Genomic DNA, 54,302 nt, shown 5'->3' on the forward strand with positions numbered 1-54,302 from the left:
CGTCTGGCGCTGCTGTCCTGCCACGGTGGCTGCGCCCATGACGAGGATCACCTCCGGCTCCTGGCGGCCGATCTCGGCGGCGGTCGCCCGATCGGGTCGCAGGACGGCGCGGTGCTGCCTGAGCGGCTTCCGGCTGTGCCTGGCATCGAGTTCGGGCACGTGGACGGGCGCACGGTGCTGGAGCGCGACGCGTCCCCCGGATACGCCAGCTCCACCACCTACATCAGTTGGGCTGCGCCGGCCGACATGACGGTCGTGACCGCGCTCCTCGCCCACGCGGTTCGCCTCACGGGTCACTGACGGGCGGCCTTCGCCTGGCTGGTGCCCGAGCCCACCGGCGGATCATGTGGCGCGCCGGTGGGCTCGGGCTCCCGCGCGCCAGGGGACACCACGAGTGCCCCGGCGAGGGGTTGTAACGGAGGTTCGCCGGGGCGCGGCACCGGCCGGTACCGCGGGCTGTCAGTCAGTTCGCGTGGGTCTGGAACGTCCACCAGCCGTCGTATCCCGCCGGCGGGTTCTCGTGGTTCGCCAGCAGCGGGCGCAGGATCTCCAGGTGCTGTTCCATCAGGGCGGGCTCCTGGGCGCCCCAGTACCGGGTTCCGTCCCAGCGGCCGAGGCACTCGCCTCCGTGGCGGCCGTCGAGGTCGGCGGTCAGGATGGCGCGGGGATCGTCGAGGTCCACCGGCTCGCGCATGTACTGGCGGAACAGGCTGAGCGTGCCGATGCAGGCCCGGTCGACGCCCTTCTGCCGGCGAATCCAGAGCGCATTGGCCTGTCCGTGGAGGTGGTAGTAGGGGTTGCTGTCGCCGTGCTTGACCTGCCTGGCGGTCACGGTGGACAGGTCGATGGCGAACGGCTTGCGGGAGATCAGGAACCGGGTCTCACGGATCATGCAGGGTTTCCTTGTCGCGGGAGGGGTGGGGGCGAACGCGGTGCGGGGCGCCGCCGCTGATGGTCGACGCCCCGCACCGTGGGGTGTTCAGTCCGTGGGGTTGGGCACGGCGGAGAAGACGGCGAGCTCCAGGGCGTACAGGCGCTCGCACTTGGGGCAGGTCACTTCCTCGCCCCATTCGGGCAGGTCGAACCAGGAGCGGCAGGGCTCGCAGTGCACCGAGTACTTCTTCAGGCCCGCCGTCGCGAGGTTGGCCTTCAGGGGGATGCGGGCGACCGCCTTGGCGGCGCCGCGCAGCCGGTGCACGAGCAGGCTCCGGAGTCCTTCGTCGTCGGGGCTGTTCGGCCTCATGGGGCTGATCCTCATCGACAGCTTGAAGTCGCGCTGGGACAACGGCATGTGCAGCTCCTGGGTGTGTGGCGTGGGTGGTTCGCGATGGGGTTCGGGCGGGAGCGCCCGGAGAGGGTGGTTCTCAGGTGGTGGGGGCCGGGGCGACGCGCTCGACGTGCGCGAAGACCACGGTGTCGGCGGCGTAGTTGTCGAAGCCGCGCTCGCCGACGTGGAGGGTGAACTTGTAGGTGCCCGGCGCGACGTCGACGACGGTGTAGTGGCCGAGGCGCTTGTCCTCCGGGGTGCCGCCCTTGGCCTTCCAGTCCTCGAAGTCGGCGATCGAGTACGCCCACAGGTCGGTGCAAATCCACGCCAAGCGGTCCTCCTCCGGGAGGGAGGGGACATCGTCGTCGTCGCGGATCGGGGAGGCGACGATGTAGCTGTTCTCCCCGTCGCGGTACAGGCCGGGGCAGCTGTTGCCCACGGGGCCGTAGGCGCAGCCGAGGGCCGCCATGGCCTTCACGACCTGGGCCTTGCCGAGGGCGGTGTTGTAGGAGGCGCCCGCGTCGATGTCGACGTCGTAGACGTCGCGCAGGTCGTCGGTGACGATCAGCTTCCCGGACGGCACGTCGAGGGTGATCTCCGTGGTGATGCCCATCGGGTAGGGGCACGGGTCCTGGACGTGGACGGCGCCGTCACGCAGTACGTAAACGGGCCGCTCATCACAGGTGGCGCAGCGCCAGTGGACGCCCGCCACAAGCGGCTCCTCGCCGGGTTCAGCGAAGACGATCACGTCGTCGGTGCGCTTGGGCAGGAGGTCGTGGCCGTTGGTGTTCAGGGGCATCCGGTTGGACATGGTCGAGGGCTCCTTGGCGGGGTGGGTTCGCATCGGCTCGGCAGGGCGTGTTGGCTCAGAGGGCGGCCGCAGTCCCGCGCCAGGGGCCCGGGGTGCGTTCGGCCTGTGATGTGAGGTGCCAGCGCCGGGCGTCGAGGTGGCACCGGTAAGCCCTCTTCTCCTGCTCGGCGCCGTGGTTGCTGAGGCGGTCGAGCTGGATGCCCACGAGCAGGTGCAGGGCGCGCCACAGGGTCGGCTGCGCACCCTTGCGGCAGCGGCACTTGGAGCTGCTCACGGCCCAGCGGGGGGCATCGAGCGGGAGGCGGGACGAGGCGATGAAGTGGACGAGGCCAGCGCGTCGAACGCGCAGCCACTCCGTCCATCCGTCGTCGACCGAGCCGATCACGTAGAAGCGGGTGACCCAGCCCTTCTTGAGCGTGTAGCGGGCGGTGGCCATGACGGCCGCTCCTCCTCGCCGGCTGCCCTCGATGCGCGCCGTGCCGTAGTCGCGATGCCAGGAAAGTTCCCATCCGTGCCGGGTCATCTCGACTGCGAGGTCCTCGAGCGAGGTCGGGAACGGGGCGTCCATGAAGGTCTCCGGGCGGTCGTGGTGGGGGCGGGTGCTTGCATCACCCGCATTCACTAATTTACTCCACCCCCCTCTTTGTGTCAACTTTTTAGAGTCATCGAAGGCTGTTCGACGTGCGGCGCGTGACGCTAATAGATTGCCCACAACCCCTTCATGGGGTAATTTTGCAATGCATCGCGGGGCGCTGCGTCCCACATCGACTCACCACGGAGGCTCGCCCTGACGGCACTCATATCGCTCGACGCTCACGGCCACCTGTCCATCCCGGACCTCGCCGCGCGTTACTCCTTCGAGCGCCAGGACGGCGCCGACGCGGACTGGCGGACCCTGGAGCGGTACACGATTCCGGACGGCACGCTCGCCGGAGCGAGCACCGAACTCGCCGCGGCTGTCCTGCTCCACCAGGACGACAGCGTGGCCACCCTCCTGGACGACGGCACGCTGACTCTCTATGCCGACCACGTCAGCTTCCGGTTCACACCGGTCGACGGCTGGGAGCGGATGACCCCCGCCCACACCCTCGCAGCCCGCTACCGCGTCGAAGCGACCCACGCCGGGCGCGGCACCTGGAGCACGAAGGACGCCCTCAAGGAAGAAGCCTCAGCCGACGAGGTCCAGGGCCTCACCCATGATGCGCTGCGGATCGGCAGCGACGTCTCCGTACACACCAGCGGCGTCCTGATCATCGAGACCCGGGCCGAGGGCATGGCCCTGCGGCTGACACCCCTCCGCGCAGCGGACAGGATCCCGGCGGGCAGGATCAGCATCAGCTGACACCTGGCCACCCTCATGGTGTCACGCTCGCCCCCTGGAGCCCCCACAAACGCCCCTCCAGGGGTGTTTGTGCAGGTCAGGGCTGTCACGCACGTGAGCGTGACACCCGGCGTGACAGGGCGCGTGACACCCGGCGCGACGGCATCCGGCCGCCTTCCGGCGCAGCGCTCCGTACCTCTCCGACCGATCCGACCATGGCTCCCGCCCAGCGCCGCAGCCTGGAGCACCCGGCGGAGCGCCGAGGGCATGGGACTCCGGACCGCCCCGGCAACAACCTCGGTGTGCGCGGTTCCGAAGCGGCCCGGCGCCCCCGCTGGTGGCCTCCCATCCGGCACGCGGCAGCGGCCTGTCCGACGACATCGTGGGCGAGGGCGCGCGCCCTCGGCTTCCGTCACCTCCCTGCGGTCGCAGCCAGGGACCGTCACGACCGAGGCGCCGAACCCGCCCCACCCGGGACGGCGCGGGAGAACAGATCCTCGGAGGCGACGGACGCGACAGCTCGGCCTCCTCTCCGCCTCGGCGGGCCAACAGGCAGTCGACGAGCCGCAGCGCGGCGCCGACCCCGTCATGGAGCCGACTGCACCTTGCCCGCCGACTCGCCGCGCGCACCGCAGCCGTTCGGAAGGGGGACACCACTGCCCCCTCCCTCCAGCTTGACGCTTAAACGTTGACCCGACCCCGCCGCGAGGGTACTTTAGTGATCTCCGAAGGCTGCTCACTTGTCGAGCCGCATACGCGCCCCCGGCCGCCGCGCCGCGCCGCCATTCCCCCCTGCTTACACAAGGAGTTCCACATGTCCGCCGCGAACCCCACCGACACCCCCGTGGATGAGCGAGGCGGCTCCGACACCGAGGATCGGTGCCACGACCTCGTCGAGGGCTACGACGAGGACGGGCCCACCGCCTACGAGTGCGGCGCCCCCGTACGGCACACCGAAACCGGCTACGGCTGCACACGCGGCCACTCCTACACCTATGCCGCACACCGCGAGGCCGAGGGCTGGGACTACGCCAGCGACCCGGTCGAGGCCGAGCTCCTGGGCCACGCCGGGGTGATCGGAGTGCGGCCCGGCGACGGCCGGCCCTGGCTGTAGCTCCGCTCCCCCGCACCCTCAGCACACACCGGCCACCCCTCCACGGAGGAGACCCGGACATTCACCGAACCCTGATCGAGCCCCGCTTCACCATCGGGTGCGGCCACCCCTGAAAGCGACGCCACCCCCGATGGAAGGTGGCGGATCTGCGCGGCGCGTGCGCCGACTGCGCCGCGTACGGTGAGCTCCTCCTGATCCCGCGTGAGCAGTTCGACGGCCAGGCGGGAGCCTCCGCGCCCACCTCGTGCACGCGCCGCCGGTCCGCAAGCAGCTCGCCCTTGAGCCCGACGGACCATGACCCGCCGACGGGCGCGGCACCTTCTGTGCAGCGGTCGCCGTCGACTGACGGCCGCCGCCAAACCCCAGGGTGACGCGCTAATTTGACCCCTCCCCCCTCTTGGGGTACATTAGTGAATACCGGGGCGGCAAGCAAGGCCAAACCGGCCACCACGAACCTTCCAGCGCGACGCCAGGAGTGACCATGGCCCACGACATCACCAACACCAACACCCCCACGGCCCTCGCCTCCCTTTACGACCACTTCGGGCTTCCCCACACCGACCCGGCGGTCTGGATCGGCGACCACCTCCACGTCGCAGCCGAGGACGCCACCGACGAGCGAGTCCGCGACGGCTACGAGGCCGGGCTCCACCTGTTCACCTTGGGCTACATCGAGCACGCGGCCGCCGTACTGCGCCTGCTCCCCACCCGCTGATCACCGCAGGCTGGCGGGGCCACCCCGGCCCCGCCAGCCTCGCCAGCCCCCCGACCCGTCCTCGCCACCCGGAGCACCCATGACCCCCTCGAAGACCCCGGAACAGGTCCGCTCGGAACGACTCGCGACGATCGCGCGCGCCGTCGACCACCTGACCACCGCCGACGCCGCGACGCTGCGCGAGCAGCTCGCCTCGACATCCATCCATGACCACTGGAAGCGGGACCCCGCAGGGCTCGGCGATCTCCTGCGCACCGCATCCGCCTCCCGCGACACATCCATCTATGGCCTGTGGGCCGGCGCCGTCTCGGTGCTGCGTGCAGCCGGCCTCCCGGACTGAAGCGTCACAGCAGGACGGCGGGCCGTCGCCGAGGGCACTACTCACCTCCTACCGGGGCGCACCCCTGACCCGCTCGACCCTTTTAATTTGACATCTACCCCCCAGTGGAGTACATTAGAGATTGTTGGAGCGGGTGAGCAAGCACCCGGACCGGCCGCCACGAACCACCGCCGCAAGGAGTGCGCCATGACCGCCATGCTCACCGAGACCACCTTCCGCCTCATGGGCACCGAGGTCCTGGAGGTCATCGACTTCGACCGCATCGAGTGCGGCCAGTGCGGCAGGCTCTCCCCCTTCCTCGACGACGCGGACGAGGGCACCGACGCGGCCCACGACGCCGGATGGCACGTCGGCGACGACCTGGACGACTGCGGCTGCCCCCACCAGATGTGCCCCGACTGCGCCGACGAGTGGTGCGGCGTCCGCGACACCACGCCGCGCCTGTTCGGGATGCGGGTCGTCTGAGCCGCCCCGGTCGGTGCGGCCGACCAGCCGCCCCGATCCCCCGATCCCCTCCGAGGAGGTACTCATGGACCAGCGAGCCGAGCAGCGCCAGGCCGAGATCCGCGCGCTCATCGACAGCGACACGCTCACCTTGGAGCAGGCCAGGGCCGCTCTCCACGGCCTCCTGGACGTGACCGCCTCGGCGCAGGCCGGACCGGACGTCACTTCCTACGGCTTCGGCATGGACCTCCCGCGCGAGATCGTCGACGCCGAGTACGCGGCGCGGGAGGCGGTCGGCTACGACCTGGACGAGTGCCTGGCCCGCGCGCTGCGGCCCGTGGCTCCGCAGCACCCCTGACCCGCCTTCCGAACTCCGAAGGGTTTTCCTGTGAGCGCCGAGCGCCTCGAAGAACTCGCCCGCCTCCTCCTCGACAGCGAGGACCCCGCCGGGCGCACCCTGTTGGCCGACGCCCTTGCCCGTGCGTACGACGGTCAAGGGCTCAAGGAACTCCGCTACGAACACGCCTACCTGCACGAGCAGAACGCGGCCAAGGTCCTGCGGCACCTGCTCAAGCGGTCCGACGCCCTGAACGCTCACTCCGTGGTCTGCGTCGACTGCGGCCGCACCGCCACCTTCGAGGGCGGCCAGATCGAAGGCTCCAGGGCCGCCCGCGCCCTCGGATGGCACGACCACGAGGAAGCGCTCAACGACTGCGGCACCCTCTGCCCGGCGTGCTCGGCGCAGTGGCCCGGCCTCCACGGCTTCGAGTCCTAGCGGGCCGACCAAGGCGCCCGACGTGCGCGCCGCTCCTCGCCCGGCAGTGACACGCGCCCCTACCCACCCCCGAACAGAGGACACAGGCAATGACGGCGGCACTGAGCGCACCGGCCTCGGGCCCGTACACGGCCGGCTACCTGGCACTGCGGCTGCCCGCCGGAACCTGGGTGCGCCACGAGGACGACGAGACCTTCCGCATGTGGAGCGCGCAGCCCTGCACGTGCACGATCTGCATGTCCGCGACGCTGCTCGGAGCCCCCGCCTCCCACTACGAATTGCGTACGCCCGACGGCAACGCCGCGCCCCTCGTCCATGTCCGGTACACCTCGGTCATCCCGCACCTCCGCCCGGACGAGCTGTTCCAGACCTACGCCACGCCCCTGACGCAGCCGCAGACCGCAGCACACCTGCGCAAGATGCTGCGCCGGGCCTTCCCCGGCGTCCGGTTCTCGGTGCGGCGCAGGCGCGGCTGGAGGCTCTCCGTGAGCTGGAGCGGCGGCCCCTCGGACATCGAGGTGGCAACCGTCACGGCGCCGCTCCTCGCCGACTACACCACGCCGGAGCGCCGCCGGGCGCGGCCGGTCACGGTCACACGCTTCGGCCGCACGGCATACGGGACGCCGCTCGTGGACGTGATCTCCCTGAACCGTCGCTGACCCGCCGCTCGCACCGCCGTCGCCGCTCTCCCGCCGCACCCCTCCGGAAAGTTGACCTCTCCCCCCTTTTGGGGTACATTAGTGATTACCGAAAGGGCGAAGCAAGCGCCCAGCCGGTCACCACGGGCCACCCCACCACGAGGAGTCGAGATGCCGCTCATCACCACCACCCCCCAGACCGCCACCACCCTGTGCGCCTGCGACGGGTCCGGCGCTGGCGGCTTCTTCGCCCCCGACGACGCGTACATCCCGTGCGAGGGCTGCGGCGAGCGAGTCCAGGTCAACTGCGAGGCGAGCTGCGGCCGCTGCTGCCACGCCTGCCACCGCGAGATGCCCTGCTGACTCGGGACCGGGCGGCCCCCACCGGGCTGCCCGTCTCCTCGACCTCACACCCCGACGCCCGCCGGAAAGGCACCCCATGTACGCACGCATCTTCAGCTTGGCCCACATCCTTGTATGGGCCGTCCTGGGCTTCCTGTTCGAAGCCTTCTGGTACATCACGACACACCATCACGCACCCCTGTGGGCGCGCCTGTGCGGCGGGTTCGCGGCAGGAGCCCTGGCCGGGCCGATCGAGACCGCCCTGGCCCGGCGTCACGCGAGGCGCAGGACCCGCGTCCGCTGACCAGGGCGCACCCATGCCTTGCGTGACCCTAATAGGTTGCCATGCATCTCATTTTCAGGTACATTAGTGAATACCGGAGCGGGTGAAGCAAGCACCCGCTCCGGACACCACGAACACCCGTCACGAGGAGTCGGATTCCTGATGAGCTGCACCGCCCAGCACGGCATCGCCCAGTCCTTCCCGCACCGCTGGTGCACTCTGGTCGGCCGCACGGTCCTCGTCGTGGGTATGGTTCCCGCCCTGTTCGGCGGCGGCACCAGCGTGACGGTCCTCGCGCTCGCCGCGTTCGCCACCCTCGGCCTGCTCATGGTGATCACCGCGAAGCGCGCCGCACGGAGCGGCCCCAAGCAGCAGGTCCGCCCGGTGCGTGCCGCCGTGGCCCTCACCACGGACGTCCTGGTGCTGCTCATCGCGGCCGGACTCGTACTCGGCGCGCAGCTCGGCGGCGGCTCCGGCGCGGTGCTCTTCTCCTCCGGCGGGCTGGTCACCATGGCGAGCTTCCTCGCCCTGTGCACCGTCCACCACTTCGCGCACCGGCGCTCCCACCGCCGCGCCCGCCACGGCCGCCGGTACTGAGACCCGCCCGCCGGGGCCGGGCGCGAACGCCCGGCCCCGGCCCCCGCGCCTTACCTCTTCGACTCGCCCGGGAGACCTCCGCGATGAACGCCGCCCACGGCCACCTGCCCACCCGCGCCTGCCCGCACCGGCACTGCGCCCTCCTGCACCATCTCGTGCTGGTCCTGCTGCTGCCGAGCCTGCTGACCGCCGTCGTCTACGGCGGCTCGGCGACGGCGGTCCTTCTCGTCCTCCTCGGCGGCATCCAGCTCGGCGTGGTCCTCCTGACGCACGCCCTCGACCCCGATGGCCCGCACCGCCCGTGGGACCACCGGTCGCTGACCCTGCGCCCGATGTGGGCCGCGCTCGCCATCGCTGCCGACTTCCTGGCCCTGCTCACGACCTGTGTCTTCATGGCGACGCTCGCCGTCGACCGCAGCCACGCCGCCATCCCCGCGCCCACCCCGGGCGCGTTCACCGCGATCGGCGCTGTCTCCGCGCTCCTCGCCCTGCACCACGTCGCCCACCGCCGGGCCACGGTCCTCACCGAGCCCGTGGCGGCCGACGATGCCGAGCACGACGACGACGACTGGTGGGGCGAGAGCTTCATCTGGGAGCACGGCGATATGGCCGAGTACCGCAGGTGACCACCAGGGAGGGCGGGGCGCACCGGCGCCCCGCCCTCCCTCTCTTCGTCCGGGCCGGCGCAGGGGACACCACGTTGCCCGCCGGCACCCACCCCCCTGGCCAGCGCGTGGGGTCGGCGCCAGCGAGTGCCGTCGCGGCGAACAGAGTCACTCCGAAGGGCCCCGACCGATGGCCCCCACGGGGCACCACCCCCACCCAAGTTCGACCCTTTAAAGTTGACGCAGGTCAAAAACGAGGTACATTAGTGTATGTATCGAGGGGGGAGCAAGCCCTCCTCGGCCACCACGAACCCGCCCTGAGAAGGAGTGACGCCCATGACCGAGCTCGCCACCGCCACGCAGACCCCCGCCATCGAGCTGGAGCCGAGCGTGTGGATTCTCGAGTCCGGCGAGGACAACGAGGGCGGCTCGATCAAGGGCGTCTACACAGACCGGAACCTGGCGGCCGACGACTTCCTCGACCTCGTGCGCGATCTCACCCGCTACAGCCGCCTCGACGTCGACCAGTCCGGCGAGGACCCCGCCACCGGCGACCTGTACGTCCACGGCGGCTGCGACTGGATCAGCCTCACCCGCTACTCCGTCACCACCCGGCGCCAGCTCCGCTGAACCCGGCGCGCCGACCCGACCCGGCACACCCGCACCCCCGGACAGTCCCCCTCCACCCTGCATACCGAGGAGCCCGCCATGCCCGTCACGCGCAGCAGCAACGCCAGCGCCACGATCCCCGCCGTCGACGTCGTCGGCACCGAGGAGCAGGCGCGGGCGCTCTCCGGCAAGTTCTGTCCGCGCTGCGAGCGGAACGCGCTGTTCGGGATCGAGTGCTCGCACTGCGGTCACGTGATCATCACGGCCCTGGTGTCCGCGCCGTGCCATCCCCCGGCCTGGTCCGCGGGGTGCTGTCCCGTGTGCTTCACCGCCGATCCGGAGGTGTGGGAGGTGCACGGCCGGCTGCTGTGCACGACGTGCGCGGAGGGCCGGAGCCGGTGGGGTGACCGGGTGAAGGCGTCACCGGGATGGCGGGGGCGCGCGCGTCGCGTGCTGGCCTGGGTGGACGAGCCGGGGTCCTTGTCCTTCGCCACGCAGTACGCCGACGAGACGGTCGGCCGGTGACGGCGTCCGGGCCGCCGCGCCCTTCCTGGGAGGCGTACAGCGCCGCCATGGCGCAGGCGCTCAAGGACTGCGACCTCGACCGGTACCGGTGCCTGTCCGCCGCCCGGTCCGCTGCCGCGCACGCCGAGGCGGAGGAGCGTCGGCGCCGTGCGCTCGGCGGAGGCTGACGGCGAGCGCGCGCCCTCGGTCGAACGCTTGCAGACTTGACACACACCCCCTACTAAGGTACATTAGTGAATGTCAGGGCGATGCAAGCGCCCCGGCGACACCACGAACCGACCGCCCGAGGAGCACCACATGGCGCGCAGCCGCATCACCACCACCGATCTCCACGACGCCCTGCACCAGCTGCTCGACGAGAACCCGCTGCGCGCCGACGAGGGCCACCCCGAGCACCGGCTGTTCGTCTACCACGGCAAGCCCGTCGAGCTGAACGCCACGCTCCTGCATCACTTCGGCGCGAGCATCAACCAGCTCAAGTCCCTGGACGCGGCGATCTGGTCGGTCGAGAACGACTGGGACAAGGTCAAGCACCCGCTGCGCCGCCGCTACACCGAACTCGCCTGGACCTGCCTGAGCCGCCTGAGCGGCGGCGACACCGAGGGCGCGTGGGCCAACTCGCACGACTACGCCTTCGGCCCCCGCGACGTGCGCCTCAGCTGGATCGCCCGCGACTACGACCGCACGCTGGACGGCCGCCGCCGCCCCTGGCTCTACGACGCAGCCGAGTTCGAGCAGCCCCAGGCCGACCGTGAGCTCCACCCCGGCTGCTCCGCGTACTCGGTGCCGCCCGCTGCGCTGCGCCCCTTCGCCCGCGAGGTCTGAACCGCCCGTGTCACGCTCTCGCCGGAGGGCCGGAAAACCGGCCTTTCGGGGGAGTTTTCGCAGGTCAGAGCTGTCACGCTCGACACCGTGACACCCGGCGTGACACCCCACGTGACAGGGGGGCGTGACACCCCCTGGGCCGCCCCCGCGCGACCGTCACGAGCCCCGGCCCGAGCCGACAGGAAGTAGTAGATGCGCACCGAGATCACCGACGCCGCCATCTCAGGAGGTACTGCCGGCACAGTCCTGCAGGTGCGCCTGGCGGACTGGTTCGAGGTCCAGATCATCACGGGCCACGCCAGCCAGTGCAGCCCCCGGCCCGCCTCTCCACTCCCCTCCCGGTGGGACCTGCCCGCGAGCGCGCCCGCCGACTTCGCAGGCCCGTACGAGGCGCTCCAGGTGGGGCTGATCCCGCCGCTCACCGCACCCGAGGACTGGCCCGCACCGCTTCCCGCACACCCGCGCCAGGACCCGTACGACACCGCGGCCGCCACCTGGTACGGCCCGGTCCCGGCCGCCCTCCTGCGTGAGCTCGTGCGTGACCACGGCGGCGAGAACGCACACCAGTACCCGAGCACGGAGGACTGGACGACGGCGTACGAGTGAGGCCGAGGCGGCGGCGTACACAGGGCAGAGCCGCGCGGCACACCCCCGCCTCCCGTCCGCCAGAGTGGGCGACGTTAAGGCTTGACGTTTCCCCCCTCATGGAGTACATTAGTGATTACCGGAACGGCGATGCAAGCGCCGGACCGGGCACCACGAACGCCCCGACCGAAGGACGTGCGCCATGACCACCGCCACCGCTCGCCGCAGCCTCGCGACCGCCTACCTCGCCCTGCGCCTGACCCCCGGCGCCAAGGTCCGCTACGTCGGCACCGCGACCCGCCTGCACGGCCCGGCGACGGTTCAGCCGTGCTCCTGCGGCATCTGCGCCGCCGACGTCCTGCTCGGGATCCCCGCGACCCGCTACGAACTGCGCACCACGGACGGGCGGCCGACCGGCGTCTCCCACGTCCGCCACACCTCCGTCATCCCCGAGCCCACCGAGGAAGAGCGGAACTACGCCGCGATCCGCCTGTCGACCAAGGCCACCGCGGTCTACCTGCGCCAGCTGCTGCGCCGCACCTTCCCCGGCGTCAAGTTCTCCGTGCGCTGCGGCCCCAAGCGCGCGAAGGAGCGCTACCTGGAGCGCTACGAGATCACCGTCACCTGGAGCGGCGGCCCGAGCCGCACCGCCGTCGCCACCGTCACCGCCCCGCTGCTCGCCAACTACGGCAGCCCCGAGGAGTGCCGCCCGGCCTGGGTGTCCGTCACCGTTGACGGCCGCCGCCACCACGGCGAGCCCGGCGCCCTCGCCATCCACCTGAACCGCACGGCGGCCTGACCCCGACCGGCCCCGGCCGCCAGGCCGGGGCCCCCGCCCCCTCCCCCGAACGAAGGGACCGGCCTGACCCTCAAGACCACGTCCAAGACCTACCGCGAGGTCGGACACAAGGACCTCGAGAACTTCATCACCACGCACTACGGCCGGCCGTACAGCGCGACCCGCGGCCTCGACGCCCAGAACGGCACGCTTCACGCGGTGTAAATGTCCACGAGCACTACGACCCGGACGCCGAGGAGGGTTCCCGCATCACGCTCCGCGACGACCCGGACCTCAAGGTCGCCGAGGAGCTGGGCAAGCGGCGGGCCGGCACCCTCGACTACGTCGGGAAGCTGCTGCACGACCTCGCGTGCAGCGGACACCTGGAACCGGGCAAGTACTTGATCAACGTCGCCCGGTAGCACCCGCCCCCTGCTGCACTCCGAGCACCTGACGCCGCATCCGCTGCAAGCCGCCCGGCGCAGCACGCGAACGACCGGGCAGCGCCCACTCCTGCTGCGGTCCCCGGGGGAGGGCGCTGCCCTTGCAGCGCTGCACCTCATTTCCGCAGGTCAGAATGGCAGCAGCAGGGGCAGCGCGAGATACGGACCGCCGAGCAGCAGACCGGGCAGCGCGAGATACGGACCGCCGAGCAGCAGACCGGGCGGGGTCGCGCTGCGCTGCTCCGTGCTGCGCGCCGCGAAGCCGATGCGCAGCAGCTCCTCGCGGTCGGCCGCTGCACGGCAGCGGGGCCGGCCGCTGCACAGCAGCGTGCTGCACACGCTGAGCGTGCAGCAGCACCTGCTGCTGTCCGCGCTTCGGCCGCGCTGCCCTGCGCAGGCGTCCGCCCCCTCGGACTGGCAAACCTCGCCTCCCGTCGGCAAGCCTGCCGTCAGCTGGGGCCAGGCACCGCCGCTCCCGCGGCCACGACAGCGAGGCCGCGGCGGACCGCCGGCAGACCTTGGGCGCCACGCTCAGCAAGCGAAGCGCCCACCCCAAGCCCGCCACCCCGGACACGAGCAGGACCCGCCGCCTCGTGGGGACGGACTCGTTCTCGCCGAGGAGCAACAAGGGGAGGGCGCCCCCTCTCCCCTTGTGACCGGGGGCGCCCGCCCTCTTCGCTGCCGTGGGGCGCCGGTCCCCTCCACCTCCTTCGGCCCGCCTCTTCATGAACACCCGCTCACGTGACCCAATAAACTTGATTCATGATAGTATTCAGGTACATTGGTGCACTTGGATGGGGGTTGCTCCGGTCTCCGACTCAGTGCCCAAACACCCCCGCCCCAAGGGGGACACCACATTCCGGGGCTGGACCTGGCCGTCCTGGCCCGGCACTTCGCCTCTTGCTCTGCGCGTCGGCCTGCCCTTGAGCCGACCGCCCGGCCCCCTCCACACCCCGACTTCGAAGGGAGCGGCCCGCTCATGTCAGACCTGACCGTTACCGTTCGCGCCGACCGTGGCCGCTACACCGCCGAGTTCTCCGTCCTCCCGGGCCGGATCTTCGGTCCGTGGGACATGCCCGAGACGATCCAGGAGCTCCGGGTCTCGGCTCTGCTCGAGCCCCGCGAAGCGCGGGACCTGGTCTTCGACGCGTCCGTTACGGGCGCGGCCACGCGCGCCACTGGCTGAACACAGGGAGCCGGCAGGCCCCGCGGCCGGCCCCTTCCCCGGTCCGGCGCCCCGGATGCGGATCGGACGGCACACACACCACGAGTTGAAGGAGCACATGCGCAGTACCGAAGCCAAGGACCTGTACGCCGGCGCCGTCGTCCTGACCGGCACCCACCTGGAAACCGTCGCCTCCCTGCGTCGCCACGGCTCGTCGGTCATCGCCTTGTTCGAGCCGGCCGCGGCCCACCGGCCCGGCCGCCGCGCGGTGGTCGAGCCGGACCACGACTTCGTTCTGGCCCAGCTCCACAGCGTCGCGTGGGTCATCCAGTCGCGGCACCGCAGCGCCCGCAGCACCCAGGACCGGGCGCGCGTCTCCGTTCCGTACGCGGTGCGCCGCCACTGGGCGTTCGATCAGGAGTGGTCCGTCGTGGACCGCCTGGTCGAGGAGCACACCGTCACCTCCTTCCGCCCGATCGGCCTGGACGAGCTGCCCGGTCGGGGAGACCCGACTCCGCCCCCGCCCAACCCGGACAGCTCCCGCTTCTACCGGCTCCTCCGGCAGGGGCCCACCGTGCTGCCGACCGGCGACGCCGTCCGCGCAGAGCTGGCTCGCCTCACCGAACTCCACCGGCGCGAACACGGCCGGACCGACTGGGACGTGGGCCAGCGGCTCCCCGCCGAAGGGGACATCTACGACTGCCGGCGCTGCACCCGGTCCCCGCATGACCTGATGCCGATGGAGGTCGTCGTCGAGCGCACCTACCAGGACGTCTCGCTCGATGACCTGCCCAGCGACTGGGAGTACGAGCTGTGCCCGGCCGGGGCGTACGAGCGGCATCTTCAGATGGGCACGGTCACCGCTGGCCGACCTCCGCGCGCATCCGTCGGCGCCGGGGCCATCGTCGGGTTCGCCACAAGCGGCAGCCACACCACGGCGCGCGCCATCCGCATGGATGCGCCCGCGAAGGTCCGGTAACCCGGAGGCCGCCAGCCTTCGCGCGGCCTGACCTGTCCGGCTTTCCGGGCCGCCCCGCCGGTCTTCCTCACCGCTGTGGGCGGGACGTCGGGTGACTTCTCGTGCGCCCCGGGACCCCGGCCGTAGGGCTGCGCGGGCCAGCGGCCGGCGGCCGTCATGTCACCTCGCTGAAGGGGCCGACCGCAAAGGGCCTCGGGAAACAGCCCGGCTCGCCAGCCCGTTTGCAGCGGTCTGCGCTGCCTCGGAGCAGCGCGTAGCAAGGGGCGCTGTGTCGCGATCTCTTGGGGGGTGCCGGCCACCGTGCTGCGCCTGCTGGACTTCGGTGCTGCACCAGGCAAATGAGCAGGTCACGCTCGCAGCGCGGCGCAGCGTGGCGGCTGGTGCCCAGGGTGTTGCCGACAGCCCTCGCGACGGCGTGCCCGAGGCTCGGAGGATCTTGGTGCTGCATCTGCTGCCTCGCGAGCAGCAAGGGTGTGGGGCGCGGCACGGGTCTGCTGCATGGCGCTCCTCCACACCGTTGACCCCTCAATATTGCCCCACCCCCCTTTATGGAGTACATTTGAGTTATCGGGTTCGGTGAAGCAAGCACCGGGCCGGAGACACCACGGATACCCCCGCCCCGAGGAGCCCTGCTCATGGCCGTCGCCGACGTCGCGTTCATCCCGGTCATCGTGACCGCCCGCCCCCTGACCGACTCCGGGGGCTTCGCCTACCAGCAGCCGCTGGCCGACGCGGCCGCGCTGCGCGTGGTCGCCGCTCGTGACGTCCGGCCGGGCGACTGGTACCTCGGCGACTGCGAGCAGCCGACCGCCGCGCGGCGCGGGATGTTCTGGGGCGTGCACACCTTCGCCACCTTCGAGGCCGTGCCCGCGATGGACCGGGCGGGCGAGTCGGTGGCGCTGGACGGGGAGTCCTTCGTGTGGCGGCCGGACGAGCTCGTCATGGTCATCACTGCCGCACCTCTCCCCGCGCCGGGCGCAGCAGCCTGCCCCGGTGCGCCGCGTCCGGCGTTCACCCTCGCTGTCTGATCCGACGGCGCCCGCGGGGGACACCACGTCCCCCGCGCAGGTCAGCCCCGCTGGCCTCCCCCTTGGCCTTCGGCCGCTCCCCCCGCACCCAAGGCTGCGGCTGCTCCTGCGCACGGTCTGACCCCAGCCCCGGCGCAGCCCGTCTCCGGGTGGGCCGTCTCCTCCCCTGCTCCTCTATCGAAAGCGACCTGCGTGGACACCCGCCCCCTCGATTCCTTTCCCTCGTTCCAGCTGCGGCCCGCTGGGCCGCAGGACCACGATGTCCTGACTCAGGACGGCCGCGCCGTGGGCCAGGTCCACTCCTCCAGCGCCGGACACCGCGCACGCGTCGGCCGCGATGCGGGACCGGTCCGGCCGAGCCTGCTGGGCGCGGGCGATGACGCCGCCATGTTCCACATCGCCGTCCACGGATTGCCCGACGAGCTGGCCACTGCTTACTCCGGCGCCCCCGAGGCGCGGGTCGCCGTCAGCCTCATCCCGCTGCAGCGCCAGGAACTCATCGACAGCGCCGCCCGGGTCTTCACCTTCTACGCCCTGCGCCAGCCGTCCGTCGCCGCCATCCTCGAAGGGCTCAAGACCGTCGGGCGGGAGCTCGACGCGGTGCACAGCCGGACCGGGTGCCGGCGGATCGCGCGACTGATCCCGCTGGTTCAGGCGCCCGCCCGGGTCCTGCTGTCCGAGTCGACCGGCGACGCCCGGGACTGGCTCGCCCTGCCGCTGTCACGCCTGTTGACCTTCTGCCACCAGGCCCGCGCCCGGCTGGAGGCGACCGCAGCCCAGCCTCCGGCCGGCTTGTACGGACGGTATGCCGCGCGGCACGGCGCCGACGCTGATCTGGCCACGCTCCACCGGATCTGGCGGAGCTTGCAGGAGACACCTTCGCCGGGAATGGACCGGTCCGACATCGACGCGGCCATGGCTGCCCTGCCCTTGGACAAGTTCGCCGGATCAGCGCGGAACTGCCGTGCGACGGCGGCCCGGTTGAAGGCCGTTCGGACCGCTGCCGAGAGCGCCACCCCGCCGGCCCCGGCCCGCCGCGGGGGCGAGACCGGCTGCCTGCTGCGGGAAATGTCAGCTCTCGCTGCCGAGACTGGAAAGCGGCTGGAGGCCACCGCCCTGGTGCTCGACGACACCGGCCGCCTGGGCACCGTCCGCGACATCAATGACGCGCTCAGCCGCGCCCGGATCGGCGTCCCGACCGTGTCCGGCGAGCAGTCCGTCCGTATCGGCGCCACGGACCTCGGCCCGGTGCGCCGCACCGCCGACGGCCGGTGGACGGGACCGGGCATCACGGAGCCGTTCCACTCCCCCGAGGGCGCGGCTGCGGCGCTGGTCCTCACGCACCTCGCGCAGGCGGAGACGGCACGCCAGCACCGCACTTCCTAGCCCTCTCGCCGACCTGGCGCTGGCCCGCTGGCGCCTCGCCCCGTACCCCCTGACCCGTTCGACCCTAATACCTTGACCGTGCAACCCTTTCTGAGTACATTAGTGATCAGTTCAGGGATCACCCACCCCCAGGAGGCACACCACATGAGCGCCAGCGAGTCGACGAACCCGGAGACCCAGGCCCGCCACGACCGCGTCCGCACGGTGTGCCGCAAGCTCATCGAAACGGAGGCGGCCACCCTGGCGATCACGCACGACCAGTACACCGACCGCTTCGGCTTCATGCCGGACCTGCTCCTGCGGGCACTGTGGAGCGGCCTCGGCGAGGGCAACCACCTCATGACCATGCATCTCCAGCACGAGGGCGAGCTGGGCGAGGAGCCGCTGTTCGCACGCTTGATGGTGACGGACGGAACGAAGGTCACCGCCGAGGACGACTTGATGCGCTACGTGGCCACCGCCTCGCGCGCGCTGGAACTCGGCGCAGCCGTCACCGTGCACACGAAGAACGACGACGGGTCTTTCCTGCTCAGGGCCTGGGTGGTGGACGGCGGGAGGATCGAACCGCTGACCTGGCAGGAGGCGTTCGAGATGTCTTCCATCTACGACGGGCCGGTGAAGGACTACGCGGACGCGTTCGAGCCGGAGCTCCATCTGCACCGCGTCGCCTCGGTGAAGCTCGTCGGCGGCAAGTAGTCCGCCGCGGCACGCCACCATCCCGCACACCGAACCACTGAGGAGCACCGTGACCCCGCCCACCCTGCCGCTGGTTCTGACCGCTTCCGGAATCGCCGCATCCCTTACCCTCGCCGACGCGTGGGCCCAGGTGAAGCGCATCTGGCACCCGGAGCCGTTCACCTTCGAAGCGGGCACTCTGGGCGATGACATGATCTCGGTCTCCTGGGTGCGCCGGTTCCCCGAATGCGGCTGCACGGCCCAGGTGTGGGCCGACAACGGGCTCATCCTCACCCCGCACGACCTCACGACGACCGTCTACACCCCCGAGGGCTGCTGGTCGTACAACGGCCGGTTCGAGGAGGACTACTACGTCAACGCCCAGTACTACGACTGGGACGAGCCCGACGTCTTCCGCACCCTTCGCGAGGCAGAGGACGCAGCCCGCGCCCAGCACCTCGACGTGTGCCGCGAGTACCAGCAGCACGCCGGCCCCTGCGAGAACTGCGGCGTCCTGGCGGTGGAGCACGTGTCGGACCTGTCCGGCATCGCGGACCGCTCGGAGACGGCGTGCGGGACGTTCCGTCGCGACTACACGTTCGGGATCCCGCCGAACCCTCGCCTGGCCGCCCACAACCGCCACGGCTTCCCGTTCGCCGGCATGAGCGTGCCGGAACTTCTCGCCCACATCGAGGTCGCCGTCGCCAAGGGGTACGCGCTCACGGCCGTGGAACAGCAGACCCTGGAGACCGCCCGCGGCCTGCGTCTCGGGGACGGCGTCGACTACAAGACGCTCGACGCCCACGTGCGCACGCTCGCGCACGGCTGCGAGCACCACCTCCGCACCCTCGGCGGCATGTCCGCGAACGGCTCGGCCGCCGCCGCGTAGAGCCTTCTCGGGCCGCACACGCCGGACCCCGACGCCATATGCGACCCTCACAACTTGACGGACGTCCCCGTATCGAGTACATTAGTGAATAGCTGATCGGGCGATGCAAGCGCCCGGCCGGCACACCACGAACCCGTACCCGACGCAAGGAGCTCCGCCATGGGACACGTCAACTACTTCGCGTACACGCCCAAGGCGGAGAACTTCCGGTCCATCTGGCTGCAGCTGCGCCTGGACGCCGCGGCGATCCTGGATCTGGTCGAACAGAGCCAGGACATCGCGCTCGCGGGCGGCGCGGGCACCGGGGTACCCCGGATCGACGAGGACGCCATCGTCTTCAACGGCCTGATGGCCGCCGACGAGGACTACGAGACCTTTGCCATCGAGCTGGACCCGGAGTTCGAGGACGAGCGGGGCTTCACCTACTCCTTCTGCAAGACCGGCTTCGCGCGGCCCAAGCCGTACGACATGGCGGTCACCGCGGTCATGCTGCGGGCCCACACCCTCGCCCCCGACTGCTTCGCGATCGACAGCGACGGCGGCTGGGACGAGGAGTGGGTGTACGCCCGCGCGATCCACCGGACGCTGTTCGGCACGGACCCCGGCATGGAGAGCCCGTTCACTTCGCCGCTCCACAAGATCGGCCCGGTCGCCGCGCGCTACTGACCGCGCGGGTTGGGTGTTGCGGAGTCCGCAACACCCACCCGCCCCGCCATTCGATCCGCTGCACAGAGACAAGAAAGGCGCGCGCCCGTGTCCGTGACCTTCACCGCCGACTGGCGACCGGCCGGCCATTTCGTCGTCAGCTGCGGCTGCGAGCGGGCCACCGCTCTCGCCCCACGGCACGACACGTACGAGGAGGCCCTCGCCGCGCTCCCCGCCACCGGCTCCCGGGACCCGCTGCCCGGCTGCGCGATGCCCGACATCTGCCCGGACTACCCGCTGTACGTGCACGACGTCGACCCCGACGGCGACATGCCGGAGGTGAACGTCTCCGAGCCCAACGCGGTGCGCCTGGCGGAGCTCCTCGGCCTTCTGGCACCGGAGTCGTCCGGCGCCGACACGACGCCGGCACTCTGCGCCACCGCGCGCGAGGACCGCTCCCTTCCCGGCGCCGCCCCGGATTCCGCCGGGCCGTGGCACGCGGCGTGCGATGCGGGCAGGCTGCCGGCCGGGGATTTCCTCGGCCGTGTCCTGGTCGCACTCGCCCTGACCCCCGAGGACTCAGGCGTCGACGGCTACTGGAGCGGGCGCATTCACATGGGCGGCCGCCGGGCCGGCTACCTCCAGCGTCGCCTGGCCGAGCTGCGTGATCTCGCCCAGTGGTGCGCCGACCACGGCCGCGACGTGACCTGGGGATGACCGGTATGCCGCCCCGCCTGACCCCTCGCCGGCTCGCGGCGCTCCGCGACGCCGCCGTCCGGGCCTCCGGCAGCATCCACCCGATGCTCGTCAGCGAGGCGGACGTCCACGCGCTGGAGGTGCTCGGCCTCGCCGGGTTCCTGGACGGCTGCGGCCACCTTCTGGGCGCACCGGATGCCGGCGCCGAGCACCGCGGCCATCCTCACCTGTTCCGGCTGACCGCCGCCGGGCGCGACGCCGTGCACGCGGCCGGCGGGCCGCTCCGCGCCCTGCGCCGCGACGGCCGGCCTCTTCCGCCACTCGCGAGTGACCCTCAAAGTTGACACTAAACCCCCTCATGAGAACATTAGAGAACCCGAGAGGGTGGAAAGAATCACCAAGTCCCGCCCTGAGCTGCCAATACGTCCACCCGGAGTCCCCTCATGAAGAACATCGCAGAGGTTAAGGCGGCCTTCGCGGCGCTGCCCGAGCGTGTCACCGCCGCACAGATCGCCGAGGCCACCGGCCGCGCCCACATCCACAACTGGGCGAAGGACCCCACGTTTCCCGGCGGCAAGGCCGACTTCGGGGGGCGCACGGTCTACCGCGACCGCGACGCCGTGCTGGAGTGGTACGCCGACCAGTCCTTCACCCGGACCGACCGGCCGGGCCCGCGCGATCTGGCCACGAAGGTCCTTTCCGTCCAGCCCACGCAGGTGCTGCTGGACACCCTGGAACTGGCCGACCTCCTGGACCTGACGCGGCGCGCGGTGAACAAGTACGCCGAGCGCTACCCGGCGGGGAAGGTCGAGGACCCGTTCCCCCCTGCGGACGACGACGGCAAGCGTTCCTGGAGCCAGGTCAGGGCCTGGTTCCTGCGCAAGAGCGACCCGCTCCCGGTGGCGGACGAGAGCGGAGCGCGGGACTGGGCAGATCTCCGCGCCTGGCTGCTGAAGCGGGCAACGGACGGCTCGGAGCCCGTCGACGGCCGGATCTACCTGGACGAGCTGGGGCTCACCACCGGCCAGCGCGACGTGGTCGAGCGGGCCCGGCTCGCGCGCACGGCCGGCTCGAACACGCCCGTGGAGTGGCTGGCGGAGGTGCTGCACCTGGAGGAGCCGGGCCAGACGGAGTGGCTGTCCGATCTCCTCGACCTGGAAGACGCCGGGCAGGTCGCGCTGCGCCCGCAGGCCGCCGCCGCTCCTGCGAAGGAGTCGCGCCGGCTGGGGGCCAGTGCTCTCGCCCGCGAGTTCGGTCTCAACATCGAGTCGCTCAAGCACTACGCGCGCGCCTACACCCCGGACAAGGTCGAGGACCCCTTCCCCGCCAAGGACGGCCGCCGCACCCGCGACGTCGCCGAGGTCCGCGACTGGCTGATCCGCAACCGCAAGATCCAGCCCGCCGAGCCCACCGGGGCACAGGCCGACGCCTGACCGTTCGCCGCGCACTCCGCCCCCTCCCCCACCGCCCTGCTGGGCACTCAGACGAAGCAGGTGATGCCTTGCTCGACATCGAAGCCGACGCCCCGCTCAGCCCCGCCGACGCCGCTCACGCCGGCCGGCTCCTCGCCCTCGCCCGCTCCCTCGGGATCGACCCGCTCGACCTGGACGAGGCCGTGCACGACGCCGCCTCGCAGTACGCCAGCGGCGCGTCCAACTCCTCCGACCGGGACGACGAGGACGCCTCCTGCGACGAGCTGCACGACGAGGCCGGCCGCCAGGCCGCCGACATCAACAACCACGGCCTGGACAAGCAGGTGGCCTACCTCGTCGCGCAGTCCGGACACAAGGAGACCGAGCAGATCATCCGCCAGGTCGGCGGCATGAAGCAGTCCGAACCGGCCTCGACCGATCCGGACGAGATCACCGAACTGCGCGGCGTGTTCTCCGACGGGTACGCCGCCGACGACATCAACCGCGTGTTCGGCGTCATCGAGGATGTATACGGCCAGAGGCTGGTATGCCGCTGGGAGCTCTTCGACGAAGAGTGGTACCGGGGGAACTCCGAGTTCTACTTCGAGGACGGCGACGCGTACTACTACGACGCCGGCATCTACTCCTGGCTGAGCGGCGCCCCGGACGCCCCCGTCGACCTGGGCAATCCCTCGCAGTGGCGCGGCAAGCGGGTTCCGGACTCTGACGCCGAGGGCCCGCAGCACGCCGCCACCGACGACGGGATGCACAACGTCGCCCTCGCCGACACCGAATGACCCTCCCCGCCTGTCCGGAGCGGTCGGGGACACCACGTTTCCTCCATGACCGCCCGGTGTCCGGCGCACAGAAGCCCCGTCCCGCAAGGGACGGGGCTTCGCCATGGTGCCGGGCCGCTACAGTTGGCGGTGCGTTGGCCTCGTCCCAGCCGCCTCGGCGGCCTGGGCGGCGGCTTTCGTGGTAAGGGGCCGGACGGTCTTGCAAACCCCCTTCTTCACCGGAGGGGGAGACTTCGGTCTGCTGTCCGGCCCCGCTTCTTCTGTCCGCAGGCCGCGGACCCTGCTCGCTACGCCGTCGGCTCTTCCCGCCGCTCCGCCCGCTCACGCATCCACCGGCGCCAGCCGTCCCACGCGAGCCACCCGGTGCACGCCACGACGACCGTGATCGCCGTCCACGTGCCTGCGGCCTGCTGAGCCGAGTTGGCCACCAGCGCGGCCGCGAAGGCCACCACGCCGACGACCACGACCGCAATCGCGACGGCCTGGCTCTTGGCCGGCCTCTGCCTACGCCCCACCATGATTCTCCTCCGAGGACTCTCCTGCGCCACGAGTGAGTGTCCCGCACGCCCTTCCCGCTGCCCCGCCGGTTGACGATTTGTTCTCCGACGGGGCCTTTTTGCATGTCCGCGGGGGTGCTGGGGGCGGCACTCTCATTCGCTGACCCTTTTAACTTGACTCAAGAGTACCTCATGCGTAATATTAAAAGGGTCAGGGGGTCGGACGGGCCCCCAGTCGACTGAGGAGCTATTGCCTGTGACTGTTCTTGAGATCCCCACCAACGGAACCGCCCTTCGCGCCCCGGGCCGCAAGGACGCCTGGAGCATCCTGGGTGCCGACGTCAGCGAGGCGAACACCGCCCGCGAGGCCCTTGAGATGGCCGACCTTCGCGACTGGGACGTCCGCCTCATGGGCAACGTCACCGCCAGCGAGGTCACGATCCACGAGGACGGTGTCAGCGCCACCGAGGTGAAGATGCCCGACACCCGCGCCACCGTTCGCACCAACCCGCGCACCCTTGCCACCGAGTACCTCAGCGCCGTGGGCCGCAAGTACACCCCGGTCCAGATCGAGGCGTACGAGAACGTGCTGGACCTGGCCCGCCGCGAGAGCGGCGCCGTCTTCCACAAGGCGGGCGCGTACGACGGCGGCAAGAAGTTCTTCATCTCGATGAGCCTGCCGGGCACCGTGCGCATCGGCGGGGTCGACGAGCACAACATGCACCTGACCCTCTTCGGCAGCCACGACGGTTCCTCGTCCAACTCCCTGCACATCGGCCCGACCCGCCTGGACTGCGGCAACATGCAGCGCATCATCATCGCGGGCGCCAAGCACAAGGTGTCGGTCCCCCACACCCGCTCTGCCCTGGACAAGCTCGTCACGCTGGAGAACGAGCTGGCCGTCCTCTTCGACTGGCAGGACGCGTTCGAGCGTGAGGCCGAGCGGATGCTCAACACTCCGCTGACGATGGGCCAGTTCGAGAAGCTGGTCACCAGCCGCGACCTGTGGCCCATCCCGACCAGCCCCACCACCCGCACCCGCAAGAACTACGAGGAGCGCATGACCACCCTGCGCGGCCTCTTCGAGAACGCGGCCACCCAGGAGAGCATCCGGGGCACCGCGTGGGCGGGCTGGAACGCGATCGGCGAGTACCTCGACCACTACGCCAAGGCCAACACCGTCTCGGCGCGCGCCGCGCGGTCGCTGTCCGACATCGGCGCGGTCACCAAGAAGAAGACCGCCGCCCACCGCCAGCTCCTCGCGCTGGCCGCCTGACCGGCCCTTGACCGGCCGCCGGGAGCACCCCCACCCGCTCCCGGCGGCCCCCTCCCTCAGCGACCACAGCGACTGAAGCGACGGAGATTTCCGTGTCACCTGACGCCGCACGCGACGCCGCCCGGTACGGGTACGGCGTCAGCGCCCACGAGGACGGCCACTACGTCCACATCGCGGCCGGCCTCTGGTCGACCCGCTACTGGGCGGGCAACCCCCAGAGCCTGTGGGCCGAGGAGCGCGCCAGCTACTGGATCTCGTCGGTGTCGGCGCGGTGCGGTCGCGGCCTGACCTGGAAGTCCGGCCCGCCGACCGCCGCCGCACCCCGGCCCTGCCCGACCTGCCAGCTGAGCAGCGCCGACATCGCCGCTCGCCACACCCGCATCCGCTGAACCGGCCAAGAGGACGTGACCACGGGCCGCTCCCTGCGCGGGGCGCCGTCGTGGGTGCTCGACCTCGTCGGCCGTCAAGCCTGCCGCCCGAGCTGGCCGCCGTGCAGCGGCTCACCGACCGGCCACGGGGCGTCGGTCCCGTCCCCGGCACCCCGTGGCCCCCTTCCCCTCAACTTCCCTTTCCTGTGCTCACGTTAGGAGCTGCACCTGTGGCAACCGCCAACGGAATCCTCAACGGCCTTGAGGTCATCGAGTTCGAATTCGCCGAGACCCCGCGCAGCACTCCGGAGAACCCCCGCTACTTCAAGGAGGTCCTGAAGGTCCTTCTGGCGGACGGAACGGTGGTCTACAACTGCGTCTGGCCCAACTGCGAGTTCACCCGGCCGAAGGCCAGCGGGGTGTGGCCGCACACCAAGGTCCACAAGAACCAGACCCAGACGCCGAAGGCGGCCCCGGACCCCTCGGCCATCGACGTGAGCGGGCTGACGCTGGCCGAGCTCATCGAGCGCGCGCAGAAGGCCACGTGGTACAGCGCCGAGCTCGACGCCGCGCTGAAGAAGCTGACCAAGACCACCCGCGAGCTGGAGGAGCTGAGGCCGCGCGTCAAGACGGCGGAGAAGCAGCTCCAGACCATCCGCAGCGCCTTCGCGGCCGTCGCGTAGCCCCGGGAGCCGTGCGGGGCGGGCCGGTTGCCGGCCTCCCCGCACGGCTCCCGGTCCTGCTGCCCATCACCGTCTGGAAAGGACGCTGCCCCATGTTCCTTGCTGACCTGCCCGCGGGTGCCATCGTCTGGACCGGCTCCGTCATCACCGCCGTCGAGGCGCGCGAACTGCGCGAGGGCGATCTGCTCAACGTGGGCGGCACCACGGTCACCGTGACCGGCGCCGACCACCACGACCTTCCGGGGATGGCCCGCGTCCCCGTCAGCTACCGCCCGTACGACAACGACACCGTCCGCACCGAGCGGTGGGCCATGCCCGCGACAGCCCGCTTCACCCCGCTCCAGCTGCTACGCAGCGAGCACGTGGAGTGCGGGCTGTGCGAGCCCGGGACCAACAGCCACGACGTCCTCATCGACCGCGTCGCCCACGGCTGGGTCCAGTCGTGGGTGTGCGCCGCCCACCTCGAACTGCCATAGCTCCTCGCGGCCACGCGCCGCGCAATGTCAGACCCCTACGTAAGGATCACTGCATGACGACTGCTGCACCCGCCGTTTCCCTGACCGACCGCACCGCCTACGAGACCGCGGTCGACCAGGCCCTCGTCGCGATCACGGCGTACTACGACGACGGGGACACCACCCTCGACGACGCCACGTACGACGCTCTCGCCCGCGGCATCGCCGCCTACGAGCGCGAGCACCCGGAGCACACCCGGGCTGACTCCCCCACCGGCAAGGTCGGCGGCGGAGCGGCCCCCGTCGGGGATGTCGCGCACACCGTGCCGATGCTCTCCCTGGACAACGTCTTCGACGCCGAAGGCCTTCAGAAGTGGGGCGCGTCACTGGCCCGCCGGATCGGCGGCCCGGTCACCGGCGGCTACGCGGTGGAACCGAAGCTGGACGGGGCCGCCATCGCCGCCCGCTACCGTGACGGCCGTCTGGTGCAGCTCGTCGGCCGCGGCAACGGCACGCACGGTGAGGACCTCTCGCACGCGATCGGCACCATCGTCGGTCTCCCCGTCCAGCTGCCCGCCAGCGTGACTGTGGAGATCCGTGGCGAGGTGCTGCTGACGCAGGCCCAGTTCCAGAAGGCGAACGAGATCCGCGCCGCACACAAGGCGAAGATGTTCTCCAACCCGCGCAACGGCACCGCGGGCACGCTCCGCGCGAAGGACCGGCCGTACGTCATCGAGACGACGTTCTTCGCCTACGGCGCGGTGGGCCTGGACGACGTCGACTTCCTGGCCGGGGAGACGCACCAGGCCGTCATGGCCCAGGTCGCCGCCCTGGGCGTGCAGACCACCGGCAGCACCGAGGTCGGACTCAAGGTCTGCGCCACGCTGGCCGAGGCCCAGGCCCGCGTCGAGGAGATCCAGGCGCTGCGGCCCCAGCTGCCGTTCGGGATCGACGGCGTGGTGATCAAGGCCAACGACTTCGCCGAGCAGAAGGCCGCCGGGTTCGCCACCCGCCACCCGCACTGGGCGATCGCCTACAAGCTCGCGGCCGTCGAGGCGCAGACCCAGCTCCTCGCGGTGGAGTGGAACGTGGGGCGCACCGGCATCATCGCCCCGCGCGCCGTGCTGAAGCCGGTGGAGGTCGACGGCAGCGTCGTCACCTACGCCACCCTCCACAACCCGGCGTTCATCCGCGACAGCGGTTTGAAGATCAACGACACCGTGAAGGTGTGGAAGGCCGGCGACATCATTCCCCGGATCGAGTCCCCCGTGACCGCGCTGCGCACGGGCGAGGAGAGCGACATCGTCTTCCCCGAGTCCTGCCCGAAGTGCGGCGGGGACATCGACAAGTCGGGCGAGCGGTGGGAGTGCGCGGGCGGCGTGAACGGCTCGTGCGGCCTGCTGCCTTCCTTGAAGTACGCCGTCGGCCGCGACCAGCTCGACATCGACGGGCTCGGCGTCACCTATCTGGAAGCCCTCGTCGAGGCGGGCCTGGTCAACGACCTGGGCGACCTGTTCGCCCTCACCCGCGCGCAGTTGGCCGAGGCGACCGGGAGCGAGAAGCGCGCCGACTCGCTGCTGGCCGAGCTGGACAAGGCCCGGCAGCAGCCCCTGAACCGGGTGTTCTGTGCGCTGGGGATCGTACGGACCGGCCGCACCCTCTCTCGTGAGATCGCCCGTCACTTCGGTTCGATGAGCAAGATCCAGGCCGCCGACGCCGCCGCGCTCGCCGAGGTGAACAAGCTGCCCGGCGCGAACGCACCGAAGATCGCCGCACACATCTACGCGATGGGGCCGGTCATCGAGAAGCTCGCGGACGCCGGGGTGAACATGATCGAACCCACCACCCAGGTCAGCGGCACCAGCAACAGCAAGCCGCTGGCGGACCAGGTGGTCGTGGTCACGGGCGGGATGCACGGGCTTCTGGCCGGACGTAACCGCAACCAGATGAACGAGCTGATCGAGAACGCGGGCGGTGCCTCCGCCAGCAGCGTCTCGAAGAAGACGACGATCCTCGTCGCAGGCGAGGGCGCCGGGTCCAAGCTGGCCAAGGCCGAGCAGCTCGGCACGAAGATCCTCAGCGAGCAGGAGTTCGCCGACCTGGTCGCCGAGTACCTCGCCTGATCCTCACCCCCTGCTGGAGGCGGGACGGCCCACCGGCCGCCCCGCCTCTTCGCGTTGGGGCCCTCCCTCCCCCGTAGCCCGCGCAGTGAGCGTCCTCTGTCCACAGGCCCTTCTCCGCAAGATCGCCGAACCGCCCGGCCGGGTGGTCGCGCGGCAAGCGGCAGAAGGGAGCGGGCGTGTGCAGGTCCATCTCGAAGGGGGGCCGGCGGTGTACGTCGTCGCAGCCGGCCATGCGATCGGCGCGGCGAGCCTCCTCCGCCCAGCTCGGCAAGACCGTCGCCGAGGCTGGTGACCCGAATGCTCAGGCGGCGTACGCGAACGCGCAGGCGTGGACGGCGCGCACCAAGGAGGCCCTGGAGGAGGGTGACGACGACCGGGCGCGGATGTACGCGGACAACGCGAAGAAGTGCGCTGCCGCTGCCCGTGCGTACGCCCGTGGCAAGCAGCCCAAGCAGCCCTACCCGGACGCCGACGATCCGGCAGCGCTGAGCGCGGAGCCACCCCCGCCGCCGCCGGAGCAGACCCGCGCGGCGCGTGCCCTGGCCGGCGCGGCGGGCATCGGCGGGCGGGCCCGTGTGCTGCCGCCTCGGGATGACGGCGGGCAGACGACCGCCTGGAACGACCAGGGCTTCGGTGGCGCCGCCACCGTCTACCCGGGCGAGGGCGACGAGCCTCCGCACGCGCGGGTCGTGTTCAGCCGGCTCGACCGCGACCGCTACCAGGCGCTCGCTGACTCCCCCTGGCCCTACCGGACCGAGGACGGGCAAGTCATCTACGACCGCGTCCCGGTCGACCACGCCGAGCAGATCATCCACGCGGCGGCCTCCCGTCGGCCGGCCAAGCCGTGGGAGCGGCACGGCCTGAGCGACGCGCGGCACCGGGATCGCCTCGACGAGGTGACGGCCGATCGTCTGGTGCCCGAGTCGGAACAGTGGGCGTCCAATCTGGACCAGGGCCAGCGCCAGTGGGTCACGACGTACACCGGCCACTCGTACAGCGAGATCAACGAGCACCTCTACAAGGGCCGGGACCTTGACCAGCCGGCCGACGGCATGCACACGCCGATGCGAGTCGTGACGGGGAACATCGACTCCGCGATCGCGGCCGCTGGGCAGTCCCAGGAGCCGCACCGGTGCTTCCGCGGGTACACCCCGCCCCTCGATGTCCGTAAGGAGAACCGGGTCGCGGGCTGGGCCCGGGAGAACTTCGTGGTCGGCAGCCGCTACCGGGACGACTCGTACATGTCGGTCTCCCACTGCCCGGCGGTGGCCGCCGGGTTCACCAACCGCGGCTGGTCGTCCGACGGCGAGTGGGGCATGGCCGATCACGGCGTGGTCTTCGAGACGGTCTCCCGGCGCGGCGCCGCGGTCGCGCACATCTCGGAGTTCGACAACGCCGAGAGGGAGCGGCTGATGCCTCGCGGGTCGGAGTTCGTGGTGGTCGGTGTGCACGAGAACGTGAACGTGGCCGGCCAGCCCTGCGTGGTCGTGCAGCTGGCCGACGTGAACGAGTCCAAGCGGTACTGAGCCCGGATGTGACGCACGCGGATGCGCAGGAGGCACCGTCCGCGCCGGGCCTCCCGCGCATTCGCTGCTCTGACCTGCGCCGGTCCCCGGTCTCTGTCCACAGGCCACCCCTTCCAAGATCGCGTTGCTGCCTGCCGGGGCAGCCCCGCGGATCGCGGGCGAGGAAGGGAGGGCACCTCCGTTGTGCAGGTCGCAATCGAAGGGCGGGCGCAGGTGCGGCTCGTCCCACCCGGCCGTTCGGGCCGCGCGTCGTGCTGCCTCGACCGCGCTGCGCAAGGACGTCGCCATGGCCGGCGCCGGGCACCCCGCGCTCGGCGCGTACGCCACGGCCCAGATGTGGGAGACCAAGACCCGTCAGGCCGTCGAGAACGGTGACGACGAGCAGGCCAAGCTGTACGCGGACAACGCGAAGCTGTCCGCGGCCGCGACGCGCACCATGCTGGGCGACCGCAAGCAGACGCCGCGCTACCCCAATGCCGCCGATCCCCGCGTCGCGTGGGCGATGCCCGCGCGGGAGCCCGAGCCGGCCGAGGACGACTGGGGCGCGGCGCAGATGCCGGAGTACCCCGAGCACGTCCGTGCTGCCGATGCGTTCGCGCGGGCCAGCGGGGCGGGCGGGGCCGCGACGTTCGTGCCGCGCGCCGACGGCGGGCAGACGGTGGCCTGGCGCGGCGACGACTTCGCCGGCTCCGCGACCGTGTATCCGGCCGACGGGGATGAACCGCCGCACGCCCGGGTCGTGTTCAACCGGCTCGACCAGGGCCGCTACCAGGCGCTCGCCGACTCGCCCTGGCCCTACCGGGTCGAGAACGGGCAGGTCATCTACGACCGCGTCCCCGCCGATCACGCCGAGCAGATCATCGCCGCGGCGCGCAGCCGGCAGGCGGCCCGGCCCTGGGAGCGGCACGGCCTGGGCCGCGACCCGTACCGGGACCAGCTGGAGGAGCACCGGGCCGGTGACCTGGAACCCGAGTCGAACGCGTGGGGCGCCGGCCTCAGCTCCGAGCAGAACCACTGGGTCCGCACCTACACCGGCTCGAGGTACCGGCAGATCAACGCCCACCTCTACAACGGGCGCAGCCTCGATGAGCCGGCGGAGAAGATGGACGTGCCGATGCGGGTGGTCACCGAGAACATCAACTCGGCGATCCGCTCGGCAGGCACGGCCGAGGTCCCGCACCACACCTTCCGCGGGTTCACTCCCCCGCTGGAGGTCCGCAAAGGCAACCGTGTCGCGCAGTGGGCGAGGGAGAACTTCCCGGCCGGCAGCCGGTATCACAGCCCGTCGTTCCTCTCCTCGTCGCACTGCCCGAACGTGGCGGCCGACCCGTACTTCGCGCGGACCGACTGGGAGGAGGACGGCCGCTACGGAGAAGCCGACCATGCCGTGGTGTTCGAGATGGTCTCGCGCCGCGGGGCCGCGGTGGCGCATGTGTCGCAGTACGGGAATCTGGAGCGGGAGCGGCTGCAGGAGAGCGGCTCGAACTGGGTGTCCGTGGGCATCCAGGAGAACGTGACGATCCGGGGCCGCAAGTGCGTCGTGGTCCAGCTCGTCGACACGAACGAGATCCCCCGCCACTGACGCTACTTTTCCATATCGCTTGACAAAGTTTAATAATGTGAGTAGGATGTATTTCAGGGTGAGGAGCACCCGAAACTCCCCACCAGACCCTGGAGGACGACATGACAGACCAGCAGCCCACCCCCCGCGACTCGCGACTGGCGGACCAGCCGGCACTCCGCCCGGTCGGACCGCTCCCGAAGGTCGGCCCGCGCCCCAGCTTCGACGAGCTGGTGGCGCAGGCCGACGGGCGGAACTACCAGCCGCTCGCCGCGCACCTGGACGACGCCGCACGCGACGCGCTCGGACTGCCGGCGGCGCCACAGCAGGTGACCGTGGACGCCGAGCTGGCCGGCCGCATCCGCGACTACTACTTCGACCGCCCCGACCAGGTCGCCCAGCTGCCCGACGCGATCCGCGACCTGATCAACCTCTGACCCGCCTGCGGCCAGCCGCGCGGAGCAGCGGCACCGAGCGGATCACGCAACCGGTGAACACTCAGAATCATGCGAACAACTACTGGAGGGGGCGCCGGGATGCCGGACCAGTCAGAGCCGTTCGAGAAGGTACGACGACTGCCGGAGCCTGGCACCGGGCAGCCCACTCGCGCGGGCGGGCACCATGGCCTGGAGAGCGACCCGATGGACTTGTTCGTTCTGGAGGGACTGCGGCGCGGCAACGGCATGAAGCCCGCTGACACCATGCTGCGGATGATCGTCGACATCAGCCGCCAGGAGGGCATCAACCAGTCCGGCGGGGTGAACAGCGGGGAGTCGCCCTCGGCGCGGGCCACGCTGTGCGCGTCACCCACGGCTGACCGGCCCGCTCCCAGCCCGCGCGCCTGACTCGATCTTCACGCACAACCCGCAGAAGCCGCTCCCTCACGCGCCACGACTGTGCGACGGCCGTCGGGCAAAGAGCCGCGACACCAGGCACCCACCACTTGTTCGGCCGTCGAGCGCGGCCCATTCGGAAGGAACCCACGTCATGCGGCATATGAAGCCGAACTTCGACTACTACACGACCAATCGGGACAAGGCCCAGGCGTACGCCGCGCAGGCGTCGTGGGAGAACATCAGCTCCAGGCAGCGTGCCGAGTACATCGCGCTGGCGCGCCTGTACCTGGACCTGTCGATCCAGGACGCCGCCGGCAACTGGGCCCCGACCGAAGAGGCCGCGAAGGCGAAGAAGGCGGAGCGCAACACCGCCCATTCATGACCCCTGCACAGCGCCCGGCCCTGCGGCTCCCGCATTCCGCGCGGACTCGGCTGATCTTCGTCGACGCATCCCTTCCGTTCCCCGCGCCCGAGCATGGGGGTCTGCCTGTGCGCGCGGTCTGCCGCCGCTACGATGACGGACAGGCAGACCTGCTGCCGCCCGCCTCGCATTGCGGCCCGGACCCGCGTGCATCCCAGGCGCTAAGGGGGAGATCCCCACAGTGAACTGACTTTCTGCTGCGCCCACTCGCGGCGTGCCGGTCCGGGAGCCACGCCGAGAATCGGGACATCATGGCGAAAGCCGACCGCAACACCGACGCCCGCGCCGCTGTCACCGGCGAGAACCATGCCCAGGCTCTGTCCTGGATCCGCGCGCACGGTCTCCTTCACGGTCTGGCCCCCGACGCCGCGTCCGCCGAGCAGCAGGCTCTGGAGGCGGCGCTGCTCTTCGCGCTCACCCGGCCGGTCGGGGGTCTGCATCCCCTCCCCCTGAGCGGGAGCCTGTTCGGCGTCGCCAAGGCGAGCCCGGGGCCTGGCAACGAGTTGAGGCTGTGGCCGGTGACCGGCTCCGAGGCCGAGGTCCTGGTCCGCCTGCTGCCCAGCCGCACGAGCGACACCGTCCCGACAGTCTCCGGTGTTGCCGGGCTGCGCTGGGTCCGCGACGGCAAGTACCTGGCCCTGAGCAGGGTGGGCGCCTCGGAACAGGTCCTGCTCGCCGCGCAGGCCCGCGACATCCGGGAGGCCGGCCGTCTGTCCTCGGAGGCGGGTCTGCTGCCGTTGTGGGATCAGGCCGGCACCGCGCTCGAGGACACTCCGCGCCGCGTCATCGACATCTCCCTCGCCGAGTCGGCGCCCGCCTGGAGCCGCGCGCTGCGCCGCCCGCTCCTCGCGCGCGAGGTCGCCTCCCACTGGACATCGCGGGAGCCCACGCTCGCCGAGCTGGCCGGTGACGCGTCCGCGCTGATGCCGCGGCCGCACGGGCCGGCCTCCCGGCGCCCGCAGATCGTGCACGTCCGCTCCACGCGCGGCGGCACCGGCTGCAGCACCCTGAGCGTCCAGATCGCCTACGGGCTGACCCGCGCCGGGCGCACCGTTGCCCTGGTGACCGACGACGCGATGCTGCGGCATGTGGCCAAGGACGCGGCCGACGACACGGCGCTGTGGCACGAGCCGTTCGCCCCGGCCGGCGGCGGCCGGCTGCTGGCCGCCTCGCACGGCTACTACGGGGAGCGCCTGGACGTGCGCGCCGCGGAAGCGACGAGCCGCGGTGAGGTCGTGGTCCTGGATGTGGGTGGTCGCCCGCCCGCCGAGCTCGCCGGTCTCCCGGCCGCCGACCTGACCGTGGTGGCGGACAACTACCGCGCCCGGGACTGGGTCCAGGTCGACGTCATCGACCGCAGGCCCGAGCAGGTTCGTGTCTTCGCCGCGCTCGACGAGCACTTCGCCCGGTGGTGGCGCCCCTCGACGGAACAGGCTGACGCCGACCGGCTGCGTACGGCGCTGGACCGGGAGTTCTTCTACTACGCCTTTCTCCGGCTTCAGGCCCCTGACGAGGTCGACGTGTACGACGTCGACGATGCCGATGACGTCGAGGAGTGGTGGGACCTGGGGGCCCACGGGTCGCCCGGCCACCCCGACGACGTCCTGCCGCCCGAAGACGCGGCACCTCTGGACCTGTGGCGCCGCCACTTCCTGGACTTCATCACCCCCGAGGGGCAGCGCCGGCACCCGGACAACTGGGACGAGGTGCGCGACTCCTGGATCGCCCACAACAGGCTGCGAAACCTGCAGCGCCTCAGCCCCGACGGGGACCCCATCGAGGACCTGGCCGTACGGGCCTCTGAATTCCTCGCCACCGCGGCAACCGAGCACGACTCACAGCCGCGCGTGGCCACGGTCGAGGAGCAGGAGACCTGGCGCACCGCGAAGCTGACGCAGTGGCTCGACGCCCGCTTCGCCGTACACCTGCGCCACGATGCCGCGTACCTGCCCCGGCCGGCGGCGGAGACGGTCATGGCGGTCCTGGACACCCGCTTCCTCACGTACGGACCGCACCACGCCGAGGGGTTCGCGGCGCTGGCTGATGAGGTGAGGGGCGACGGCTGGTGGGATGTGGCCGCGGCCGCCCGGTCCCTGGACGGCGCCGCCTTCCCGCTCCCGCCCGGCCCGGACGAGGACGCGGACGTCCGCGAGCAGGGGTGGGCCGCCTTCCTCGCGGCGGTCGAGGACGAGGGGGCCCGGCGCCATGGCGAGGTGTGGTCCGAGGTCCGCGCGCACTGGGTGGAGCACCACCGCCGTCTGGAGCAGGACGAACGTGCACCGTTCGCACCCACCGAGGAGGAACTTCCCGCACTGCGCCGGCAGTTCGCCGCCGCCCTCGCCCCGGTCACGGCCGCGGGGGTGGACTGGGACTCGGTCATCGGCCGGTGGGTGGCCGGGGTGCGCAGCGACGCCGCGCGGGTCCGTGACTTCGACGACCTCATCGAACGCCGCCAGCGGCCCGGCACCGGCGAGGAGACCGCCGCCGCACTCCTGCGCGGCGTTCGCGGCCTGGGCTTGGACCCGCGGATGCCCGTGGTCATGATCACCAACATGTACCGGCCCATGGGCGGCCCGGAAGCGGTCGCCGAGACGGCTGAAGTTCTGCGCGGCCACGGCGTGGTCGCCCTGTGCACGGTGCGTCAGCGGCAGGCCTTCGAGGAGCTCCTCTTCGCGCCCTCGACCTGGAACGACGACCGGGTCAAGCCGGTCCAGGAGGAACTCGGGGCGGTGGTGAGCAGCGCCTTGAAGGACGCCCGGAAGGCCACGGCTTCGCCCGGTCGGGAATGACGGCGGCCTTCGGCGGCTGCGGACACCCCCGCGGGCTTCCCTCGGGGGTGTCCGCCGTGCCCGACATCTGTGCTGGAGGCGCGGCCCGCCGGCCGCCTAGCCTGCGCGAATGGGGATGGCGGCTGTGGGCGGGTTCCTTCTGGCGACGTTCGGTGTGCTGTGCGGCTTTCTGGTGCGGCAGTTGGTCGGACGGCTCCGGTCGCTGTTCGGCGGACTGGTCGCCGAGGGCGTGTGCGTGCGCCGCTACTCCTCGGAGGGCAGCGAGGGCAACACCTACTGGCACCACGTGTACGGGTTCACCACGGCGGACGGCCGGTACGTGGAGTTCGAGGAAGACGCGCTGCTGATGCCCCAGGGCCAGGCGGTGACGGTCCGCTACCGGCTCGGGAAGAACCCGGCGCGCACCGCCACCGTCATGGGACGGGACGGTGCGTGGTCGCCGTTGTTCGGGCAGCTCTTCGGGATCTTCGTCAGCGGCTGCTTCGCCGCTTTCGGCGTGTTGTCCTTGTGGCTGGGTGTGGAGGAGCTCAGCCGGTAGTGCGCAGCCACGGCCGCCGTCCGGCGGCACCGGCAGGCGGGACGCGGCGCGCGTTCAAGGGCGTGTCCGGTTCGCGAGCAGGTCGCCCACCACCAGGGCCAGGCGGTTGGCAGCGGCGGCCTCCCGGTCCGAGGGATGTGTCAGGAACTGCAGGGTTTCTCCCCGCGCCGGGTGATCGTGCAGGTCCGGCAGGACGGTGAAGGCGGGGATGCCCTCGGCGCGCAGGGTGTCGCGGAGGACGGCGAGGTGGTGCTGCTCGTTGTCGAGGGCGTTGTCGACGTGCGCGATCGCCAGCGCGATGGGGGTGTTGTCCGGTCGGTTCAGGTGGGCGAGCAGGAACCGCGCGGTGGCGGCCGGGTCGGCGGGCTGGATCGCCTCCTCGATCAGGTGCTGCCAGGGGGTGAGGCTGTCCTTGCGGGTGTGGGCGCCGGCTGCTGCCCACCGGGGATGGTGCTCCTGCCACGTCTGCTCGCCCCAGCGGGCGATGGCGGTCGGGGCGGCCTCTCGCAGGACCTCCTCGACGAGGGTTCCGTCGCCCGTGCTGCCCGGAAGGTCGAGGTTGCGGTTGTGGTCGATCCACACGGCGGCGACGGCGCCCCAGGTGTCCGGGTGGCGGATGGCCCCTTCGCCGGCGAGGAAGGCCAGGAAGTCCTGACGCCAGATGTCCAGGAGCTCGGCGTCGATGTCCTCCGGGAACGACAGCGGCTCGTTCTCCTCGCCTTCGCCGTCGGGGTCGGGTTGGAAGTCGTCCCACCAGGCAGCGGTGTCCGCCGGGTCGTCGGCGTCGTAGACGTCGGCGTTGTCGTCCGAGACCCGGTCCCAGACGTACATCTCGAACGTCTCGTCCAGGAAGTGCAGGAGCTGGGAGTGCGGGTCGCGGGCTCGGGCACGGGCAGTGAGGTAGCGGGTGTTGAGCCAGTCCCACATCTGTACCCAGGCGGGGCGCCGGTCGAGGATCTCGGTGCTTCCCCACACCTCGGTGTCGAGGTCGGTGAGGACGACGGCCGCGTCCGCGTGCCCGGCCAGGTGCCGCAGCTGGAAGGCGGCGCCGGCGTCGAGGACCACGGTGTCGTGCCCGCGGGCGGCGTCGGCGAGCAGCTCCGCGGCGTTCAGCGCGCTCGGGGAGACGATCATGCCGCGCAGGGTGCCCGGTCCCGGCAGGTCGGGCAGCAGGTCGTGCCACTGGCCCGGCTGCAGCGTCGTCGGCTCCAGGATTCGGTGGAGGCCGTTGGGGTCGTCGGCCCCGAGGAACGCAATCTTGGCGCCGGTGCGTGCCAGGGCGCCGGCGAGCGTGAGCGCAGTGGTGGTACAGCCGAGCCCGGCCTGACCGCGGGCACTGGTCACCGCGACGATGCCGCGGGCCGGGCCTCCGGCCGGGCCGACGGGGCGGGCGGCGATGCGCTGGGGCTTGGGGCCCTCCAGTTGTCCGGACTCAGGTGCGGACCGGGTCCAGTCCGGCGCCTGGCGGGTGTGCAGGCCGGCGCGGCGCAGGGCGCGGCTCCACAGTGCCGTCTCCTCGGGCGGCAGGGCCCTGGCCAGGCTCTCCCATGCCTGCCGCTCCCCGGGCTGGGAGGTACGCGCCGACCACAGCGGTTCGAGGCCGGCGGCCAGGATGTGGTCCTCGGCCTGCTGCAGGGCGGCCGGTCGGGCGCGCAGGGTGAGGTGGGAGCGGTGGCCGGGGCGGGCCAGGAGCAGCGTGTCGGTGCGGCTGGGGTGCGGACGGGCCCGCAGGCCCGGGACGCCGGCGATCCCGCTGTCGGTGCGGACCGGCAGGATGCGGCCGAGCAGCTGGGTCAGCTGGTCGGGGTGGGGCCACAGCACGAGCGTGTCGATGTCCGGGGAGACGCCGCGCAGCCCGAAGAAGGTGCCCGCGGCGGTGGGCGCGGGGATCTGCGGGTGGGGCCGGGCGAGGGTACGGAGGAGGACGGCTTCGAGGAGCTGCTGGGCGGGGTCGGTGGCGTCGGGTACGAGGCCGAAGTACAGGCCGCGGGCCTGGTAGAAGGCGTGGGCGGCCTGTCGGGGCTCGCCGGTGTACTGCTGGCGCAGCAGGATGGTGTTGCTGTCCCTGGACATGGAGGGGTCCGTTTCCGCGGCACGACTCCCCGGACCGGCGCGCCGGCAGACGCAAGGGTTGGCGACTCAACTGGCGTGACGATTCGTCTCTTCCCGCCGCTGGCGCACCTGTGGGTCCGGGCCACGGGGTGCGGACGGAGGCAGCAGTCTCTGCCCGGGGGACACCATATCGCTCGCCTCGGAGCGGCTGGGCCCGTTTCCGGCCACTGCGACCGCCGTGCGCGGGCGTGGCCTCCGCCCGTTGACGCTCTCGTGTCGATCCCTGCCCCGGGGCGCCCGCCCGTGCTGCGCCCTGCCGGTTCGGGGGCGGTGTCCGAGGCCGCGTCACTGCCGTCTGGCGGCTTCGCCGGGGGTCTTTCCCCACCACCTCCGACCTAGATTTTCATAATGCTTGACGTTGTTCAGTGATGTGTGAGATCATATTTCTTGACGGCGTTAAGTGTTAGGGGAGAACATGGCTACCAAGAAGGATCTGAATCAGCTGAAGAAGAAGGCGGAGAAGCAGGGATTTCGGTTCATAGAGACCAAGAGCAGCCACTACAAGGTGTATCTCGTCGTGTCCGAGGCCACCGCCGAGCAGGACGAGGTGCTGACCTTCGTCACCACGTTGCCCAGCACCCCGAGTGAGTACCGCGGTCTGAAGAACGCGAAGGCGGATCTCAAGCGCTTCGGCTTCGTCTACGAGACCGAGCGCAAGGGCAAGCCCAAGCCCCAGCGCACTCGCTGATCGGCCGGGGGCGCCGGGGTCACTCCCGGCGCCCGGCCGACCGCGCCGTCACCGCCCTGCCCCCGAGATGAGGAAGCCATGACCCAGAAGACCAGCTACAACGTGCGCGTCGAGTACGACGTGAGCGAGCTGCCGCCCGACCCGATCATCAGCGCTCTCCACGAGGACCTGTCCCGCTACGACGCCTCCATCGGCTCCTCCCCCGCCGGCGGACTGACCGTGCGCCTGTTCCTCGACGCGGACAGCCCCGTCGACGCCGGCACCCGCGGCGTCGAGTACGTCCAGGGCGCCCTGCTCAAGCACGAGATCTACCCGGACCAGATGAGCGGCTACGAGGTGCTCACGGAGGAGGAGTTCGACCGCCAGCAGGCCCTGCCGCTCGTGCCGGAGCTGGCCGGCATGGCCGAGGTCGCGCAGATCACCGGCACGACCAAGCAGCGGGCCAGCCAGCTGCGGCCCGCGCTGGCGCCCTACCTCGTCCAGGAGCTGGCCTCCGGGCCGGTCTACCTCGCCGAGGGTGTGCGCAGGTTCGCGGACAAGGAGTACAACCGCACGCCCGGGGTGCGCCGCACCGAGATCCCCCTGAGCCCGCTCGAGCGCGCCCTGCTGGAGACCCTCGCGGCGACGTCCTTCGGCACTGAGGTGCCCTCCCCCGGCGCCGGCCACCAGGTCGCCGCCGGCGCGATCGAAGGCGTTGTCGGCAACGGCCACCAGCTGCACCTGCACGCCCAGCCCGACGACTCCGACGTCGCCGTGGCCCTCGGCAGCCTCCTGGAGCACGGCCTGGTCCGCACCCGCCGGATCTACAAGAAGGAGATGAAGGATCTGGACGCCGGCCACGAGGAGGACCTGGTCGTCTCCCTCACCGGCAAGGGCGAGCGCCACTCCGGCATCACCGCCGGCGCCGCCGGATCGGCCGGCCCGGAGGAGTCCAAGTGACCGCGGCCGCGGCCGGCGAGGTTGCCTCAGCGCGTCCGGATACGGATCTCCATATCGCCGTCCTCAACGGCCACCGGGAGGCGTTCTTCGACGCCGGCCACGCGCAGCAGCTCGTCGAGCAGTGGAACAGCGTCTACGCCGGCACGATCGACCGCGACCGGGCCGAGGGACATCCCGAGGCCGCGGACCGGCTCACCGGCCGCGTCGAGTCCTGCGCGCAGGAGCACTGGCGCCGGCACGGGCCGGGCGGGATGACCGCGGTGTGGACCCGGGCGCCGCGGTTCCAGACGCAGCATGCGCGCAGCGCGAGCTTCACCGGCTTCGCCCGCCGGCGCGAGCTTCACTGCAGCGGTCCGTACGTCCGCAGCGTGTGGGAGTTCCAGAGCTGGTTCACCACCCAGGCGGTGCGTCGGCGTATCGAGTTCCGCCCCCGGGGTGTGCTCGAGGTCGAAGCCTACGGAGTCGACCAGCAGGCGGTGGAGACGGCGTTCGCGGACGCGGTCGCCCGCGTGCTCGCCAGCCCGAACACCGACGACCACCTCGATCCGGCCGGCGTGCTGAAGGTCCTGCGCGGCCTGGCCGAGGGTGGCGTCCGGCGGTACACGGCCTTCGAGGCGTCCGTGCACACCGATGTGCGCGCGGCGATCGCCTGCGGACTCGTCGAGGAGCAGGACCAGCTGCGTCTCAACGCCGAGGGCCGGGCCTTCGCCGAGCGCCACGCCCTGGCCGCCCTGCCCGACCCGCGGCGCGCTGCCTGGGAGGAGCTGCCGGAGCTCACCGAGGCGGTCACCGAGCTCGGTGACCGGCACGCGGCCGCGGCCCAGCCGGCCTGACCCTCACCGTTCCCTGCCCGCCCGATCAAGGAGATCTCGACTTGGCCCAGACCCAGGTACCCGACCACGCACTCGACCAGGCCCTCACGGCGGTCGTCTCCCCCGACGAGTACTTCCTGCAGGACTCCCGCAGCAAGGGCGAACTCGCCCGGACCCTGACCCACTTCGACGCTCTCGGGCGCGGCGTGGCGGCGTCCTTCAACGCCCGTGGCGTCGAGGGCGGCGGCTGGACGCACACCATGACGCCCGCCTACTGGGGCAACGTGACGGTGCGCCACCGCGACGGGATGCACTTCGCCTTCATGCATCACGGCCGTTCCCGCAAGGGCGCCGCCGGCCGCCGCCTCACCGTGGAGACCGGATACCCGCACGGCTACAGCGGATGGCGCGCCGATCCGATCACCGTGTCGATGGACCGGGCCCCGGATGCCATCGCCGCGGAAGTCCTGCGGCGGCTGATGCCCGCCTACCAGGACACCCTCCGCGAGGGGCTGGAAGCCGCCGGCCGCCAGGAGGCCGAGCGGCGTGCGCGCGCCGGGCTGAACAACCTCATCGAGCAGCTCGTGCCGGGCCTTCACGGCATCGGCGGGCTGGACCCGCGCTCCGCTCCCGACCGGGACACCTCGTTCTGGTCCGGCCGCGATCACGTGCCCGACGGCCAGGTCGCACTGCCCGTCGGCGGGCGGGTGACGCTCAAGCACGACGCCAGCGAGGTGGAGGTCAAGCTCACCAACGTGCCGCCCGAACTCGCCCTGAATCTCCTCGACTACCTGCGCCGGTACGGCGTCGTCGCCGGCCAGGCTCATCCTGTCGGCTCCCCGGGGCGCGTGATCGCCGGGGAGCTGGAGCCCCGTGAACCCACCCACGAGGGCGCACGGCCGGAGGCCCGCCTGCTGCTCACCGGCACATGACGCCCGAGCTCGCGGCCTCAGCCTCGCCGGCACCGTCCCCGTTATCTCCCACCGAAGAAGGAACGCACATGCATCAGGACCTCACCTCCGCCGAGCTTGCCGACGCCCTGGATCGCGTCAAGGATCTGTCGCCCGAGCTGACCGGCCCGCTGTCGATGCTCGACGAGGCGAGCCTGGGCTGGATCCGGCGCTACCCGCAGCTGGCCGAGCCGCAGCAGGCGTTCAGCCAGGCGCGGCACACGCAGTGGCCGCACAGCCGCACCGAGCAGACCTGGCAGGAGGTCGTGACCACGGCGGCCACGCTCGCCACGGCGCTGCGCGGGCTCGGCGACATCCACCTGGATCGGTGCACCGAGCAGACCGGGTGGGGCAGGTGCGGTCTGGCGTTGCCCGAGCAGGGGCCGTGCCGCGCCGAGCAGGATCACCTCGCCCCGGCGGCCGGCTCGGGGACGAGCCAGTGAGGCCCGGCAAGGGGCAGGTCTGGGCAGGGGACGGAGACGTCCTCGAAGTGGAGTCCTTCGACGGCGCCTACGCGGTGGTCTTCAGCCGCCAGTTCCGCCGGCAGCAGCTCGTCAACGGCAGCCACTTCGGGCGGACCTTCCAGCTGGTGTACGGGCCGGAGGCCTCCGCGCGGTGGCATCAGATCTGGGTCGAGCCCGCCGCCGAAGTGGCGGACGAGCAGGAGTGGATCGGCGAGATCGACGCCGCGCTGCTGCGCGGCGGCAAGGGCTTCGTGGTGCAGCAGGACCCGGGCCCCGAGGCCGGGTTCGCGCGCGGCGCCCAGGGGTTCGAGCTGAAGGTCTTCGGCGAGCAGGTCGTCTACGACGAGGTGCTGCGCGCGCTGGCCTCGTTCTCTCCGCCCGCCGTCGCCGTGGCCGACGCCCACCACGAGGGCTGAGGACCGCCCGCACCTACGAGAGGGGGTCACCGACGTGACGGAATGGTGGAAGCAGTCGGATGCTGAGCACACGGATCCGGGGGACACCGGCACCGTTGTGCCGCCGCTGACGCTGGACCCGGAACTGCCGGACCACGTCCAGGAGCTCCTGCGGCAGGCCGACCCAGCACTGCTGCGTGAAGCGGTACGGACCGAACCCGCAAGCCCGTGGTGGGGTCTGGCCGACCCCCTCCGCGGTCGACGCGCCTCGTGGTGGTTCGGGTGGCTCCTGCTCAGCGTGTTCGCCCGCAGCACGCTCATGCTCGGCGCGGGGGCCTGCGCCTACGGGCTGAGCGGCGCGATCGCCGTACTGAAGCGCCGACAGCGCGTGCCGGTACTGCTCCGGATAGCCGAGGTGCACGACCAGTTCGTCCTCGGCCATGAACTCAACGCGGAGGCAGCCGAGTTGCTCGCTCGCGCCGCACGGGCCGCCGACCGGGTCAAGCGCTCGACGGTGCAGCGGCTGGACACGGCGGACAAGCAGCACGACGACCGGCGGCTGGACGGCCAGGTGTGGGAGATCGCCGAGGCGCTGCGCACCTACAGCCGAGTGGCCGGCCAAGGCCTGCCGGAGCCGGTGAGCGAGGTGGTGGCACAGGCCCTGGAACCCCGCCGCACCATCCTCCAGATCAGCCTGGCCAGTATCGGGCGCCGCGTCGAGGCCCTGGAGAACTACGCCGGGCAGATCGCCGAGGCCGAACAGCGGCGTCGCGAGCTCAGGCAGCTGAGACAGCTGACGACGGGGACCGAGGAGCTGTTCGACCTCCTTGCGGCCACCGCCCGCGATGACCTCGCGGTCACCGAGATCGAGAACATGAGCGACGAGGTCGCCAAGGCCCTCGCCCTCTTCAACGAAGCGGTGCAGGCCGCGCAAGATGCCGCTGCCATGGCGCTGCCCTCCCCGTCGGCGACGAGCACACGTCCCGCGGATCCGCTCGGAGGCACAGAAACTCCGTGAGGCGTGGCCCGTCCCGCGCCCCGGACGCCCTGCCCCTGCACACGTCGATATCACCCGCCCCAAGAAGTCAGGAGATCACCGGATGCGCGATCAGGACCTCACGAACGCAGAAATCGAGCGCCGGATGGCCGACGCCGCGCAGGCAGAGGAGGAGGGCAGGTTCCGTGATGCGAGCGGCCTCTACGACCAGCTCGGCAAGGACATCCAGGCCCACCACGGACGCTTCGACGCCCGCGCGCTCGATGCCTTCGAGGGAGTGGCCCGCGCGATCCGCAAAGGTGCCGAGGACCCGGCGGTCGGCTGACGTCACGGCCGGACTCGTCCCACCGTGCTCGCCGCCTCCGAGCGTGCGGCAGTGTGTTCCCCCAACCAGGCCGGTCACGGCCGTCGCAGAAGCCGGGCCCCGGCCCGGTGAAGGAGGAAGCGTGAAGTCCGTCAGCGAGGTCGACCTCCTGGCCGAGAGGGTGCATGCCGGTCAGGCCGACAAGATCGGCGTCCCCTACATCGAGCATGTCCGCGCGGTGGCCGCCGGGCTCGCGCCGTTCGGCGACGAGCTCGTCATGGCGGGCCTCCTGCACGACGTCGTGGAGGACACCGACTGGACGGCCGAGAAGCTGGCGAGCGCCGGGATTCCCGAGCGGGTCGTCGAGATCGTCGAGGCGGTGACCAACCAGGCGGGCATGACGTACGCGGAGAAGATCCGGCACATCACCGCCGACCTCTCGGCGACGCTCGTGAAGATCTCCGACAACGCCCACAACAGCCGCCCAGCTCCCGGCCGACAAGCGGGAGCGCCTGGCGGCGAAGTACCGCACGGCGCGCACCGCACTGTGGCCGGCAGCAAGCCGGGCCGACGTCGAAGCCATCGTGCGGATCGTCAATCCGGCGCTGCTCGCCGAGCTGGATGAAGTCTTCGGCTCGTACTCGGACACCGGAGGGCCCGCATGACTCAGCCCGGTGACCGCAACAATCCGGTCGAGGAGGCCATCCGGCTCCTGGAGTCGGCCGCCGGCCCCATGAACCCCATGGTGCTGCTGGCCGGTCCTCCCCTGTCGGGCATCACGCGGTCGATGTACGAGGCGGTCCGCAGCGGCCTTCCGCACGGACGGCTGTACCAGCTCACCGTGGCCGAACTCGCCGCCTATTCGGACCTTCCGAGCCTGTTCAGCGGGGACGGCCCGCACGTGCTGCACGCCTCGCCCTCGCGAAGGCGGTTCTCATTTCGGAGCCGGAGCATCCCGTTGGTTCCGCGGCGGCCAGCGCGCTCAGGTGTCTGGAGACAGAAGGCCCGGTGTAGCCCACATCGGTGACGCCCTGGTCGAGCGCTGCGGTTGGCGGACTCCAGGGCGGCGGCGCGCAGGAAGTCGGTGGCTTTGTCCGGCAGGCCGAGGCCCCGTGGCGTTCTGGGGGGTCGGGAAACTCGGTACGCGGCAGGACAGGCGGGGTGAAGAATCCCGGGTATGCGGCATCTCCTTCCCTCGCACCCCGTGCCGGAGCACCGGTACATCGAGCGCGTCCTGCGCCACTCGCCCGACTCGTTGGTCCGGCTGATCGCGGCCACCAGCCCCGGGCTTCCGGCCGTCCGTGACCTCGGGAAGCGGGACCTCGGCCCGTACGGGCCGTGGGCTCTGCAGGATGCGGCGTGGGTGTCCCTGGCTCTGGGAATCGACGCCAGGCCGGCGGCAACGAGCGACGACCTCGCGGAGATCGTCGGCCTCTACCTGGCCCTGGACGACCCGGTCACCCGCGAACCCGACGACGGATTCCGGTTGGAGCGCTTCCTCCAGCGCGTCACCCACCAGCAGGGCGGCTGGCAGGAGAGCGACTACGCACAGCTCAGCCGGTCCGTCGCCCTGCTCCAGCAGACGCCTCACCCCGACGGCCTGGAAGTCGTCCGCCCCGGATGGGATCACGAGCTACTCGGCTGCTCGCTGACCGACTACGTCGGCCTCGCCGAGCTCGTCTGGGCCTGCGCCAGTCACCACCCGGACCCGCGCCGCCGGGGCCGGTTCGCCGTGGAGTGGTACCCCGCCCGCGACTACGTCGAGTTCGACCATTTGCGATCTCCCGCCCAGGTCAAGAAGGTGTTGCGGCGGCACTTCGCCACCACCAAGATCAGGCTCCGCACGACCTTCCCGGTTGACGCCGACCCGCTCGTGAGGCGCTACACCCACAACCCGCTGCGGTCCCGCCCCTTGCTCAGCGGGATGCCCGGCGGCTACCTCGTGCCGGTCCCGGCCGCGGTGCTCGGCAAGGCCACGCCGCTCGGCTTGTACTACACCGGGGGCGACAACAACTCGGAGCGGGGCAAGGCCTTCACCCGTGACGTGGGCCACCTGTTCGAACGGTACGTGGGCCGGCAGCTCGCCCTGCTGACCGACGCCGAGGTGCACCCCGAGGTGGAGTACAAGCTGCCCAAGAAGCAGAAGGGGAAGTCGGTCGACTGGATCGTGGTCTTCCCGGACCTGGTGCTCCTAGTCGAGGTCAAGTCGACCCGGCCGGGCGAGGCGCTGCGCCTGGGCGCGGAGAACTTCACCACGATCCTCGACGGGCAGTTCCGCAAGGCCTTCAAGCAGGTCGACAACTCGGCCGACCGCATCCGCTCCGGGGCGCACCCCGAGTTCGACCACATCCCTCGGGATCGTCAGATGGTCGGCATGGTCGTCACCGCGGAGCAGTTCCACCAGATCAACACGTCCGAGCACCGGAGCGAGCTGCCGTCGACCAGCGTGCCGGTGACCGTGGCCTCCATCCAGGAGCTGGAGGACGCGGTCACCATCACTGGCACGAGCCTGGCCGACGTCCTGCGCGCGAGCGCCGCCGGCGGTGGCGCGGCGCTGCGGCCGCTCTTCCAGGGGCACAAGTTTCTGGACCACAACGGGGTTCTGGAGCAGGGCTGGTCGGCCATTCCGTTCGCCCGCCCCCGCGTCCCCGGCACGGGGCCGGCCCGGTGACACCGTACGAAGCGGCGCCCGATCCGGGGGACACCACGTCCGGCACCGGCGGCGCCGAGCGTGCCGGCCAGCCGATCAGCACGGTCAGCACCTCACCTCGACGGTCGGCCAGGCCGTGTGAGCAGGCATGATGCTCTGCATGAAGGATGAGGAAGCACCTGCGCCGACGCTGACCCCGGCGGCCGTGCGCCGTCGGTTCACCGCTGCGGCGTGGGGCTCGGCCATCGCCTGGCCGGTACTGACCGCCGCCGTCACCCCCGTTCTCCTGTGGTGGCTGGATATCGGCTGGGACGAGCTGGTGACGGCCGACTTCGCCGCGGCCGACCTCCTCCCGCTCGCGCCGGTCATCCTGTACTTCGCCGTCGACGCGGCCCGCACCGTACGCAAGGAGCAGCAGGAAGTCGCCGAGAGCGCCCGCGAACTGGTGGGCGCCGTACATGCCGCCGGTGATCCGCGGGACCTGGGCTTCGCCGCCCGCCACTTCGGCAACACGATGCTGGGAGCGTCCACGGCCTTCAACACCCGGGTGCTCCCCCGCCGCACCACCTGGTCCTTCGCCCGTCAGGTAGTGAGCGAGGCGGACGGCGACGGGTTGAGTCCGTCGTCCTTGGACGTCGTGACCGATCTGGCGCGCATGGCGGCGTAGCCCGACGCGTCCCTGGCGTGGGGCGCGAAGGCTGAGCCGCCAGATCTGCGGGCTGGGGGAGGCGCGCGTCATCTGGCGCTGCCCCGCCTGTCCATCTCCTGCCGGCCCGGTTGGTCGGGTTCGGGTGTGGGCTGGTGGAGGACGCCGGTCTCGTAGCTTCGCGTAGCCGCGGGGGCGAGGGACCGCGCATGGAGCCGGATCTGCGCGCCGAACAGCAGCCGGCCTGCGGTCTGGGGCCGCTGGCTGTGGTCAGTTGCCGGTCGTCTGGTTCACGGCGCTGCGGATGGCCATGTCCACGGCGCGTTCGCCCGCGAGTTCGTAGTAGAACCGGGCGCTGCCGGGGTGGTCTCGCAGCGCGCCGGCGACGATCCGCGCCGCTTGGCCGCGCAGGCGGCGCAGCCAGTTACGGGTCGCGATCTGCTGGTCGAACTCGTTGGACGCCTCGTCCCAGGTGCACATGCCGCGGGCGGCCTCCTCCAGGAGGTCCCACTGCTCTTCCTCGGCGGCATGTCGGGCGATGCCGCGCAGCCAGGCGATGGCCCTCTTGGACTCGTTGTAGTGCGGCCAGCCGTTTCCGTCACCCCGGACGTGCCCGGTCATCGCCTCCACCAGGGTGCGGGTCTGCTCGGGGTGCTCCAGCAGGAGCGGCGCGATGGTCTCCATGTCCAGGCCGGGCAGGACGTCGAGGTAGAGCTCGTAGTCGTCGCCGTGGTCGGCTGCCAGGGCGAGCAGCCGGCGGACGGCGTCGGTGTCTCCTTCCTGGGCGGCCGCCAGGAGCTGTTGGGCTCGTGCGACGGGCAGGTCGATCTGTGGTGCGGTCTCCTGCTCGACCACGTCGAGGAAGTCGGCGATCGTCTGGGGGCGCTGGCGCGGATCGCGGTAGGTGCACCGCCGGACGACGCCTCGCCAGGGCCCGGACGGCAGTAGCGGCACGTTCGCTTCCGGGGGAAGACCGGTGAGCAGCCAGCCGATGACCTTGCCCAGGCTGTAGATGTCGCTGGCGGGCGTGGCGTTGTGCGGGTCGACGGACAGTTCGGGGGCGCCGAACTCGAGGGTGCCGATCGCAGTGCCGGTGCGCTTGGGGTTGGTGGTCTGTCCGCGGGGGCGGCGCACGATGCCCCAATCCCCGAGAACCCAGCGGCCGTCGAGGAGCAGGATGTTGGCGGGCTTGATGTCGCGGTGCAGGTAGTCCAGGCGGTGGGCGTCGGCCAGTGCGGAAGCGACCGCGTCGACCAGGGCCCGCAGCGCGGCGGCATCGTGTTGCAGTTCGGGCTGGAGGCGTTCGGCGGTGCTCTGGGCCATCGGCATGACGAACCACTCGGCCCGGGGGCTGAAGTCGAGGACCGGCATCACGTGACGGTTGGTCCCGAGCTTCTGCGCCACCTCGATCTCGCGCAGCATCCTGGCGGTCAGGTTCTCGCGCAGGGAGCGCGGTTTCTTGAAGGCGACGACGGTCCCGGTCGCCTTGTGCTCGGCCTCGTGGACGATGCCCATGCCGCCCTTGCCGTCGGGCAGCGGGAACTTCTCCAGGGCGTAGTCCTTCTTCACACCGCGGGCCAGGCGGCGCACCTCGGCGTAGGCATCGGCGGGCGGCGGCTCGGGGGCCGGTGCGGGCGGCGAGGCGGTGGCCGCGTGGCCGGTGATCTTCACCAGCACGGGGTGGACGGCGTCGACGTCGTTCGTCGGCCGCACCCCCAGCAGGTACGCGGGGCCGCCCGCCGGGTCCTGGACGAGTCCGAGGACGTCGCCGAGCTGTGCCTCGGCGACCGGTTCGCTGGTGCGGGCGGTCGTGTCGAGGGCGTGCAGTTCCACACCGACGCCCGATCCGGCCCGCCCCGCCACCAGGACGGTGTCGCCGCCGCTGCGCGCGAGATACCCCGGGTAGGACACCGGGGTCTCAATCCACTGCTCGCGAGTGCCGGCGCTGGTGCTGAGGGCGAGGTCGATGACGGCGCTGTGGCCGCCGGCGGCGAGGAGGAAGCGGCGCTCGCCGAGCCAGGCGGCCGAGCGGACCGCGGCGTCGAAGTCGAGGGCGAAGCGCTGCTGGTCGCCCACCTGCTCGTCGAGCCGGGTGAGCGCCAAGGTCGAGCCGGTGCCGGTGCCGAGCGTCGCTCCGGACCCGGACAGGACCCACACGCTCGACTCCGGCCCGAGCAGCAGGCGGGCGTTCGCCTCGAATCCGCCGCCGACCGCCCGCAGCACGCCGTCGTGCCAACGCGCCACCGCCGGCCCGCACAGCACCCACACCGACCCGTCTCCCAGGACCGCCGCGTCGCCGTGCACGCCGGGCAGGGGAAGCAGCCACCGGGTTCCGCCGCGTTGCAGGTCCACTTCCGCGAGCCCCGCCTCGGTGCTGATCAGCGCGCGCCCGGTGGGCTCCCAGGCCATCCCGGACGGTCGCACCGGCCAGGACTCGCCGGCAAGGGCGACGCGGAGGTCGACGCCTTCCGGCGTCCGGGACGGCACGCTCGACGGTCCGGAGGGGCGGGCCGCGATGGCCAGCGCCGGCACAAGCTCCGGCGGTTCGTGGAGGAGGAGTTCGTGCAGCGGGGTGTGCGGTGGCCTTGGCGGACGGAAGGCCGCGCGAATCAGGGCGGTGAGTGGGACGAGGTCGCAGACGGCGGCCTCGAGATGGTCCCGGTCCAGGAGAACGCCCTGTGTTCGCAGGACGGCGTTCATCTCGTCGCCGATCTCCTGGCCGGTGGCCCTCGCGCAGATCAGGACCCACCGCGCTGCCGGTCCGAGGTCGCGTTCGCGGGCGGTCACCGCGATGCGGGCCGCGGTGGCCGCGTCCGCGCCCACTGCGGTCGTCACCGTGATCGCGTAGTCGCGTCCGGCGAGCTCGAAGAACACGGCCGGCTCATGAGGCGAGCGGTGGACGGCCGTCGCTTCGGGGTCGGTACGCCGGATCAGCGCCGCTACCACGTCGACCAGGAGCCGGTGGCGGTCCTGCTCCAACAACTCCGCGGTGTGAACCTGGCCGTACTCGGCCAGCAGTTCCCGTACGTCCTCCATCGCCCCGCCCGTGCATCGTGCCAGCCCCGGGCTTCGTGCCCGCCGCGCTGATTGTCCATCACGGCAGTGCGCGGCGTACGCGGTCACCGGGATCAGGCAGCCGTCGACGGCGAGCATGACCGCTTCGGGCCCTGCTCGCGGTCGGCATCCCGCTCCCTGGTGCTGGTGCCGGGCGGTGATGGCATCAGGGCGCCGGGGGTGCGCTGCGCCTGTGGGGATATCCCGGCGGTTCGGGGTCGATGATGCCGAGCGCGCACCCCTGCGCGACGGCCTCGTAGAGGGTACGCGCGCGGAGATGGATCTGCGCGCGGTGCAGCAGCCGGCCTGCGGTCTCGGGCTGCACCTTGAGCTCCTTGGCGACCTCCAGATGGTGCTGGCCGCTCGCGAGGAGTCGGAGCGCGGTCAGTTCGTGCTCGGTGAGCTGCGGATGCCACCGCAGGATCGGCCGGGCGATGTGCGGGTGGTCGGTCTCCACGCCGTAGCCGGCGGCGCGCAGGCGCTCGGCCACCTCTTCGGCGACCGCGACCGACCGATGGCGGCCGCCCCCGCACACCACGTGCAGGTCGACGCGTCGGCCAGCCCTCGCCTGACCAAGGAGCGCGAGCGCGCGGCGGGTGCTGCGGTCGATGAGGCGCTCCGCTCCGGGCGAGCTGAGGACGTAGGCGCGCACCTCGGGGTCCAGGCCGGTGGAGTGGAGCATCCGGTCACGCATGGTCGGGTCCTCGGGCGGGTTGCGCAGCGGGCGGGCATCCACGCGGAGCGCGTCGCCTCGGGGTGCGTCGTGGTGGCCTTCTCCGTAGCTGATGATGACGGTCTGGATGAGGGCATGCGGGGACTGGGAGCCCATGAGGTCGCTGGTCATGCGGTAAGTCTCGGGTCAACGCGGCTGGCGGTGCAGGGTGTTGGACGTGTTGCCTGTTGCCTGTTCACCCCTCCCCGGCAACCGGGCCGGGAGGATCCCGCAGACTCCAGGCCCGGCGACGTCGCGGGCGTCGGAGCCGTGCCAGATCCGAGACTCTGTCCACAGGGCGCCAGGCCGAGGGTCGGCGGCATGTACAGGACTCCTTCTCAAGCACTGTCCCTGTTCGACGAGTTGACCCAGGGCGCACCGATCCCTGTCTTTCCTCGCGAGTTCACCCGGGCCCGGCCGCGGTACCAGTCGCACGGCGACGTCCTCATCGGTGATGTCCACGTCCCCCGCTACAAGCACCACGGACGCTGGCACTACCTGGAGAAGGACGTACGCCGGGCGGCTCGGCAGCTGCCGCTGGACCTGGACGACGTCGTCGCCGTCGACCTGCCGAACGCCGAATGGACACCGAAGGCCGACTGGCGGGCCCAGCTGGGCAGGTGGCTGGCCGACCTCGCCCGGCGTGTCTATCCGGGGCAGGATCCGGCGCCGTGGCCGGATGCCCGGCCCGGCGCGCTGGAGTTTCCGGGCGCCCAGGTCGACGTGTTCAGCATCGGCGGGACGCTGCCGCTGCGGCTGTTGGGCCGGGCACAGGGGCAGTGGGTGCTTCCCCGGGCCTACGCCGAGCTCCTGGACCGCTGGCAGGCGCAAGAGAACGAACTGGCCGAGCAGGTCCGGATCTGCCGCGACTGCGGCACGCGGGGGCCGGCCGACGGGAGCTGGCGGACCGTGGAGGACACCGGCTACGTCACACGCTGCCCGCCCTGCTCCCGGGCGCTCGTGCCCCGCTACGAGGGCCAGCTGACCGGCAGGACCTACCAGTGGGCCCGCGAGAGCCGGCACCGGGCCGCCGAGTACCTGTGCCGGCTCTGCGGGGCGCAACGCGCGTGGGCGTGGGACCACTGCCACAGCGAGGAGCACGAGTTCGTGCGCGGCCCGCTGTGCGGCAGCTGCAACACCAGCGAGGGGAAGAAGAAGTTCGAGGCGGTCTTCCTGCAGCGGCAGGGAGCTGTCGGGTACCTGCTGGGCTGCCCGGGCTGCCGGGCGGAACGCAGTCTGCCGGAGCAGTACCATCCGGCGGTCGTCCAGGCGCACCTGGAGCGCACGGAGCGGCACGGCCGCTGTGCCGAGCAGCCGGCCGTGACGCCGGCGGGCGCGGCGGACGGGGCGGACGGGGCGTACCAGTTCGTGCTGCGGTGCCGGCAGCACCCCCGGGTGCCGGCGTGGACGAGGAGCGTCACCGTGGGAGAAGCGCACGCCTTGGTGCGCGGTGTCGTCGATTCCGCGCTGTCCGGGGCGGCGGCAGCCTCCGAGGGCGGGCGGTGCACGGGCCGGGCGGAGGCGCCTGCCGGACGGAGGCGGACCAGCGGTTCCGCGAGCAGGAGCCGCCCGGCGGCCGGGCACACCGCCTGAAGCACGGCGCGGGCCGGGCGGGCGCTGGCCGCATACCGGGCCCCGGTGCCGGGCGTGCGGCTCCCTGGCGGGCGCCCGGCGGCCGGGGCCCCGGCCAGCACCAGGCCCGGGGCCTCTGTCGGTGACGCCTGGTACCTGGTGTCCTGTCAGATACGCCGCGAGTACGCCGGGTCGCCGGGAGACGCGCTCCATGCCCTTCACCGCGCTGCACCCTGAACTGGGCCGCCTCGACTCCACTGTCCGTGGTCTCGGGCACGGCCTGGAGTGGGATCGGATCCACAAGGTCCGGCCCCGCGTGCTGCCAAACCGCGCTTGACAATCGGCATTGGGAAGTTGCCTGTTATGCAGGGCCCGCGCGGCTCTCGCGGCCGAGGCGACGGCCGTGCTCGAGGCCGATGCGGAACAGCCGGCCCGCGCCCACGACGCCGAGGGCGGCGACCCGGGGATCTACTACCGGCAGCAGCCCGTGAACGAGACGGCCTACGAGCGGGCCTGCGACGCGCTTGCAGCCTTCGACGCCGAGCACCCCCGCAGATCATCGCGGGGGTGCGTGAGCAGGAGGCCGACGACGTACGCCGCCGCCTGAAGTTCGACTGACCTTTCGACTGACCTGGGGGTGGTGAGGGGGTGCCGGCCCGCACCGGTTGTCCGGGGCGGGCCGGCCGGCCTCGTTTGCCATCCGAGGCGGTGTCCCGCCCGCTGCCACGGCCAGGACGTGCGCTGCGTCGGGAACCACCCGTCGGCAGCCGCGCGCTGCGCGCCCTTGGCAGTGGACACGCAGCGTCCCGGCCCTTCCCGGGGCCGGGTCTTACGGAAAAGCGTATCGGCGGGGACCGACACCGGGGGCTATCGCGTGCGGCGGAACGCCCTGGCTGCGGTGCGCGCGGCGCGGTAGGCGTCGGCGGGGCAGGCGGAGGGGCCGGGGACGGGTTGCCAGGTGCCGTACGGGGCGAGGTAGGGGTGCCAGCGGCCGTCGGGTCCGTAGCGGAGCTGGACGCCGGCGGCCTGGTCGGTGAGGTGGTTGTCCTCGCATTCGACGGTGGCGCTGGGGGCGGGCCGAAGGGGCTGGATGTCGGCCTGGGCGCGGGCGAGGACGTCGTGGTCGACGGTGTAGCGGTGGAGGTAGGCGGAGGCGCCGGCGGGTCCGCCGTGGGTGTGGGCGAGCGTGAGGTGCCCCATGGCGACGACGTCGAGGCCGAGGTGGTCGATCGCGGCCTGCCGGAACGGGGCGCCGTGTTCGAGGGCGGTGAAGCGGGCGAGGTCGCTGCCGGTGTCGGTGCCGGTCGGCTGGTCGGTGCCGGCCAGGAGTGCTCGGGCTCGGTGGGCGGCGTCGGCGACGAGGGCGTTCTGGGCGGGTAGTTCGGGCAGCGGCGCGGGCGGCGGTGGGAGCGGTCCGTTAAGAACCGGGCGGGCGGCGGCGAGGTCGAGTTCGACGGGTTCGGGCATCGGGGCAGGCTGCTGAGGGGGAACGAACGGGGCGGCGTCGGCGGTGGGGCGTGCAGGCGACGTCGGGGCGCGGTGCGGGGAGGGGACGCGGGCCGCGGCGGTGGAGTGGCCGTGGGCGCGCAGGTTCTTCTTGATGTGCTGGTAGGGGCGGCCGCGGAGGGTGAACAGCGGGGCGGGCGCGGCGCGGAGCCGTTCGGCGAGGAGCAGTCCGACGGCGAGGGTGTGCGCGCACGGGCCGGCGGGCGCCGCAGGGCAGGTGCAGGTGTGGGTGAGGTCGTGCGCGGAGGGGAGCAGCGGAATGCCCGCAGTGCGGTCGGGGTCAGCGAGGTGGTCGCCGATGATGCTGGAGGTGTGCGTGGCGATCGCTGCTTCGATGCGGTCCCACTGCGCCTCGGTGAGTTCCTCGACGAGGAGACGGGGGCGGACGGGCCGGCCGTCGGCCAGGGGGAACTTGGCGGTGGCGAAGCCCTTGTTGATGTTGAGCTGGGTGCCTGTGGTGGTGAGGAGACGGCGTGCGGCGTTCAGGGTCGCGGTGTCGGCGTGGGTGGTGAGCGTGGCGGTCAGGGCGCGGGCCCACACGTCGGTGGTGCGGGCGCTCATCGGCGTGCTCCCAGGGTGACGAGGTCGGCGAGTTCGCGGTCGGTGAGCTGGGTGAGGGCGCGGTCGCCGCCGGTCAGGACGGCGGAGGCGAGGGCGCGTTTGTGGGTGAGGAGTTCGTCGATGCGGTCCTCGACGGTGTGCTCGGTGATCAGGCGGTGCACGGTGACGGTCTGCTGCT

The 54,302-nt window shown here is 71.7% G+C and carries 66 protein-coding genes and 1 pseudogene (1 of these 67 running past the window's edge); 55 read left to right on the top strand and 12 right to left on the bottom strand.

Translation table 11 applies throughout. The features are described from left to right. Positions 1 to 300 (top strand): hypothetical protein (locus tag J8M51_RS42660; RefSeq protein ID WP_267300042.1); only part of this gene is annotated, 300 nt, incomplete at its 5' end. Positions 301 to 463: 163 nt separating this feature from the next. Here the strand turns inward: J8M51_RS42660 and J8M51_RS42665 are convergent. The 4 genes from J8M51_RS42665 to J8M51_RS42680 all read right to left on the bottom strand — a co-directional run bounded on the left by J8M51_RS42665 (position 464) and on the right by J8M51_RS42680 (position 2,646). Further along, positions 464 to 892 carry a hypothetical protein gene (locus J8M51_RS42665; protein WP_060880780.1) on the bottom strand — a complete coding sequence of 143 codons (429 nt, stop codon included), beginning with the start codon at positions 890 to 892 and terminating at the stop codon, positions 464 to 466. A gap of 87 nt (positions 893 to 979) precedes the next feature. Further along, a complete protein-coding gene (locus tag J8M51_RS42670; protein ID WP_060880779.1) occupies positions 980 to 1,291 on the bottom strand; it encodes a hypothetical protein in 312 nt (103 codons plus the stop codon). 73 nt (positions 1,292 to 1,364) lie between these two features. Next, positions 1,365 to 2,078 carry a hypothetical protein gene (locus J8M51_RS42675; protein ID WP_086761668.1) on the bottom strand — a complete coding sequence of 238 codons (714 nt, stop codon included), beginning with the start codon at positions 2,076 to 2,078 and terminating at the stop codon, positions 1,365 to 1,367. A gap of 55 nt (positions 2,079 to 2,133) precedes the next feature. Beyond that, a complete protein-coding gene (locus J8M51_RS42680; protein WP_086761669.1) occupies positions 2,134 to 2,646 on the bottom strand; it encodes a hypothetical protein in 513 nt (170 codons plus the stop codon). A 414-nt stretch (positions 2,647 to 3,060) separates the two neighbouring features. On the opposite strand from J8M51_RS42680, the gene J8M51_RS42685 reads away from it, so the two are divergent. From J8M51_RS42685 to J8M51_RS42770, 18 genes are all read left to right on the top strand, one after another. Beyond that, positions 3,061 to 3,420, top strand: coding sequence for a hypothetical protein (locus J8M51_RS42685; RefSeq protein WP_086761670.1), 360 nt, complete (start codon positions 3,061 to 3,063; stop codon positions 3,418 to 3,420). 793 nt (positions 3,421 to 4,213) lie between these two features. Then, entirely contained in the window at positions 4,214 to 4,513 is a 300-nt protein-coding gene (locus tag J8M51_RS42690) for a hypothetical protein (RefSeq protein WP_086761672.1), read from the top strand. A gap of 481 nt (positions 4,514 to 4,994) precedes the next feature. After that, positions 4,995 to 5,228, top strand: a complete 234-nt coding sequence (locus J8M51_RS42695) for a hypothetical protein (protein WP_086761674.1) — start codon at positions 4,995 to 4,997, stop codon at positions 5,226 to 5,228. A 79-nt stretch (positions 5,229 to 5,307) separates the two neighbouring features. After that, complete coding sequence (locus J8M51_RS42700) at positions 5,308 to 5,568, top strand: hypothetical protein (protein ID WP_086804377.1); 261 nt, start codon at positions 5,308 to 5,310, stop codon at positions 5,566 to 5,568. A 186-nt stretch (positions 5,569 to 5,754) separates the two neighbouring features. Then, positions 5,755 to 6,033 (top strand): hypothetical protein, encoded by a 279-nt coding sequence (locus tag J8M51_RS42705; protein WP_237277440.1) that lies wholly within the window; start codon positions 5,755 to 5,757, stop codon positions 6,031 to 6,033. A gap of 64 nt (positions 6,034 to 6,097) precedes the next feature. Continuing rightward, positions 6,098 to 6,370: a hypothetical protein gene (locus J8M51_RS42710; protein ID WP_086804378.1), complete on the top strand. Its 273-nt coding sequence runs from the start codon at positions 6,098 to 6,100 to the stop codon at positions 6,368 to 6,370. 30 nt (positions 6,371 to 6,400) lie between these two features. Then, positions 6,401 to 6,787, top strand: coding sequence for a hypothetical protein (locus J8M51_RS42715; protein ID WP_086763542.1), 387 nt, complete (start codon positions 6,401 to 6,403; stop codon positions 6,785 to 6,787). A gap of 89 nt (positions 6,788 to 6,876) precedes the next feature. Continuing rightward, positions 6,877 to 7,446 (top strand): LPD29 domain-containing protein, encoded by a 570-nt coding sequence (locus J8M51_RS42720; protein WP_086763540.1) that lies wholly within the window; start codon positions 6,877 to 6,879, stop codon positions 7,444 to 7,446. Positions 7,447 to 7,596: 150 nt separating this feature from the next. Beyond that, complete coding sequence (locus J8M51_RS42725) at positions 7,597 to 7,788, top strand: hypothetical protein (protein WP_086763538.1); 192 nt, start codon at positions 7,597 to 7,599, stop codon at positions 7,786 to 7,788. Positions 7,789 to 7,864: 76 nt separating this feature from the next. Further along, positions 7,865 to 8,071, top strand: coding sequence for a hypothetical protein (locus J8M51_RS42730; protein ID WP_086763535.1), 207 nt, complete (start codon positions 7,865 to 7,867; stop codon positions 8,069 to 8,071). Positions 8,072 to 8,212: 141 nt separating this feature from the next. Then, positions 8,213 to 8,647: a hypothetical protein gene (locus tag J8M51_RS42735; protein ID WP_060880767.1), complete on the top strand. Its 435-nt coding sequence runs from the start codon at positions 8,213 to 8,215 to the stop codon at positions 8,645 to 8,647. 83 nt (positions 8,648 to 8,730) lie between these two features. Further along, complete coding sequence (locus J8M51_RS42740) at positions 8,731 to 9,273, top strand: hypothetical protein (RefSeq protein ID WP_086804379.1); 543 nt, start codon at positions 8,731 to 8,733, stop codon at positions 9,271 to 9,273. Between the two features lie 315 nt (positions 9,274 to 9,588). Next, positions 9,589 to 9,882 carry a hypothetical protein gene (locus J8M51_RS42745; protein ID WP_086764182.1) on the top strand — a complete coding sequence of 98 codons (294 nt, stop codon included), beginning with the start codon at positions 9,589 to 9,591 and terminating at the stop codon, positions 9,880 to 9,882. Positions 9,883 to 9,960: 78 nt separating this feature from the next. Beyond that, entirely contained in the window at positions 9,961 to 10,386 is a 426-nt protein-coding gene (locus tag J8M51_RS42750; protein WP_086764970.1) for a hypothetical protein, read from the top strand. Further along, a complete protein-coding gene (locus J8M51_RS42755; protein WP_179202693.1) occupies positions 10,383 to 10,553 on the top strand; it encodes a hypothetical protein in 171 nt (56 codons plus the stop codon). The genes J8M51_RS42750 and J8M51_RS42755 overlap by 4 nt, the downstream gene beginning before the upstream one ends. A 130-nt stretch (positions 10,554 to 10,683) precedes the next feature. Continuing rightward, positions 10,684 to 11,211, top strand: coding sequence for a hypothetical protein (locus J8M51_RS42760; RefSeq protein ID WP_086764973.1), 528 nt, complete (start codon positions 10,684 to 10,686; stop codon positions 11,209 to 11,211). Positions 11,212 to 11,403: 192 nt separating this feature from the next. Beyond that, positions 11,404 to 11,817 carry a hypothetical protein gene (locus J8M51_RS42765; RefSeq protein WP_086764976.1) on the top strand — a complete coding sequence of 138 codons (414 nt, stop codon included), beginning with the start codon at positions 11,404 to 11,406 and terminating at the stop codon, positions 11,815 to 11,817. A gap of 181 nt (positions 11,818 to 11,998) precedes the next feature. After that, entirely contained in the window at positions 11,999 to 12,595 is a 597-nt protein-coding gene (locus J8M51_RS42770) for an LPD29 domain-containing protein (protein WP_086764979.1), read from the top strand. 191 nt (positions 12,596 to 12,786) lie between these two features. Here J8M51_RS42770 and J8M51_RS42775 read toward each other — a convergent pair whose 3' ends face one another. Further along, on the bottom strand, positions 12,787 to 12,936 hold the full coding sequence (locus tag J8M51_RS42775; RefSeq protein WP_267300043.1) for a hypothetical protein: 150 nt from the start codon (positions 12,934 to 12,936) through the stop codon (positions 12,787 to 12,789). 210 nt (positions 12,937 to 13,146) lie between these two features. Further along, complete coding sequence (locus J8M51_RS42780; RefSeq protein WP_267300044.1) at positions 13,147 to 13,356, bottom strand: hypothetical protein; 210 nt, start codon at positions 13,354 to 13,356, stop codon at positions 13,147 to 13,149. 640 nt (positions 13,357 to 13,996) lie between these two features. On the opposite strand from J8M51_RS42780, the gene J8M51_RS42785 reads away from it, so the two are divergent. From J8M51_RS42785 to J8M51_RS42835, 11 genes are all read left to right on the top strand, one after another. Continuing rightward, a complete protein-coding gene (locus tag J8M51_RS42785) occupies positions 13,997 to 14,203 on the top strand; it encodes a hypothetical protein (RefSeq protein WP_086755612.1) in 207 nt (68 codons plus the stop codon). A gap of 97 nt (positions 14,204 to 14,300) precedes the next feature. After that, positions 14,301 to 15,161 carry a hypothetical protein gene (locus J8M51_RS42790; protein ID WP_086755611.1) on the top strand — a complete coding sequence of 287 codons (861 nt, stop codon included), beginning with the start codon at positions 14,301 to 14,303 and terminating at the stop codon, positions 15,159 to 15,161. 635 nt (positions 15,162 to 15,796) lie between these two features. After that, entirely contained in the window at positions 15,797 to 16,189 is a 393-nt protein-coding gene (locus J8M51_RS42795) for a hypothetical protein (protein WP_086755610.1), read from the top strand. A gap of 192 nt (positions 16,190 to 16,381) precedes the next feature. Then, entirely contained in the window at positions 16,382 to 17,575 is a 1,194-nt protein-coding gene (locus tag J8M51_RS42800; protein WP_086755609.1) for a hypothetical protein, read from the top strand. 144 nt (positions 17,576 to 17,719) lie between these two features. Next, a complete protein-coding gene (locus J8M51_RS42805; protein WP_086755608.1) occupies positions 17,720 to 18,271 on the top strand; it encodes a hypothetical protein in 552 nt (183 codons plus the stop codon). A 49-nt stretch (positions 18,272 to 18,320) separates the two neighbouring features. After that, positions 18,321 to 19,139, top strand: coding sequence for a hypothetical protein (locus J8M51_RS42810; RefSeq protein WP_086755607.1), 819 nt, complete (start codon positions 18,321 to 18,323; stop codon positions 19,137 to 19,139). Positions 19,140 to 19,298: 159 nt separating this feature from the next. Next, on the top strand, positions 19,299 to 19,805 hold the full coding sequence (locus J8M51_RS42815) for a hypothetical protein (RefSeq protein WP_060880753.1): 507 nt from the start codon (positions 19,299 to 19,301) through the stop codon (positions 19,803 to 19,805). Between the two features lie 87 nt (positions 19,806 to 19,892). Then, on the top strand, positions 19,893 to 20,501 hold the full coding sequence (locus tag J8M51_RS42820) for a hypothetical protein (protein ID WP_060880752.1): 609 nt from the start codon (positions 19,893 to 19,895) through the stop codon (positions 20,499 to 20,501). A 5-nt stretch (positions 20,502 to 20,506) separates the two neighbouring features. After that, on the top strand, positions 20,507 to 20,824 hold the full coding sequence (locus tag J8M51_RS42825) for a hypothetical protein (RefSeq protein WP_086755606.1): 318 nt from the start codon (positions 20,507 to 20,509) through the stop codon (positions 20,822 to 20,824). 99 nt (positions 20,825 to 20,923) lie between these two features. Beyond that, complete coding sequence (locus J8M51_RS42830) at positions 20,924 to 21,913, top strand: hypothetical protein (protein ID WP_060880858.1); 990 nt, start codon at positions 20,924 to 20,926, stop codon at positions 21,911 to 21,913. 68 nt (positions 21,914 to 21,981) lie between these two features. Next, entirely contained in the window at positions 21,982 to 22,689 is a 708-nt protein-coding gene (locus J8M51_RS42835; protein ID WP_060880859.1) for a hypothetical protein, read from the top strand. Positions 22,690 to 22,976: 287 nt separating this feature from the next. Here the strand turns inward: J8M51_RS42835 and J8M51_RS42840 are convergent, their stop codons facing one another. Then, entirely contained in the window at positions 22,977 to 23,207 is a 231-nt protein-coding gene (locus J8M51_RS42840; RefSeq protein WP_060880860.1) for a hypothetical protein, read from the bottom strand. Between the two features lie 235 nt (positions 23,208 to 23,442). Between J8M51_RS42840 and J8M51_RS42845 the strand changes: the two genes are divergently transcribed. From J8M51_RS42845 to J8M51_RS42900, 12 genes are all read left to right on the top strand, one after another. Further along, positions 23,443 to 24,462: a DUF932 domain-containing protein gene (locus J8M51_RS42845; RefSeq protein ID WP_060880861.1), complete on the top strand. Its 1,020-nt coding sequence runs from the start codon at positions 23,443 to 23,445 to the stop codon at positions 24,460 to 24,462. Between the two features lie 92 nt (positions 24,463 to 24,554). Further along, positions 24,555 to 24,851 (top strand): hypothetical protein, encoded by a 297-nt coding sequence (locus tag J8M51_RS42850; RefSeq protein ID WP_060880862.1) that lies wholly within the window; start codon positions 24,555 to 24,557, stop codon positions 24,849 to 24,851. 209 nt (positions 24,852 to 25,060) lie between these two features. After that, on the top strand, positions 25,061 to 25,513 hold the full coding sequence (locus tag J8M51_RS42855) for a hypothetical protein (RefSeq protein WP_060880863.1): 453 nt from the start codon (positions 25,061 to 25,063) through the stop codon (positions 25,511 to 25,513). A 92-nt stretch (positions 25,514 to 25,605) separates the two neighbouring features. Next, positions 25,606 to 25,989: a hypothetical protein gene (locus J8M51_RS42860; protein ID WP_060880864.1), complete on the top strand. Its 384-nt coding sequence runs from the start codon at positions 25,606 to 25,608 to the stop codon at positions 25,987 to 25,989. A 53-nt stretch (positions 25,990 to 26,042) separates the two neighbouring features. Next, on the top strand, positions 26,043 to 28,091 hold the full coding sequence (ligA, locus tag J8M51_RS42865) for an NAD-dependent DNA ligase LigA (protein WP_086761747.1): 2,049 nt from the start codon (positions 26,043 to 26,045) through the stop codon (positions 28,089 to 28,091). A 230-nt stretch (positions 28,092 to 28,321) separates the two neighbouring features. Then, positions 28,322 to 29,617, top strand: coding sequence for an ADP-ribosyltransferase (locus J8M51_RS42870; protein WP_086804876.1), 1,296 nt, complete (start codon positions 28,322 to 28,324; stop codon positions 29,615 to 29,617). A gap of 286 nt (positions 29,618 to 29,903) precedes the next feature. Then, on the top strand, positions 29,904 to 31,199 hold the full coding sequence (locus tag J8M51_RS42875; RefSeq protein ID WP_086756102.1) for an ADP-ribosyltransferase family protein: 1,296 nt from the start codon (positions 29,904 to 29,906) through the stop codon (positions 31,197 to 31,199). A gap of 101 nt (positions 31,200 to 31,300) precedes the next feature. Beyond that, positions 31,301 to 31,615: a hypothetical protein gene (locus J8M51_RS42880; protein ID WP_060880638.1), complete on the top strand. Its 315-nt coding sequence runs from the start codon at positions 31,301 to 31,303 to the stop codon at positions 31,613 to 31,615. Between the two features lie 99 nt (positions 31,616 to 31,714). Next, positions 31,715 to 32,023, top strand: a complete 309-nt coding sequence (locus J8M51_RS42885) for a hypothetical protein (RefSeq protein WP_060880639.1) — start codon at positions 31,715 to 31,717, stop codon at positions 32,021 to 32,023. Positions 32,024 to 32,165: 142 nt separating this feature from the next. Beyond that, a complete protein-coding gene (locus tag J8M51_RS42890) occupies positions 32,166 to 32,396 on the top strand; it encodes a hypothetical protein (protein WP_129260286.1) in 231 nt (76 codons plus the stop codon). A 290-nt stretch (positions 32,397 to 32,686) separates the two neighbouring features. Beyond that, complete coding sequence (locus J8M51_RS42895) at positions 32,687 to 35,224, top strand: hypothetical protein (RefSeq protein ID WP_060880641.1); 2,538 nt, start codon at positions 32,687 to 32,689, stop codon at positions 35,222 to 35,224. A 109-nt stretch (positions 35,225 to 35,333) separates the two neighbouring features. Further along, positions 35,334 to 35,762 (top strand): DUF3592 domain-containing protein, encoded by a 429-nt coding sequence (locus J8M51_RS42900; RefSeq protein WP_060880642.1) that lies wholly within the window; start codon positions 35,334 to 35,336, stop codon positions 35,760 to 35,762. Positions 35,763 to 35,816: 54 nt separating this feature from the next. Here the strand turns inward: J8M51_RS42900 and J8M51_RS42905 are convergent, their stop codons facing one another. Continuing rightward, positions 35,817 to 37,835, bottom strand: coding sequence for a tyrosine-protein kinase family protein (locus J8M51_RS42905; RefSeq protein ID WP_060880643.1), 2,019 nt, complete (start codon positions 37,833 to 37,835; stop codon positions 35,817 to 35,819). Between the two features lie 454 nt (positions 37,836 to 38,289). Between J8M51_RS42905 and J8M51_RS42910 the strand changes: the two genes are divergently transcribed. The 11 genes and pseudogenes from J8M51_RS42910 to J8M51_RS42960 all read left to right on the top strand — a co-directional run bounded on the left by J8M51_RS42910 (position 38,290) and on the right by J8M51_RS42960 (position 46,740). Continuing rightward, on the top strand, positions 38,290 to 38,562 hold the full coding sequence (locus J8M51_RS42910; protein WP_060880644.1) for a hypothetical protein: 273 nt from the start codon (positions 38,290 to 38,292) through the stop codon (positions 38,560 to 38,562). A gap of 78 nt (positions 38,563 to 38,640) precedes the next feature. Further along, positions 38,641 to 39,501: a hypothetical protein gene (locus J8M51_RS42915; RefSeq protein WP_060880645.1), complete on the top strand. Its 861-nt coding sequence runs from the start codon at positions 38,641 to 38,643 to the stop codon at positions 39,499 to 39,501. Next, complete coding sequence (locus tag J8M51_RS42920; RefSeq protein ID WP_060880646.1) at positions 39,498 to 40,334, top strand: hypothetical protein; 837 nt, start codon at positions 39,498 to 39,500, stop codon at positions 40,332 to 40,334. The genes J8M51_RS42915 and J8M51_RS42920 overlap by 4 nt, the downstream gene beginning before the upstream one ends. A 41-nt stretch (positions 40,335 to 40,375) precedes the next feature. Further along, entirely contained in the window at positions 40,376 to 41,245 is an 870-nt protein-coding gene (locus tag J8M51_RS42925; RefSeq protein ID WP_086762979.1) for a hypothetical protein, read from the top strand. Positions 41,246 to 41,313: 68 nt separating this feature from the next. Next, positions 41,314 to 41,706: a hypothetical protein gene (locus J8M51_RS42930; protein WP_086762977.1), complete on the top strand. Its 393-nt coding sequence runs from the start codon at positions 41,314 to 41,316 to the stop codon at positions 41,704 to 41,706. Beyond that, positions 41,703 to 42,143, top strand: a complete 441-nt coding sequence (locus J8M51_RS42935) for a hypothetical protein (protein WP_129260282.1) — start codon at positions 41,703 to 41,705, stop codon at positions 42,141 to 42,143. The genes J8M51_RS42930 and J8M51_RS42935 overlap by 4 nt, the downstream gene beginning before the upstream one ends. 34 nt (positions 42,144 to 42,177) lie before the next feature. Further along, on the top strand, positions 42,178 to 43,140 hold the full coding sequence (locus tag J8M51_RS42940) for a hypothetical protein (protein ID WP_060880650.1): 963 nt from the start codon (positions 42,178 to 42,180) through the stop codon (positions 43,138 to 43,140). 82 nt (positions 43,141 to 43,222) lie between these two features. Next, positions 43,223 to 43,444 carry a hypothetical protein gene (locus J8M51_RS42945; protein ID WP_060880651.1) on the top strand — a complete coding sequence of 74 codons (222 nt, stop codon included), beginning with the start codon at positions 43,223 to 43,225 and terminating at the stop codon, positions 43,442 to 43,444. A gap of 121 nt (positions 43,445 to 43,565) precedes the next feature. Next, a pseudogene (locus J8M51_RS42950) lies at positions 43,566 to 44,088 on the top strand (HD domain-containing protein). 512 nt (positions 44,089 to 44,600) lie between these two features. Next, positions 44,601 to 46,094, top strand: a complete 1,494-nt coding sequence (locus tag J8M51_RS42955; RefSeq protein ID WP_086762975.1) for a nuclease-related domain-containing protein — start codon at positions 44,601 to 44,603, stop codon at positions 46,092 to 46,094. A 139-nt stretch (positions 46,095 to 46,233) separates the two neighbouring features. After that, complete coding sequence (locus tag J8M51_RS42960) at positions 46,234 to 46,740, top strand: hypothetical protein (RefSeq protein ID WP_086762973.1); 507 nt, start codon at positions 46,234 to 46,236, stop codon at positions 46,738 to 46,740. 249 nt (positions 46,741 to 46,989) lie between these two features. Here the strand turns inward: J8M51_RS42960 and J8M51_RS42965 are convergent, their stop codons facing one another. Both J8M51_RS42965 and J8M51_RS42970 read right to left on the bottom strand, forming a co-directional pair. Next, positions 46,990 to 49,755, bottom strand: coding sequence for a serine/threonine-protein kinase (locus J8M51_RS42965; protein ID WP_086762971.1), 2,766 nt, complete (start codon positions 49,753 to 49,755; stop codon positions 46,990 to 46,992). A 184-nt stretch (positions 49,756 to 49,939) separates the two neighbouring features. Next, complete coding sequence (locus J8M51_RS42970) at positions 49,940 to 50,617, bottom strand: RapZ C-terminal domain-containing protein (RefSeq protein WP_234374038.1); 678 nt, start codon at positions 50,615 to 50,617, stop codon at positions 49,940 to 49,942. A 189-nt stretch (positions 50,618 to 50,806) separates the two neighbouring features. Here J8M51_RS42970 and J8M51_RS42975 point away from each other — a divergent pair, with 189 nt between their 5' ends. Then, positions 50,807 to 52,078 carry an endonuclease domain-containing protein gene (locus J8M51_RS42975; RefSeq protein WP_164992624.1) on the top strand — a complete coding sequence of 424 codons (1,272 nt, stop codon included), beginning with the start codon at positions 50,807 to 50,809 and terminating at the stop codon, positions 52,076 to 52,078. Positions 52,079 to 52,460: 382 nt separating this feature from the next. Beyond that, positions 52,461 to 52,664 (top strand): hypothetical protein, encoded by a 204-nt coding sequence (locus J8M51_RS42980; protein ID WP_060880876.1) that lies wholly within the window; start codon positions 52,461 to 52,463, stop codon positions 52,662 to 52,664. A 260-nt stretch (positions 52,665 to 52,924) separates the two neighbouring features. On the opposite strand, the gene J8M51_RS42985 is transcribed toward J8M51_RS42980, so the two are convergent. Both J8M51_RS42985 and J8M51_RS42990 read right to left on the bottom strand, forming a co-directional pair. After that, on the bottom strand, positions 52,925 to 54,124 hold the full coding sequence (locus J8M51_RS42985; protein ID WP_267300045.1) for a hypothetical protein: 1,200 nt from the start codon (positions 54,122 to 54,124) through the stop codon (positions 52,925 to 52,927). Next, on the bottom strand, positions 54,121 to 54,302 hold the 3' end of the coding sequence (locus tag J8M51_RS42990; RefSeq protein ID WP_143673069.1) for an SNF2-related protein. Its footprint extends 4,000 nt past the window's final position; 182 of the gene's 4,182 nt are visible here — the last part of the coding sequence; its start codon lies off the right edge, out of view; its stop codon occupies positions 54,121 to 54,123. The genes J8M51_RS42985 and J8M51_RS42990 overlap by 4 nt, the downstream gene beginning before the upstream one ends.

The sequence above is a fragment of the Streptomyces griseiscabiei genome (genome assembly GCF_020010925.1).
GTDB classification, from domain to species: Bacteria; Actinomycetota; Actinomycetes; order Streptomycetales; family Streptomycetaceae; genus Streptomyces; species Streptomyces griseiscabiei.

What these genes read in the sequence shown, in the direction of transcription:
- J8M51_RS42665 (WP_060880780.1), bottom strand. Translation starts at nt 892, where the DNA reads ATGATCCGTGAGACCCGGTTCCTGATCTCCCGCAAGCCGTTCGCCATC.
- J8M51_RS42670 (WP_060880779.1), bottom strand. Translation starts at nt 1,291, where the DNA reads ATGCCGTTGTCCCAGCGCGACTTCAAGCTGTCGATGAGGATCAGCCCC.
- J8M51_RS42675 (WP_086761668.1), bottom strand. Translation starts at nt 2,078, where the DNA reads ATGTCCAACCGGATGCCCCTGAACACCAACGGCCACGACCTCCTGCCC.
- J8M51_RS42680 (WP_086761669.1), bottom strand. Translation starts at nt 2,646, where the DNA reads ATGGACGCCCCGTTCCCGACCTCGCTCGAGGACCTCGCAGTCGAGATG.
- J8M51_RS42690 (WP_086761672.1), top strand. Translation starts at nt 4,214, where the DNA reads ATGTCCGCCGCGAACCCCACCGACACCCCCGTGGATGAGCGAGGCGGC.
- J8M51_RS42695 (WP_086761674.1), top strand. Translation starts at nt 4,995, where the DNA reads ATGGCCCACGACATCACCAACACCAACACCCCCACGGCCCTCGCCTCC.
- J8M51_RS42700 (WP_086804377.1), top strand. Translation starts at nt 5,308, where the DNA reads ATGACCCCCTCGAAGACCCCGGAACAGGTCCGCTCGGAACGACTCGCG.
- J8M51_RS42705 (WP_237277440.1), top strand. Translation starts at nt 5,755, where the DNA reads ATGACCGCCATGCTCACCGAGACCACCTTCCGCCTCATGGGCACCGAG.
- J8M51_RS42710 (WP_086804378.1), top strand. Translation starts at nt 6,098, where the DNA reads ATGGACCAGCGAGCCGAGCAGCGCCAGGCCGAGATCCGCGCGCTCATC.
- J8M51_RS42720 (WP_086763540.1), top strand. Translation starts at nt 6,877, where the DNA reads ATGACGGCGGCACTGAGCGCACCGGCCTCGGGCCCGTACACGGCCGGC.
- J8M51_RS42725 (WP_086763538.1), top strand. Translation starts at nt 7,597, where the DNA reads ATGCCGCTCATCACCACCACCCCCCAGACCGCCACCACCCTGTGCGCC.
- J8M51_RS42730 (WP_086763535.1), top strand. Translation starts at nt 7,865, where the DNA reads ATGTACGCACGCATCTTCAGCTTGGCCCACATCCTTGTATGGGCCGTC.
- J8M51_RS42735 (WP_060880767.1), top strand. Translation starts at nt 8,213, where the DNA reads ATGAGCTGCACCGCCCAGCACGGCATCGCCCAGTCCTTCCCGCACCGC.
- J8M51_RS42740 (WP_086804379.1), top strand. Translation starts at nt 8,731, where the DNA reads ATGAACGCCGCCCACGGCCACCTGCCCACCCGCGCCTGCCCGCACCGG.
- J8M51_RS42745 (WP_086764182.1), top strand. Translation starts at nt 9,589, where the DNA reads ATGACCGAGCTCGCCACCGCCACGCAGACCCCCGCCATCGAGCTGGAG.
- J8M51_RS42750 (WP_086764970.1), top strand. Translation starts at nt 9,961, where the DNA reads ATGCCCGTCACGCGCAGCAGCAACGCCAGCGCCACGATCCCCGCCGTC.
- J8M51_RS42760 (WP_086764973.1), top strand. Translation starts at nt 10,684, where the DNA reads ATGGCGCGCAGCCGCATCACCACCACCGATCTCCACGACGCCCTGCAC.
- J8M51_RS42765 (WP_086764976.1), top strand. Translation starts at nt 11,404, where the DNA reads ATGCGCACCGAGATCACCGACGCCGCCATCTCAGGAGGTACTGCCGGC.
- J8M51_RS42770 (WP_086764979.1), top strand. Translation starts at nt 11,999, where the DNA reads ATGACCACCGCCACCGCTCGCCGCAGCCTCGCGACCGCCTACCTCGCC.
- J8M51_RS42785 (WP_086755612.1), top strand. Translation starts at nt 13,997, where the DNA reads ATGTCAGACCTGACCGTTACCGTTCGCGCCGACCGTGGCCGCTACACC.
- J8M51_RS42790 (WP_086755611.1), top strand. Translation starts at nt 14,301, where the DNA reads ATGCGCAGTACCGAAGCCAAGGACCTGTACGCCGGCGCCGTCGTCCTG.
- J8M51_RS42795 (WP_086755610.1), top strand. Translation starts at nt 15,797, where the DNA reads ATGGCCGTCGCCGACGTCGCGTTCATCCCGGTCATCGTGACCGCCCGC.
- J8M51_RS42805 (WP_086755608.1), top strand. Translation starts at nt 17,720, where the DNA reads ATGAGCGCCAGCGAGTCGACGAACCCGGAGACCCAGGCCCGCCACGAC.
- J8M51_RS42815 (WP_060880753.1), top strand. Translation starts at nt 19,299, where the DNA reads ATGGGACACGTCAACTACTTCGCGTACACGCCCAAGGCGGAGAACTTC.
- J8M51_RS42825 (WP_086755606.1), top strand. Translation starts at nt 20,507, where the DNA reads ATGCCGCCCCGCCTGACCCCTCGCCGGCTCGCGGCGCTCCGCGACGCC.
- J8M51_RS42830 (WP_060880858.1), top strand. Translation starts at nt 20,924, where the DNA reads ATGAAGAACATCGCAGAGGTTAAGGCGGCCTTCGCGGCGCTGCCCGAG.
- J8M51_RS42840 (WP_060880860.1), bottom strand. Translation starts at nt 23,207, where the DNA reads ATGGTGGGGCGTAGGCAGAGGCCGGCCAAGAGCCAGGCCGTCGCGATT.
- J8M51_RS42860 (WP_060880864.1), top strand. Translation starts at nt 25,606, where the DNA reads ATGTTCCTTGCTGACCTGCCCGCGGGTGCCATCGTCTGGACCGGCTCC.
- ligA (WP_086761747.1), top strand. Translation starts at nt 26,043, where the DNA reads ATGACGACTGCTGCACCCGCCGTTTCCCTGACCGACCGCACCGCCTAC.
- J8M51_RS42870 (WP_086804876.1), top strand. Translation starts at nt 28,322, where the DNA reads ATGCGATCGGCGCGGCGAGCCTCCTCCGCCCAGCTCGGCAAGACCGTC.
- J8M51_RS42875 (WP_086756102.1), top strand. Translation starts at nt 29,904, where the DNA reads ATGGCCGGCGCCGGGCACCCCGCGCTCGGCGCGTACGCCACGGCCCAG.
- J8M51_RS42880 (WP_060880638.1), top strand. Translation starts at nt 31,301, where the DNA reads ATGACAGACCAGCAGCCCACCCCCCGCGACTCGCGACTGGCGGACCAG.
- J8M51_RS42885 (WP_060880639.1), top strand. Translation starts at nt 31,715, where the DNA reads ATGCCGGACCAGTCAGAGCCGTTCGAGAAGGTACGACGACTGCCGGAG.
- J8M51_RS42890 (WP_129260286.1), top strand. Translation starts at nt 32,166, where the DNA reads ATGCGGCATATGAAGCCGAACTTCGACTACTACACGACCAATCGGGAC.
- J8M51_RS42895 (WP_060880641.1), top strand. Translation starts at nt 32,687, where the DNA reads ATGGCGAAAGCCGACCGCAACACCGACGCCCGCGCCGCTGTCACCGGC.
- J8M51_RS42900 (WP_060880642.1), top strand. Translation starts at nt 35,334, where the DNA reads ATGGGGATGGCGGCTGTGGGCGGGTTCCTTCTGGCGACGTTCGGTGTG.
- J8M51_RS42905 (WP_060880643.1), bottom strand. Translation starts at nt 37,835, where the DNA reads ATGTCCAGGGACAGCAACACCATCCTGCTGCGCCAGCAGTACACCGGC.
- J8M51_RS42910 (WP_060880644.1), top strand. Translation starts at nt 38,290, where the DNA reads ATGGCTACCAAGAAGGATCTGAATCAGCTGAAGAAGAAGGCGGAGAAG.
- J8M51_RS42915 (WP_060880645.1), top strand. Translation starts at nt 38,641, where the DNA reads ATGACCCAGAAGACCAGCTACAACGTGCGCGTCGAGTACGACGTGAGC.
- J8M51_RS42930 (WP_086762977.1), top strand. Translation starts at nt 41,314, where the DNA reads ATGCATCAGGACCTCACCTCCGCCGAGCTTGCCGACGCCCTGGATCGC.
- J8M51_RS42945 (WP_060880651.1), top strand. Translation starts at nt 43,223, where the DNA reads ATGCGCGATCAGGACCTCACGAACGCAGAAATCGAGCGCCGGATGGCC.
- J8M51_RS42955 (WP_086762975.1), top strand. Translation starts at nt 44,601, where the DNA reads ATGCGGCATCTCCTTCCCTCGCACCCCGTGCCGGAGCACCGGTACATC.
- J8M51_RS42960 (WP_086762973.1), top strand. Translation starts at nt 46,234, where the DNA reads ATGAAGGATGAGGAAGCACCTGCGCCGACGCTGACCCCGGCGGCCGTG.
- J8M51_RS42965 (WP_086762971.1), bottom strand. Translation starts at nt 49,755, where the DNA reads ATGGAGGACGTACGGGAACTGCTGGCCGAGTACGGCCAGGTTCACACC.
- J8M51_RS42970 (WP_234374038.1), bottom strand. Translation starts at nt 50,617, where the DNA reads ATGACCAGCGACCTCATGGGCTCCCAGTCCCCGCATGCCCTCATCCAG.
- J8M51_RS42975 (WP_164992624.1), top strand. Translation starts at nt 50,807, where the DNA reads ATGTACAGGACTCCTTCTCAAGCACTGTCCCTGTTCGACGAGTTGACC.
- J8M51_RS42985 (WP_267300045.1), bottom strand. Translation starts at nt 54,124, where the DNA reads ATGAGCGCCCGCACCACCGACGTGTGGGCCCGCGCCCTGACCGCCACG.